Source organism: Kribbella monticola (assembly GCF_003261635.1).
Classification (GTDB): Bacteria; Actinomycetota; Actinomycetes; order Propionibacteriales; family Kribbellaceae; genus Kribbella; species Kribbella monticola.
On sequence record NZ_QFXK01000029.1, the window covers coordinates 396562 to 452691 of the forward strand.

The 56130-nt window shown below is 67.3% G+C and carries 54 protein-coding genes and 2 tRNA genes (2 of these 56 cut by a window edge); 27 read left to right on the top strand and 29 right to left on the bottom strand.

Annotation, left to right across the window (positions count from 1 at the left end; translation table 11 throughout):
* Both DIZ26_RS15685 and DIZ26_RS15690 read right to left on the bottom strand, forming a co-directional pair.
* Window positions 1–693, bottom strand: the 5' portion of a protein-coding gene (locus tag DIZ26_RS15685; protein WP_112241841.1) for a hypothetical protein. The gene continues 513 nt to the left of window position 1, outside the view; 693 of the gene's 1206 nt are visible here — the first part of the coding sequence; it begins with the start codon at window positions 691–693; the stop codon falls past the left edge of the window.
* Window positions 690–1274 (bottom strand): hypothetical protein, encoded by a 585-nt coding sequence (locus tag DIZ26_RS15690; protein ID WP_198676114.1) that lies wholly within the window; start codon window positions 1272–1274, stop codon window positions 690–692. The genes DIZ26_RS15685 and DIZ26_RS15690 overlap by 4 nt, the downstream gene beginning before the upstream one ends.
* A gap of 119 nt (window positions 1275–1393) precedes the next feature.
* On the opposite strand from DIZ26_RS15690, the gene DIZ26_RS15695 reads away from it, so the two are divergent.
* Window positions 1394–1852 carry a cupin domain-containing protein gene (locus DIZ26_RS15695; protein WP_112241845.1) on the top strand — a complete coding sequence of 153 codons (459 nt, stop codon included), beginning with the start codon at window positions 1394–1396 and terminating at the stop codon, window positions 1850–1852.
* A gap of 3 nt (window positions 1853–1855) precedes the next feature.
* On the opposite strand, the gene DIZ26_RS15700 is transcribed toward DIZ26_RS15695, so the two are convergent.
* Window positions 1856–2410 carry a hypothetical protein gene (locus DIZ26_RS15700; RefSeq protein WP_112241847.1) on the bottom strand — a complete coding sequence of 185 codons (555 nt, stop codon included), beginning with the start codon at window positions 2408–2410 and terminating at the stop codon, window positions 1856–1858.
* Between the two features lie 239 nt (window positions 2411–2649).
* Between DIZ26_RS15700 and DIZ26_RS15705 the strand changes: the two genes are divergently transcribed.
* The 3 genes from DIZ26_RS15705 to DIZ26_RS15715 all read left to right on the top strand — a co-directional run bounded on the left by DIZ26_RS15705 (window position 2650) and on the right by DIZ26_RS15715 (window position 4798).
* Window positions 2650–2725 (top strand) — tRNA-Arg (locus DIZ26_RS15705).
* A gap of 549 nt (window positions 2726–3274) precedes the next feature.
* Window positions 3275–4111, top strand: coding sequence for a hypothetical protein (locus DIZ26_RS15710; protein ID WP_112241848.1), 837 nt, complete (start codon window positions 3275–3277; stop codon window positions 4109–4111).
* 135 nt (window positions 4112–4246) lie between these two features.
* Complete coding sequence (locus DIZ26_RS15715) at window positions 4247–4798, top strand: dihydrofolate reductase family protein (RefSeq protein ID WP_112241850.1); 552 nt, start codon at window positions 4247–4249, stop codon at window positions 4796–4798.
* A 29-nt stretch (window positions 4799–4827) separates the two neighbouring features.
* Here the strand turns inward: DIZ26_RS15715 and DIZ26_RS15720 are convergent, their stop codons facing one another.
* A complete protein-coding gene (locus tag DIZ26_RS15720; protein WP_112241852.1) occupies window positions 4828–5391 on the bottom strand; it encodes a dihydrofolate reductase family protein in 564 nt (187 codons plus the stop codon).
* 60 nt (window positions 5392–5451) lie between these two features.
* Here DIZ26_RS15720 and DIZ26_RS15725 point away from each other — a divergent pair, with 60 nt between their 5' ends.
* Window positions 5452–5862, top strand: a complete 411-nt coding sequence (locus tag DIZ26_RS15725; RefSeq protein ID WP_112241854.1) for an NUDIX domain-containing protein — start codon at window positions 5452–5454, stop codon at window positions 5860–5862.
* 13 nt (window positions 5863–5875) lie between these two features.
* Here the strand turns inward: DIZ26_RS15725 and mraY are convergent, their stop codons facing one another.
* On the bottom strand, window positions 5876–6961 hold the full coding sequence (gene mraY / locus DIZ26_RS15730; protein ID WP_112241856.1) for a phospho-N-acetylmuramoyl-pentapeptide-transferase: 1086 nt from the start codon (window positions 6959–6961) through the stop codon (window positions 5876–5878).
* A gap of 147 nt (window positions 6962–7108) precedes the next feature.
* Between mraY and DIZ26_RS15735 the strand changes: the two genes are divergently transcribed.
* The 6 genes from DIZ26_RS15735 to DIZ26_RS15760 are packed head-to-tail and all read left to right on the top strand — an operon-like array spanning window position 7109 to window position 11327.
* Window positions 7109–7615, top strand: coding sequence for a DinB family protein (locus DIZ26_RS15735; protein ID WP_112241858.1), 507 nt, complete (start codon window positions 7109–7111; stop codon window positions 7613–7615).
* A 40-nt stretch (window positions 7616–7655) separates the two neighbouring features.
* A complete protein-coding gene (locus DIZ26_RS15740) occupies window positions 7656–8414 on the top strand; it encodes an SAM-dependent methyltransferase (RefSeq protein ID WP_112241860.1) in 759 nt (252 codons plus the stop codon).
* Between the two features lie 19 nt (window positions 8415–8433).
* On the top strand, window positions 8434–8925 hold the full coding sequence (locus DIZ26_RS15745) for a GNAT family N-acetyltransferase (RefSeq protein ID WP_112241862.1): 492 nt from the start codon (window positions 8434–8436) through the stop codon (window positions 8923–8925).
* Between the two features lie 48 nt (window positions 8926–8973).
* Entirely contained in the window at window positions 8974–10227 is a 1254-nt protein-coding gene (locus tag DIZ26_RS15750; protein WP_157979732.1) for a hypothetical protein, read from the top strand.
* A gap of 10 nt (window positions 10228–10237) precedes the next feature.
* On the top strand, window positions 10238–10783 hold the full coding sequence (locus DIZ26_RS15755; protein ID WP_112241866.1) for a kinase: 546 nt from the start codon (window positions 10238–10240) through the stop codon (window positions 10781–10783).
* A gap of 10 nt (window positions 10784–10793) precedes the next feature.
* Window positions 10794–11327, top strand: a complete 534-nt coding sequence (locus DIZ26_RS15760; RefSeq protein WP_112241868.1) for a YciI family protein — start codon at window positions 10794–10796, stop codon at window positions 11325–11327.
* Between the two features lie 20 nt (window positions 11328–11347).
* Here DIZ26_RS15760 and DIZ26_RS15765 read toward each other — a convergent pair whose 3' ends face one another.
* Window positions 11348–11719: a hypothetical protein gene (locus DIZ26_RS15765; protein ID WP_112241870.1), complete on the bottom strand. Its 372-nt coding sequence runs from the start codon at window positions 11717–11719 to the stop codon at window positions 11348–11350.
* A gap of 350 nt (window positions 11720–12069) precedes the next feature.
* Here DIZ26_RS15765 and DIZ26_RS15770 point away from each other — a divergent pair, with 350 nt between their 5' ends.
* Window positions 12070–13944 (top strand): phosphoenolpyruvate carboxykinase (GTP), encoded by a 1875-nt coding sequence (locus DIZ26_RS15770; protein ID WP_232828369.1) that lies wholly within the window; start codon window positions 12070–12072, stop codon window positions 13942–13944.
* Window positions 13945–13991: 47 nt separating this feature from the next.
* Here the strand turns inward: DIZ26_RS15770 and DIZ26_RS15775 are convergent, their stop codons facing one another.
* The gene (locus DIZ26_RS15775; protein WP_112241876.1) at window positions 13992–14888 is read right to left on the bottom strand and encodes an alpha/beta fold hydrolase; all 897 of its coding nucleotides are present in this window, start codon (window positions 14886–14888) and stop codon (window positions 13992–13994) included.
* Between the two features lie 212 nt (window positions 14889–15100).
* Here DIZ26_RS15775 and DIZ26_RS15780 point away from each other — a divergent pair, with 212 nt between their 5' ends.
* The 3 genes from DIZ26_RS15780 (at window position 15101) to DIZ26_RS15790 (ending at window position 18765) form a co-directional block, all read left to right on the top strand.
* The gene (locus DIZ26_RS15780; protein ID WP_232828370.1) at window positions 15101–17374 is read left to right on the top strand and encodes a beta-L-arabinofuranosidase domain-containing protein; all 2274 of its coding nucleotides are present in this window, start codon (window positions 15101–15103) and stop codon (window positions 17372–17374) included.
* 78 nt (window positions 17375–17452) lie between these two features.
* Window positions 17453–17872 (top strand): PPOX class F420-dependent oxidoreductase, encoded by a 420-nt coding sequence (locus DIZ26_RS15785; RefSeq protein ID WP_112241878.1) that lies wholly within the window; start codon window positions 17453–17455, stop codon window positions 17870–17872.
* A complete protein-coding gene (locus DIZ26_RS15790) occupies window positions 17869–18765 on the top strand; it encodes an LLM class flavin-dependent oxidoreductase (RefSeq protein WP_112241880.1) in 897 nt (298 codons plus the stop codon). Before DIZ26_RS15785 ends, DIZ26_RS15790 begins: the two co-directional genes overlap by 4 nt.
* Before the next feature lie 176 nt (window positions 18766–18941).
* Here DIZ26_RS15790 and DIZ26_RS15795 read toward each other — a convergent pair.
* Window positions 18942–19031 (bottom strand) — tRNA-Ser (locus DIZ26_RS15795).
* Window positions 19032–19405: 374 nt separating this feature from the next.
* Here DIZ26_RS15795 and DIZ26_RS15800 point away from each other — a divergent pair.
* The 3 genes from DIZ26_RS15800 to DIZ26_RS15810 are packed head-to-tail and all read left to right on the top strand — an operon-like array spanning window position 19406 to window position 22323.
* Window positions 19406–20815 carry an LCP family protein gene (locus tag DIZ26_RS15800; protein ID WP_232828371.1) on the top strand — a complete coding sequence of 470 codons (1410 nt, stop codon included), beginning with the start codon at window positions 19406–19408 and terminating at the stop codon, window positions 20813–20815.
* A gap of 52 nt (window positions 20816–20867) precedes the next feature.
* Entirely contained in the window at window positions 20868–21326 is a 459-nt protein-coding gene (locus tag DIZ26_RS15805; RefSeq protein WP_112241884.1) for a hypothetical protein, read from the top strand.
* Window positions 21327–21363: 37 nt separating this feature from the next.
* Window positions 21364–22323: an acetylxylan esterase gene (locus DIZ26_RS15810; RefSeq protein ID WP_112241886.1), complete on the top strand. Its 960-nt coding sequence runs from the start codon at window positions 21364–21366 to the stop codon at window positions 22321–22323.
* A 90-nt stretch (window positions 22324–22413) separates the two neighbouring features.
* On the opposite strand, the gene DIZ26_RS15815 is transcribed toward DIZ26_RS15810, so the two are convergent.
* Window positions 22414–23277 (bottom strand): HIRAN domain-containing protein, encoded by an 864-nt coding sequence (locus tag DIZ26_RS15815; RefSeq protein ID WP_112241888.1) that lies wholly within the window; start codon window positions 23275–23277, stop codon window positions 22414–22416.
* A 230-nt stretch (window positions 23278–23507) separates the two neighbouring features.
* Between DIZ26_RS15815 and ilvA the strand changes: the two genes are divergently transcribed.
* Window positions 23508–24791, top strand: a complete 1284-nt coding sequence (gene ilvA, locus DIZ26_RS15820; RefSeq protein ID WP_112241890.1) for a threonine ammonia-lyase IlvA — start codon at window positions 23508–23510, stop codon at window positions 24789–24791.
* Window positions 24792–24847: 56 nt separating this feature from the next.
* Here the strand turns inward: ilvA and DIZ26_RS15825 are convergent, their stop codons facing one another.
* From DIZ26_RS15825 to DIZ26_RS15875, 11 genes are all read right to left on the bottom strand, one after another.
* Window positions 24848–28786, bottom strand: coding sequence for a family 78 glycoside hydrolase catalytic domain (locus DIZ26_RS15825; protein WP_112241892.1), 3939 nt, complete (start codon window positions 28784–28786; stop codon window positions 24848–24850).
* A gap of 76 nt (window positions 28787–28862) precedes the next feature.
* Window positions 28863–29093: a LuxR C-terminal-related transcriptional regulator gene (locus DIZ26_RS15830; RefSeq protein WP_112241894.1), complete on the bottom strand. Its 231-nt coding sequence runs from the start codon at window positions 29091–29093 to the stop codon at window positions 28863–28865.
* Window positions 29090–30547, bottom strand: coding sequence for a rhamnulokinase (locus DIZ26_RS15835; protein ID WP_112241896.1), 1458 nt, complete (start codon window positions 30545–30547; stop codon window positions 29090–29092). Before DIZ26_RS15835 ends, DIZ26_RS15830 begins: the two co-directional genes overlap by 4 nt.
* On the bottom strand, window positions 30544–31977 hold the full coding sequence (locus DIZ26_RS15840) for an L-fucose/L-arabinose isomerase family protein (RefSeq protein ID WP_112241898.1): 1434 nt from the start codon (window positions 31975–31977) through the stop codon (window positions 30544–30546). Before DIZ26_RS15840 ends, DIZ26_RS15835 begins: the two co-directional genes overlap by 4 nt.
* 10 nt (window positions 31978–31987) lie before the next feature.
* Window positions 31988–34027 carry a bifunctional aldolase/short-chain dehydrogenase gene (locus DIZ26_RS15845; RefSeq protein WP_112241900.1) on the bottom strand — a complete coding sequence of 680 codons (2040 nt, stop codon included), beginning with the start codon at window positions 34025–34027 and terminating at the stop codon, window positions 31988–31990.
* Complete coding sequence (rhaI, locus tag DIZ26_RS15850) at window positions 34024–35181, bottom strand: L-rhamnose isomerase (RefSeq protein WP_112241902.1); 1158 nt, start codon at window positions 35179–35181, stop codon at window positions 34024–34026. Before rhaI ends, DIZ26_RS15845 begins: the two co-directional genes overlap by 4 nt.
* Before the next feature lie 5 nt (window positions 35182–35186).
* A complete protein-coding gene (locus DIZ26_RS15855) occupies window positions 35187–35522 on the bottom strand; it encodes an L-rhamnose mutarotase (protein ID WP_112241904.1) in 336 nt (111 codons plus the stop codon).
* A gap of 10 nt (window positions 35523–35532) precedes the next feature.
* Window positions 35533–36621 (bottom strand): rhamnose ABC transporter substrate-binding protein, encoded by a 1089-nt coding sequence (gene rhaS / locus DIZ26_RS15860; protein ID WP_112241905.1) that lies wholly within the window; start codon window positions 36619–36621, stop codon window positions 35533–35535.
* A 29-nt stretch (window positions 36622–36650) separates the two neighbouring features.
* Window positions 36651–37640, bottom strand: a complete 990-nt coding sequence (locus DIZ26_RS15865) for an ABC transporter permease (protein ID WP_112241908.1) — start codon at window positions 37638–37640, stop codon at window positions 36651–36653.
* Window positions 37630–38661: an ABC transporter permease gene (locus DIZ26_RS15870; RefSeq protein ID WP_112241910.1), complete on the bottom strand. Its 1032-nt coding sequence runs from the start codon at window positions 38659–38661 to the stop codon at window positions 37630–37632. Before DIZ26_RS15870 ends, DIZ26_RS15865 begins: the two co-directional genes overlap by 11 nt.
* Entirely contained in the window at window positions 38658–40160 is a 1503-nt protein-coding gene (locus DIZ26_RS15875; RefSeq protein ID WP_112241912.1) for a sugar ABC transporter ATP-binding protein, read from the bottom strand. Before DIZ26_RS15875 ends, DIZ26_RS15870 begins: the two co-directional genes overlap by 4 nt.
* 186 nt (window positions 40161–40346) lie before the next feature.
* Between DIZ26_RS15875 and DIZ26_RS15880 the strand changes: the two genes are divergently transcribed.
* From DIZ26_RS15880 to DIZ26_RS15895, 4 genes are read left to right on the top strand one after another with little or no spacing between them, the layout of a single operon-like run.
* Entirely contained in the window at window positions 40347–41408 is a 1062-nt protein-coding gene (locus DIZ26_RS15880) for a LacI family DNA-binding transcriptional regulator (protein ID WP_112241914.1), read from the top strand.
* Window positions 41409–41449: 41 nt separating this feature from the next.
* Window positions 41450–42397 (top strand): aldo/keto reductase, encoded by a 948-nt coding sequence (locus DIZ26_RS15885; RefSeq protein WP_112241916.1) that lies wholly within the window; start codon window positions 41450–41452, stop codon window positions 42395–42397.
* Between the two features lie 40 nt (window positions 42398–42437).
* Window positions 42438–43916, top strand: coding sequence for a hypothetical protein (locus DIZ26_RS15890; protein WP_198676115.1), 1479 nt, complete (start codon window positions 42438–42440; stop codon window positions 43914–43916).
* 54 nt (window positions 43917–43970) lie between these two features.
* The gene (locus tag DIZ26_RS15895; protein ID WP_112241918.1) at window positions 43971–44513 is read left to right on the top strand and encodes a DUF4240 domain-containing protein; all 543 of its coding nucleotides are present in this window, start codon (window positions 43971–43973) and stop codon (window positions 44511–44513) included.
* 28 nt (window positions 44514–44541) lie between these two features.
* Here the strand turns inward: DIZ26_RS15895 and DIZ26_RS15900 are convergent, their stop codons facing one another.
* From DIZ26_RS15900 to DIZ26_RS15920, 5 genes are all read right to left on the bottom strand, one after another.
* On the bottom strand, window positions 44542–46320 hold the full coding sequence (locus tag DIZ26_RS15900; RefSeq protein WP_157979733.1) for a hypothetical protein: 1779 nt from the start codon (window positions 46318–46320) through the stop codon (window positions 44542–44544).
* Window positions 46321–46394: 74 nt separating this feature from the next.
* The gene (locus tag DIZ26_RS15905; RefSeq protein WP_112241922.1) at window positions 46395–47111 is read right to left on the bottom strand and encodes a hypothetical protein; all 717 of its coding nucleotides are present in this window, start codon (window positions 47109–47111) and stop codon (window positions 46395–46397) included.
* A 114-nt stretch (window positions 47112–47225) separates the two neighbouring features.
* Window positions 47226–47567 (bottom strand): cupin domain-containing protein, encoded by a 342-nt coding sequence (locus DIZ26_RS15910; protein ID WP_112241924.1) that lies wholly within the window; start codon window positions 47565–47567, stop codon window positions 47226–47228.
* Between the two features lie 72 nt (window positions 47568–47639).
* Window positions 47640–48875, bottom strand: a complete 1236-nt coding sequence (locus DIZ26_RS15915; RefSeq protein WP_112241926.1) for an RNA polymerase sigma factor — start codon at window positions 48873–48875, stop codon at window positions 47640–47642.
* A complete protein-coding gene (locus DIZ26_RS15920; RefSeq protein WP_232828383.1) occupies window positions 48872–49225 on the bottom strand; it encodes a YciI family protein in 354 nt (117 codons plus the stop codon). The genes DIZ26_RS15915 and DIZ26_RS15920 overlap by 4 nt, the downstream gene beginning before the upstream one ends.
* Before the next feature lie 177 nt (window positions 49226–49402).
* Between DIZ26_RS15920 and DIZ26_RS15925 the strand changes: the two genes are divergently transcribed.
* Window positions 49403–50800, top strand: a complete 1398-nt coding sequence (locus DIZ26_RS15925) for an MFS transporter (protein ID WP_112241928.1) — start codon at window positions 49403–49405, stop codon at window positions 50798–50800.
* Window positions 50801–50805: 5 nt separating this feature from the next.
* Here the strand turns inward: DIZ26_RS15925 and DIZ26_RS15930 are convergent, their stop codons facing one another.
* Window positions 50806–51141, bottom strand: coding sequence for a YciI family protein (locus tag DIZ26_RS15930; protein WP_112241930.1), 336 nt, complete (start codon window positions 51139–51141; stop codon window positions 50806–50808).
* 87 nt (window positions 51142–51228) lie between these two features.
* Window positions 51229–51384, bottom strand: coding sequence for a DUF6131 family protein (locus DIZ26_RS37875; RefSeq protein ID WP_166678604.1), 156 nt, complete (start codon window positions 51382–51384; stop codon window positions 51229–51231).
* 375 nt (window positions 51385–51759) lie between these two features.
* On the opposite strand from DIZ26_RS37875, the gene DIZ26_RS15935 reads away from it, so the two are divergent.
* Window positions 51760–52614 (top strand): SH3 domain-containing protein, encoded by an 855-nt coding sequence (locus DIZ26_RS15935; protein ID WP_112242182.1) that lies wholly within the window; start codon window positions 51760–51762, stop codon window positions 52612–52614.
* Between the two features lie 9 nt (window positions 52615–52623).
* Here DIZ26_RS15935 and DIZ26_RS15940 read toward each other — a convergent pair whose 3' ends face one another.
* Together DIZ26_RS15940 and sigJ are read right to left on the bottom strand one after the other, a co-directional pair.
* A complete protein-coding gene (locus tag DIZ26_RS15940) occupies window positions 52624–53922 on the bottom strand; it encodes an FAD-binding oxidoreductase (protein WP_112241932.1) in 1299 nt (432 codons plus the stop codon).
* A 102-nt stretch (window positions 53923–54024) separates the two neighbouring features.
* Window positions 54025–54891 (bottom strand): RNA polymerase sigma factor SigJ, encoded by an 867-nt coding sequence (gene sigJ / locus DIZ26_RS15945; RefSeq protein ID WP_112241934.1) that lies wholly within the window; start codon window positions 54889–54891, stop codon window positions 54025–54027.
* 87 nt (window positions 54892–54978) lie between these two features.
* Between sigJ and DIZ26_RS15950 the strand changes: the two genes are divergently transcribed.
* Window positions 54979–55740 carry a glycoside hydrolase family 16 protein gene (locus DIZ26_RS15950; protein ID WP_112241936.1) on the top strand — a complete coding sequence of 254 codons (762 nt, stop codon included), beginning with the start codon at window positions 54979–54981 and terminating at the stop codon, window positions 55738–55740.
* Window positions 55741–55872: 132 nt separating this feature from the next.
* Window positions 55873–56130 carry the start of an anthranilate phosphoribosyltransferase gene (gene trpD, locus DIZ26_RS15955; RefSeq protein ID WP_112241938.1) on the top strand. The gene runs 819 nt beyond the window's last position, so 258 of the gene's 1077 nt are visible here — the first part of the coding sequence; it begins with the start codon at window positions 55873–55875; the stop codon falls past the right edge of the window.

The window sequence follows — 56130 nt, forward strand, 5'->3', positions numbered from 1 at the left end:
GGCGACCTTGGTGACGCCCGGCAGGAGGACCTGCGAGGGGAGCGCTGACGGCTGGACCGCCGCGACGACCGGTTCCGCGGCCGGCTCATCCTTGACCGCGCTGCCGACAGCGGCGCCGATCGAGTAGGTCACCGTGAACACGATCAGGACGATGAGCACGACGACGGCGTAGACCCAGGGACCGAGCTTGCGGCGATACTCGCGCGCCAGTTCCACCTTGCCGACCGGGGGTGCGGCGTCCGCAGTACCAGGTGCTGCCGAAGTACCAGGTGCTGCCGAGTTCGTCGTACCGGCGGGTGGCGGGTCGGCTGGTGGGGTGGCGCCGTAGTGGGCGAGTTGGCTGCGTACTGCGTCGAGTGAGTGCTCGTCGTTGCCGAGCAGGCCGTCCAGTGGGTCGAGGAGGCGTTCGGCGCCGGACTGTCCCGGGACGAGCTGGGTGATCGCGTACGGGAGGTCGCTGTTGAGGTTCGCGGCCCACAGCGGCGTCTCTTGCTGCTGGGGATCGAGCGCGGCGCCGCGGCTCGACCGGCCGAGTCGCTCGCGGACCTGCGGGTCGGCGGCGCCCGTAGTACTGAGCACCAGCGCGACGACCTCCATACCGGTGAAGGAACGACCGCGCCAGATTTCGGCGAGTGGATGCACCAGCAGTCGCTGGTCGAACTGGTACCCCGGGATCTGCGGCGGGTTGTTCACTTCGCCTCCCAGATCGCCCGGTCGGCCATGGTCAGGGCAGCGGATTCGGCGGCTTGCCGTTCGATCGGCTGGGCGGCGTAGTCCACCTGGACGATCAGATCGGCGTGCAACTCCACGAGGGTCACCGTCCAGCTCTGCCCGCCGGTCGCGGCCCGCGTCACCCGCTTCACGTTGCTCCGCTCAGGGTCCGGAGTCATCGCCCGCCGCTCGAACACCTGGCGCGCGACCTGCGCGGGCTTCAGCGGTGGATTCCCCGCGCCGCCGTCCCTCCCGGCGTACGGCGTGACGGTGATGTCGAGCGTCGCCGAGCTGTACGTCGTCTGCGCGCCCTCGTCCGCCTTCACCGAGCACCGTATCGAGGTGCTGCCGGTCTTCACCAGCTCGGGAGTCTTGCCATTGGATGCCTTGGGCAACAGGCTGGAGACGTCGCCGATCCGGGCACACAGATCGGCGGGCAGCTGCCGCGCGGGCAGGATGTCCTTGGGGTCGACCGGCTTTCCCGCCGCGAACCCGAGCGCGAGGCCGGCGACCACCGCGATCCCTGCCGCTATCGCTGTTCTCCGGACCAGTCGGCTCGCCATGGTCGAGACCCTAGCCACGAAGAGGTCCTTCCTGCCTACGCACCATGGCGCGTTGGACGAGGTTCCCCTGCGGCCGGTTCCCACGATTTCTGCTGACGGTTTCTGCTTATGCTGCCCGGGTGACCGCCTTCCCCGAGATCGTCCCGGGCCGGCCCGGCGACGGCGAAGTACTGAACCTGCCGTTCGGCGTCTTCACCGTCCGCATCTCCGGCGAGCAGACCGCCGGCGCGCTCTCGGTCGTCGAGTCGGTCCTCGCGCCCGGAGCCCTCGGCGCCGCTCCGCACATCCACCACGCCCACGAGGAGTACTTCCTCGTCACGTCCGGCGAGGTCACGTTCGACACAGCCGACGGCGTCCTGACGATGGAGGCCGGCGGCTCGGTCTCCGTACCCCGAGGCCGCCCCCACGGCTACCGCAACGCGACCACTGAGCCGGCCACCCTGACCACGATCTTCACGCCCGCCGGCTACGAGAACTACTTCCGAGAAATCGCCGCCGAAGCGGCCGCGGGCACACCCATCACGCCAGAACTGCTGAAGGAACTCCGGGGCAAACAGCAAACGACCCCTTGGCCGTAGACGTCAGCCCATCAGCGTTTTGACCGAACCGCCGGACTCGCTGAGCTTGCTTCCCAGGCCGGACAGAGCTTCTCCGACGCTCGACAAAATTCCTGACAAGTCATTCAGATTTCCCGCCAGGCTCTCGATCTCGGTCGCGACCCCGCCGATCTGCCCGCTCCCGTCGTTCAGCCGCTTGGCCGCCGCATCCCCGATCCCCGGAATCTTGTCCAGCTCCCCAGCGAGCCCGGCCAACATGCCAGCGGCATCCTTCAGCTTGTCCTTGGCGGCACTCATGGTCTCGGCACTCCCACTCAAGGCCCGCCTGGCACCACCCTCGCCGTCATCCCCGACCAGCGCTGTGGCCGCCTTGGCCGCCTGCTCCCCAGCATCGGCCAGCCCCGACCCGATCGCCTTCATCAACTCCGGCAACCGCCCGATGAACCCCAGCGCGTCATCCGGCAACCCCCTCACCAACTTCAGCACCTTCTCGAAGTCGTCGGAGTTCTCCATCACGAACCCGACCGCCTTCTTCACATCCCCCAGATCCCGCCCACCCAACAACTCCTCAAGTCCCATACCCCGGATGCTATTGCTCCCCCACCCACCCCACCCCCAACTCCCACAAGACGCGCCGCCCATCCACCCAGCCAGGCAGTCTCCGCCCATCCGCCCAGCCGAGCCCACACCCCGAGCGTGAGTGACCCACACCACCCGCCCGCCCCTCCCACCACTGCCTGCCCGCACGTACGCCGCCCACCCCAGCCCCCGATTACCACCAAATCCATCCCTCCGTGTATCGTTTTCGACGTTGTCCGGCGCTCGTAGCTCAACGGATAGAGCATCTGACTACGGATCAGAAGGTTGGGGGTTCGAATCCCTCCGAGCGCGCCAGCACAAGCCCAAGTCATTCAGGTGGATGACCTGGGCTTTTGTGTTTCCCGGCAACTGGGGTTCCCCCACGTCGCCACTAGCGCCGCGCTCCTCCGTCGCGCTCTCGCAGCTCCTCCCACCCACCCGGGGTCGCGTGCTGACGCACCCTCAATGACAGCACCGGCATCTCACCGGCCGGGTCATTCCAAACAGAGCCCCGTACCGCCGACCAGCTCTCCCAGCACGCGAGCCGCCGAACGCCCGCCCGCGAACGCCTTGCACCGTCGCCTCGGCAAGATGCCCCGGAGCATCTCAGCTGCGCAATGAGTCTCGAAGCAGCTGGCCCTCTCGACCGTCTGCAGTGCCCACAAACGTCCTCGCCGAGGCCGGAGGCTGATCCAGTTGCCTCGGGCGCCATTCGCTACGCCCACACCAGCCGGTGAGTCTCCAGACCAGCGGTTACCTCTTTCGCAAGGGCATCGGGGTCTAGAAGCCTTTGCTGCTGACCGCAACAGTCTTCATTGACCGCATGAGGTGCTACGTTCCGCCCGAGAATGGGGAGGAACGTTCATGAGACGTGCACGACTTGGGGCGTTGTTGCTGGCCGGTGTTGTCGCGCTGTTCGGCGGGGTTGTCCAATCCGCGCCCGCCTCGGCAGCGACCACGTCGGTGCTGCTGATGAGCGCCGGCCAGAAGCGGGTCGTGGATTCCTGGGTGCCGAACGGGGACTACTGGTTCGTGGTCAAGCCGAACTCGTTCTCTGTGGACCAGCAGGGGACCTTGAACGGCCCGCGCCAGATCGTCACCAGCCGCTCCTGCTGGGAAGTGAACACTCCGCATCCGTCGACAAACTCGTCGTACGTGGGCTTGACCAATGCCGGAGACTTCCAGCTGGTCGTCCCCGGCGCCGGCGTGGTGTGGCACTCCAACACAGCCGGACGGGGCGGCAAATACCTCATGCTCACCCGCACCGGCGACCTCGTCCTCTACACAGCCAACTGGAAGATCCTCTGGCAGTCCGCCTCCGGGCAGTGCTGGATGAGGTCCAACACCGTGCTGGCCAGCAACCACAGTATTCGCGTGGGGTACACCTTTTCCGGCACCCGTCCTTGGCGCGTGCTGGCGATGCAGACCAACGGCAACCTAGTACTGCGCCACGGGTCGAAGGTTGTCTGGCAGACCCGGACGAGCGTGCCCGGCTCGCGGGCAGCGCTCACCACGCTCGGCGAACTTCTCGTCCAGGCTCCGAACGGGAAGGTGCTCTGGCGCAGCAACCGGCGCTCCAGCCCCAACTGCGCCTGCGCGCTGGATCTGGGCTTCCCTGCGCTGCCTGAACTCGCCATCACCAACGAGGTCAGCACCGGCCCCCCGATCACTGTCTGGCAGGTCCCTGTCCCACCTGCATGACCCGGCCGAGACCTTGCCAACTCGGCACCCGGGCTGCGGCAGCCGGCCTCATGTCGAATTCGGGGTCGGTCGTTCGACGCGTAGGCAGATGGCGCCTACAGGTGGCCGGTTGGTTTCAGATCACAGGAGGTTGAAGTGTCTACATCCATTCTCGACATGTCGATGTCGCTCGACGGGTACATCGCCGATCCCGACGATTTCCTCGGCGGGGAGAACGGCGAACTGCTCCACGACTGGTTCGCAGCCGGCGGACCTGCCGCACAATTCGAAGCCGAGTGGAACGCCGCCGGTGCCATCCTCGCAGGACGGCGGACCGCCGAACTCATGGATCACTGGGGCGGCGACCACAACGGCGCCCCGATCTTCGTGCCCAGTCACCGGCCACCGGGCCCAGCCGCCCGCTGGAACTACCCGTTGGTGACCTACGTGACCGACGGCATCGAAAGCGCCATGGCGCAGGCGAAGGCCGCCGCCGGAGACCGGGACGTCCAGGTACGCGGCGGATACGTCGCGCAGCGTGCCATCGAGGCAGGCGTGCTCGACGAGGTGCAGATCCATCACATCCCGGTGCTACTCGGCGCCGGCCGCCGACTCTTCGACCTGCTGCCCTCGCTCGTCACCCTGGACATCATCCGCGTCATCGACACCCCGCAGGCCACCCACATCCGCTACCGCGTCCGCCGCTGAATCAGCGCCAGGCCGGTTTGGGGAGGCGTTCAATGCCTCGTCTGGTACCTGGTCAGGGTTACGCCGCCAGGGAAGGTTCGGGTCTCTACCAGGTCCAGGCTTACCCAGTTGTCCAGGCTGGTGAAGAACGGGGTGCCGGCGCCTACTAGTACTGGGTGGTTGATGATTTCGAACTCGTCGACCAGGCCGGCTTGCATGGCTGCCGCGGCGAGGGTGGCGCCGCCGATTCTCATCGGCTCGCCGTCGTCGGCCTTGAGGCGGGTGATCTCCGGTACGGCGTCGCCGGTGACCAGGCGGGTGTTCCAGTCGACCTTGTCGAGCGTCGAGGAGAACACCACCTTCGGCGTTTCCCGCCAGTTGCGCGCGAACTCGATCTGCGCCGGGGTGGCGTCCGGCTGCTGGTCGCCGGTCGGCCAGTGCGAACTCATCGTCTCCCACAGCTTGCGCCCGTACAGGAACAGCCCGATCGCCAACTCCTGATCGAGCCACCACTGAAACAGCTCGTCGCTCGGCACGCCCCAGCTGATGTCGCCGCCGGGCGCGGCGATGTAGCCGTCCAGGCTCACGTTCATGCCGTAGATCAGTTTCCGCATGGCGCCATGCCTCTCTGTCAGTCCGACGGCCTTGTCGGCGCTCGTGCCTAGAGTGCCAGCATGGTTGCCCCGACTCCGATTCCGATCTCGATTGCAGCGCTTGTGCGTGACGGCCTGGTGCTGCTGGCGCATCGGCATCCGTCGCGCCGGTGGTACCCCGACTGCTGGGATCTCGTCGGCGGGCATGTCGAGCCAGGCGAGTCGCCCCACCAAGCCGTCAGCCGCGAATGCCTGGAAGAGCTGATGGTCCACATCCACGATCCCGTGCCCATCGAGATGCCGATCAGTGACCCCACCCTCGACCTGCACGCCTTCGTCGTCACGCGCTGGGACGGCGAACCGGTCAACGCCGCACCCGACGAGCACGACGATCTCCAATGGTTCCGACCGAGCGATCTCGAAAATCTGAAGCTGGCCCACCCAACCGGCCTGTCGGACCTCTTGATCGCCGTACGAAATGCCACCGGTTAGCGGCTGTTGAGGTTCATGACAGCCAGGAGGCGTAGAAGATGCCTAGGCCGAGGGCTACGAAGATGCCGGCGACGATCCAGAAGCGGATGACTACGGTGACTTCGGCCCAGCCGAGGTGTTCGAAGTGGTGGTGGATGGGGGTGATCCGGAAGATGCGCCGGCCGGTGCCGGTGAGGCGTCTGGTCAGTTTGAAGGTGATCATCTGGAGCAGGACGGACAGGGTCTCCAGGACGAACAGGCCCGCGACGGCGGCCATCAGGAGTTCTGTGCGGGACATGATCCCGAGGCCGGCCAAGGCGCCGCCGATGGCGAGCGAGCCGACGTCGCCCATGATGATCCGGGCGGGTTTGGCGTTCCACCAGAGGAAGCCGACACAAGCGGCAGCGATGGCGGCCGCGAACACCGCGAGGTCGAGCGGGTCGCGAACCTGGTAGCACTGCGACTCCACCACGGTGGGCCGACCCGAGTCGCACAACTGGTTGTTCTGCCAGATGTTGACGATCGTGTACGCGCCGAAGATCAACGCCGAGGAGCCGGCCAGCAGCCCGTCGGCGCCGTCGGTGAGGTTGGCGCCGTTGGAGGTGGCCGCGACGATGAACCAGATCACCAGCAGGACCACGACCAGCGGCAGCTTGATCCACCAGTCATGGGTGGTGGAGATGTACTGCGAAGCCGGCCGTACTCCGCGTCCGTCGGCGAAGAACTGCGTGGCGAGCACCCCGAAGACGAGCGCCACCAGCGTCTGACCTGCCATCTTGGCCCGGCTGCTCAGTCCCTGGTTGTTCTGCGTGTAGACCTTGATGAAGTCGTCGAGGAACCCCACCAGCCCGCAGCCGAGGAACAGCAACATCAGCAGCCAAGCACTCGCACTGGGCGACCGGCCGACCAGGATCGTTGCCGCCAGATACGCCGCGGTAGCACTCAGCAGGATCGCGAGGCCGCCCATGGTCGGCGTACCGCGCTTGACGTGATGTGTCGTCGGTCCGTCGTGCCGGATCGGCTGGCCGAAGCCGTGCCGGACGAAGTACCGGATCAGGTACCGGGTCCCGAGCAACGAGCAGAGCGCCGCCAGAGCGCCGCTCAGGAGTATTGCCCGCACAACATTCAGCCCCTCTCGGCCATCCGGGTGGTCGATCCCTACGAGGCAAGAGGGAGTCGTCTCGCCGCCCATTCTCGGGGACGAGAATCGGCGGGCCGGTCAAACATACCGAAACTGCAGGTTCCTGCAGCCCGTAAGGTTGCCGGAATGTCGACCTGGAGCACGCCCGAGCGCGTGGAGCCGCCGAACGACCCGATCGACGAGCGAGCCGCGCTCGAAGACCGGCTCGAGTACCAGCGCACGACCTTGCTGCAGAAGTGTGGCGGCCTGAGGCCGGAACAGCTGGCCCAGCGGTCCGTGCCGCCGTCGAAGCTCTCGCTCCTCGGCCTTGTCCGGCACCTGTCCGGAGTCGAGGCGTGGTTCCATGCGTACGACGAGCAGCCGGACCACCTGTATTTCTGGAACTACGTCCCGGGCTCGGCCAACAGCTTCGAGAAGCTCGACAGCACGCGAGCCGCCGACGACTTGGCCAGCTATCGAGCAAGCGTCGCCCGGTCGCGCGCGGCCGTCGCTGGCCGCGGTCTCGACGAGGCGAGTCCTGGCGAGGACTACACCTTGCGGTGGATCTATCTGCACATGATCGAGGAGTACGCCCGCCACAACGGCCACGCAGACCTCCTCCGCGAACGCATCGACGGCAGCACCGGCGAATAACCGATTGCCTGAGCCCAAAGGCTCGCGAAGACTCGGTGGGATGGATGACGACGAGCTTGAGCGGTTGTTGAGGAACGAGCGGTATCCGCGGTCAGGTAAGTACTCCGCGCGCTGGATGGTCGACAATTCGATGGGACCGAATCCCGTCTGGCAGGCGGAGGCCTTGAGCGAGCTGATGGCACTCGAAACCGGGATGCGGGTGCTCGACATGGGGTGCGGTACTGCGTTGAGCTCGGTCTTTCTCGCCAAGGAATTCGATGTCGAAGTCTGGGCGACCGATTTGTGGGTCAAGCCCGAGGAGAATTGGCGCCGCGTGATCGAGGCGGACGTGAAAGACCAAGTTCACCCTATTCACGCGGAGGCCCACGCGCTGCCGTTCGCGGAGGATTTCTTCGATGCCGTCGTCAGTATCGGCGCGTACCACTATTTCGGCACCGACGACCTCTACCTCGGCTATTTCTCCCGTTTCGTGAAGCCGGGCGGGCAGATCGGCATCGTTCTTCCCGGCTCCACCGAGGAGCCCGAGAGGCTTCCACCACCACACCTCGAGGCCTTCTGGAAATGGGACTTCTGCGCCTGGCACAGCCCGGCTTGGTGGCAACAGCACTGGGAGAAGACCGGAATGGTGACCGTCGAGGTCGCTGATCGATTGCCGCACGGATGGCAGGACTGGCTGCAATGGAACGAGGTTTGTGACGAAGACGGCGGTACGCCGGGACGCGAAGAAGCCCTGATGCTTCGTGCCGACGGTGGCCGGACCCTCGGCCTTACCCGGGTAATTGCCCGCCGCAACAACTAACAAACTGCATGGGTTGACGATGACCGCCGTCGTACTCGAACTGACAGTCCGAGACCTGACTGACAACGATCTGCCTGCCTGCGGCTTTGCCGGTAGCGAACTCCACCTGACCCAGGTCGCCCAGCAACTCGACCGAGCACGCCGTGGCGAGCTCGACTACCTCGCCGTCTGCACGAAGGCCGACCTGCCCGTGGCGATCGGCGCAATCGACTACGTGCCCCATCCCGGTGCCGGTTTGCTGACACAGTTCGCCGTGCACCCAGCCCTGCAGTCCTGCGGAATCGGCACAGTCCTCGTCGAAGCCGCCGAGCAGCGGATCTCGGCCCGGGGACTCGACAGGGCCGAGCTCGCCGTCGAGTTGAGCAACCCTCGCGCCCGCGCGCTCTACGAGCGACTGGGCTACACGGCGTACGGCGAAGTACTCGAGTCCTGGGACCAGCGAGATGCGACCGGGGTGAGCGCGCGGTACGAGACGATGTGCGCGCAGATGCGCAAGACGCTGGGGTTGTGACCTCCTCGGGCGCAAGGATGCCGGGACCGGTAGCGCGAGGAGCGGGCAGTGGAGAGTACGACGAGGACGGCCAGGGCGCTGGCTGTATCCCTTGTCCTCGGGGCGATTCTGATGGCATGGGTTGCCTCTGGCATCGGAGTGACGTCGCCGTTCGAGGCTGATGACCCAGGCGAGCTGAGCGCCACGTACGCCGTACTCGGTGCGTGGCTTGTCGCCTACCTCCTCGTCGCCGCCCTCGCCGCGATCGATGCGGGCCGCCTCGCTCGGAGTGGTGAGCTCGATGCGCTCCAGCAGTCGGCGAACCTCGTGAAGCTCGTCGCCATCGCGTTCTTCGCGCTGAACTTCGTCGTACTCGCTGAAGCAGTCGCGGTCACCGGCTCCAACGATCGGGACCGATTCGGGCTCGACGGATTCGCCGCGGCGCTGCTGTTCATGGTCCTGACGTACGTCGTGCTGCTGCCCACCTCGGCGTACGGCGTGGCTTGTCTGACCCAGTTGAGAAAGTTCGGTCAGATCGGACGGACCTTCTTCGCCATCAACCTGGTGCTGCACTTCCTCTTCGTCCTCGACGTGCTCAGCGGGATCGTGGTGGTCGAGGTTGCCAGGGATCGCCTCGGGACCGCGCGCCGGCCGAGCGCCGTACTGCGGAACCTCCTCGCCATCGTCCTCGCTCCTGGCTCGGCCGTCGCGATCGTCTGGCTGGCGTGCGTCGTGATCTATTACTGGTTCGATCCGCCGGCGTCGGCGTTCTTCTGGGATGGGATGCAGCAGCTCACGATCTCCACGCCGGCCGAATTCTTCCTGCTCGTGCTCGTGCCGGTCGTTCCCCTGATCACGTTCCGAGCCGCGGTTCAGCTCTTCCTGAGCGACGACGTCGACGCCCTGTCGCGATCGGCTCGCACAGTCAAGCTCACGATGATCCCGCTGTTCGTCCAGAACTTCGTGCTGTGCGTGTTCGTCGTCGCCGTGGTGGCGTTCTTCCCGGTCATCATCACGCGAGGGGCGCTCCTCGAAGGCGGCCCTTTGGTCCTGACCGTCCTCGGAACCATCGCCGCCGCAGGGTTCGTGCCCGCGCTCATCGGCACCTATCTGATGATGCTGCCCACCTCGATCTACAGCATCACGTGCCTCATCCTGTTGGCGCGCCACCGCGCCATCAGCCCACGCTTCTTTGCAATCCACCTGATCCTGCAGCTCGTCTTCGTCACCGACATCATCAGCACCCTCGTGATCGCGCACCGAGTCCACCAACTCCAGTCCACAGCGAGCCGGCGCACCGAGCCGACCGCCGTACTGAGCTGAGGTCTTGTCGATGATTGGGGACGCCACCACCCGGCTCGTCGTACTGCGTGGGAACTCGGGATCAGGCAAGTCGACGACGGCTCAGGAGCTCCGGAAGCGCATCGGGCGCGGAGTCGCCTGGATCGAGCAGGACTACCTGCGGCGGATCCTACTGAGGGAGCACGACCGCCCGGATGCCCCGAACATCGGGTTGATCGACCAGACCACGCGCTACGCGCTCGACCACGGCTACCACGTAGTACTGGAAGGCATTTTCTACAGCCCGACGTACGGCGAGATGCTTCGCCGGCTCATCGCGGATCACGCGGGCGTCACCGGGGTGTACTACTTCCAGCTCGCCTTCGACGAGACGATCCGCCGCCACGCAACGCGCGAACTGTCGAAGGTCGTCAACGCCGAGCAGATGCGCGATTGGTATCAGCCGGGCGACCTTCTCGGGGTAGCGGGTGAGCAAGTCGTCGACGCAGCCAGCAGCCTCGACGACACTGTCGAGCGTGTCGTCAGCGACCTCGCCTGGACCACCGGCGGAACCGTCGCCGACCCCGTCGAGGATTAGGGTCCGAGCCATGGAGTACTTCGTCTACGGACGCGACCGGGCCGGTGCCGACGAGGTCAAGGTGCGGCTGGTGGAGGAGCACTGGACCTTCATGGACGGGTACGCCGAACAGCTGATCGCGCGCGGCCCGACCTTGACCGGCCACGACGAGGACGCCGAGTCGACGGGCAGTCTCCACATCGTCGACCTTCCGGATCTCGAAGCCGCCAAGGCGTTCGTGCACAACGATCCGTACTACGTCGCAGGCGCGTTCGAGTCGGTCGAGCTCTACCGCTTCACCAACACCTCCGGCCGCACGATGTGGGAATTCGCCGACCCGACCGAGGGCTACCACCGCTTCCTCGTGATCGCCCTGGGCGACTCCCTCCCCGCGCCACCCGCCTCAAAGCACCTCATCGTCTACGGCCAGCTCCTGACCCTCGACACCGAAGCCCCGCTCGGCTGGGCCGCCACCGTCGAAGCCCCGACCGAGCAAGCGGCAGCCGCCCTCCTCGCCGCGAACACCCCCGAAGCCCACCCCTGGACCTTCGGCGGCCGACGCTGAGCAGAACCATCTGAAGACGCTCAGGTGGGGATGCTCTTCGGCCACCAGGGTGGGACGTTGGCGGGGCAGAGGTGGGCCGGCGTGAAGGTGGGGGTGCCGGCCCAGGAGTAGAGGGCCAGGTCGGCGATGGTGATCGCGATCGCGGCGGCCAGCAGGGCGGTGAAGAAGCCCTGGCCTTTGCGGGAGAAGCGGTAGACGAAGTTGAACAGGACCAGGTTCACCACGAACGCCACCGGGACGCCCACGAACAGCAGGGTGGGGCCGTTGCCGACCCCGTTGAGGTGGACTCCGCACGCCTTCCACGACCTCGAGGTCAGCACCAGGAGCCCGAAGCCGGCGCTACCGCCGACGACCAGGGTCAGGAACGACTCGAACTTGCTGCCTTTCGCCATGTCGTCACGGTAGGCGAAGCGACGGCCAAGCCCGGCGAAACGCCCACCGGCTCGCCCGATCACAGCGAGTTGCCCCGGCGGACCGGAGTTTTTGACGTGGAAAGCGATTGTCGGCGGAAATCTGTGACGGGCCTCACGCACCAGCGGTTCTCAACACGCCACCGGGTCGCGTACCGTTAGTACCACTTGCACACTGGTATACGCCCACCGGGCACACTGGTCTGCGAGGGACACACACCGCCAGCCAGCTGAATCGAACCGCCGGAGACCCCGGCGGCCGACGTCGTACCCCCTCAACGGCGAGGGGGACCAGCGCCGCCGGGACGATCGCGAGAGGGAATGAGCCGCCGATGACGACAACCGCCAGCCCTGCCCATACCGAGACTGCCCTCAGTGTCGAGAGCCCGGTCACCCCGCCGACATTCGACCTGAGCGACGCCCCGACTGAGCACGCGGGCCTGCTGGCCTGGGTTGCCGAGGTTGCCGAACTCACCCAGCCCGACCGGATCCACTGGGTCGACGGATCCGACGCCGAGTACGCGAAGCTGACCGACGAGCTGATCGCCGCCGGTACGCTGGTCCGGCTGAACGACGAGAAGAAGCCGAACTCGTTCTGGGCCCGCACGGACCCCTCCGACGTCGCTCGCGTCGAGCAGCGCACGTTCATCTGTTCGGTCGACGAGGCCGACGCCGGCCCGACGAACAACTGGATGGCGCCGGCCGAGATGAAGGCGCTGATGACGGACCTGTACCGCGGCAGCATGCGCGGGCGGACCCTGTACGTCGTGCCGTTCTGCATGGGCCCGCTGACCGCCGAGAAGCCGATGTTCGGCGTCGAGATCACCGACTCGGCGTACGTCGTCGCCTCGATGCGGATCATGGCCCGCACCGGCGCCGAAGTACTGGCCAAGATGGGCAGCGACGCGAAGTTCGTCCCGTGCCTGCACTCGGTCGGCGCGCCGTTGGCTCCCGGTCAGCAGGACGTGCCGTGGCCGTGCAACGACGAGAAGTACATCGTCCAGTTCCCCGAGGAGCGGATGATCTGGTCGTACGGCTCCGGGTACGGCGGTAACTCTCTGCTGGGCAAGAAGTGCTACTCGCTGCGGATCGCCTCGGCGATGGCGCGCGACGAGGGCTGGCTCGCCGAGCACATGCTGATCCTGAAGCTGATCTCGCCGGAGAAGAAGGTCCACTACATCGCGGCCGCGTTCCCGAGCGCGTGCGGCAAGACCAACCTGGCGATGCTCGACCCGACCCTGGAGGGCTGGGAGGTCGAGACGCTGGGCGACGACATCGCCTGGATGCGGTTCGGCGAGGACGGCCGCCTCTACGCGCAGAACCCGGAGTACGGCCTGTTCGGCGTCGCTCCCGGTACCGGCTGGAAGACCAACCCCAACGCGATGCGCACGATCGAGAAGGGCAACTCGCTCTTCACCAACGTCGCGTTGACCGACGACGGTGACGTCTGGTGGGAGGGCTACTCGCAGACCCCGCCGAACCACCTGACCGACTGGAAGGGCCGCGAGTGGACGCCGGAGTCCGGCGAACTCTCCTCGCACCCGAACAGCCGGTTCTGTACTCCGATCAAGCAGTGCCCGATCATCGCCGACGAGTACGAGGACCCCAACGGCGTACCGATCTCCGCGATCCTCTTCGGCGGGCGCCGGGCCACCACGGTCCCGCTCGTGACCGAGGCGCGCGACTGGGCGCACGGTGTGTTCATGGGCGCGACGCTGTCGTCGGAGACCACCGCGGCCGCGGTCGGCCAGGTCGGCGTCGTACGGCGTGACCCGATGGCCATGTTGCCGTTCATCGGCTACAACGCCGGTGACTACCTGAACCACTGGATCACCGTCGGTAAGGACAACGACGCGTCCAAGCTGCCGAAGATCTTCTACGTCAACTGGTTCCGCAAGGACGAGGCCGGCAAGTTCGTCTGGCCGGGCTTCAGCGAGAACGGCCGGGTGCTCAAGTGGGTGATCGACCGGCTCGAAGGCCAGGCAGCCGCGGTCGAGACCCCGATCGGCCGCGTACCGACCGTCGACTCGCTGGACGTGACCGGGCTGGACCTGAGCGTCGAGGCGCTGCAGACGGCGCTGAACGTCGACGCCGAGGAGTGGAAGGCCGAGATCCCGCTGATCGAGGAGTGGTTCACCAAGCTCGGCGACAAGGTCCCGGCAGCCCTCAAGCTCGAACTGGACACCTTGAAGGACCGCCTCGGCTGACCCGAGCAGCCAACCCTCGTACTACGAAAGGCACTGAAGCGCCCCGGTCACGATCCCGGGGCGCTTCGCCCGTTCTGGCCGTAGACCTTGGCGAGGAACTCGTCGACCAGGCCGGCGACCTGCTCCAGATGCGTCTCGAGCAACCAGTGACCTCCGTCGAGCAAGTGGATCTCGGCCGTCGGGAGATCGCGACGATAGGCCGTCGCCGCTCCGGCCGGCATGTAACCGTCGTTGATGCCCCACACAACCAGCGCAGGCGGCTGCTCCCGCCGCAGGTATTCCTGTTCGCGCTCGAACCAGTCCAGCGTGCTCGGCTGGTCACGGAGCAGCCGCACCAAGGCGTCGCGCCGACCGTACCGCTCGACCAGCGCCCATGAGTGGGTCCACAGGTCCGGACTGACCCGATCCACGAGCTCGTCCGGAAGTTCACCGACGAACTCGCCCCGGAATCCCTCTTCGCTCACCGCCGCAGCGACCGCCTGGATCCGTTCCTCCGTCGGATCGGCCCACATCTCCTTCAGCGGCTGGTACTTCGGACCGTGCTGGTCCTCGTAGATGTCGCCGTTCTGGAACACCAGTCCGGCGACCCGTTCGGGCGCGCTCATCGCGAGTCGTAGCCCGAACTGCGAGCCGTAGTCGTGCAAGTAGACGACGTACCTGCTCAGCTCCAACTGATCCACGAACCTCTCCAGGTATGCCGCGTAGGCGTCGAACGTGTAACCGAACGACTCCACGGAAGGGGTGTCGCTGTAGCCGAAGCCCGGGTGATCCGGCGCGATCAAGCGCCACTCCCTTGCAAGCCGAGGGAGCAAGTTGCGAAACTGCAGGGAGGACGACGGATACCCGTGCGGGAGCAGCAGGACCGGTGCTTCCGGATCCCCTGCCTCGCGGTAGAAGATCCTCATCCCGTCCAGCTCCAGCCAACGATGTCTGACCGAGCTCATGGGGTAACTCCCTTCAGGTGGCCTATCGTCGGTCGCGTCGGCGACTCAGTACCCAAGTCAGCAGATCAGCCACGTCACCTCCGTCGAAGGGACGCCCCGCCGTGACTTCCTCGCAGCCACTCTCGCCGCTACCGGCGACGACGGTCAGCCAATCGATGCCTCCGGCAACGAGAGGCGGACACTACGTCCCCCATCGAGCGCCCCTGCAACCCGTGCCGTTCCAGAAGTTGCCGCCGGGCGCGATCGAGCCGCGCGGCTGGCTGGCGCACCAACTCGAGCTGCAGGTGCACGGACTCTGCGGCCGGTACGACGAGATCTCAGACTTCCTCGACTACAGCTCGAACGGCTGGGTCGATCCGGCGAAGGGTGCCTGGGAAGAACTCCCGTACTGGTTGCGCGGGCTCGGCGATCTCGGCTACGTCACGGGCGACGCCGCAGTACTGGCCAAGACCGAGCGATGGATTCACGGCATCCTCGCGACACAGGCCGCGGACGGGTGGTTCGGGCCGGAGCGGTTGCGGACGTCGTTGGAGAACGGGCCGGACTTCTGGCCCGGAATGCCTTTGCTGGCAGCGTTCCGGTCCTGGTACGAGCACTCCGGCGACGAGCGGGTGATCCCGTTCATGACGCGCTATCTGCAGTTCCAGAACACTCAGCCGGCCGAGGTATTCAACCGGTCCTGGGGTGCGTTCCGCTGGGGCGACAACATCGACAGCGCGTACTGGTTGTACAACCGCACCGGCGATGCGTGGCTGCTCGACCTGGTCCACAAGATGCACGCAGGATCGGCCGACTACACCGATGGCATTCCCACCTGGCACAACGTGAATCTCGCGCAAGGGTTCCGGGAGCCCTTGCAGTACGGGCTGCTCGCCCGCGACGAGAAGTACCGGGCGGCGACGTACCGGAACTACTCGACCATCATGGGACTGTACGGACAGTTCCCCGGCGGTGGGTTCGCAGGCGATGAGAACTCGCGGCCCGGGTTCGGCGACCCGCGGCAGGGTTTCGAGACCTGCGGGATCGTCGAACTGATGCACACGTTCGAACTGCTGACCCGCTTCACCGGCGACACCGACTGGACCGACCGGTGCGAGGAACTCGCGTTCAATTCACTGCCCGCGTCGTACGATCCGCGCCAGCAGGTCATGCACTACATCACCTGCGCCAACAGCGTGCAGCTGGACGACACGGTGAAACACGGCCAGTTCCAGAACGGCTTCGCCATGCAGGCTTACAAGTACGGCGTACATCAGTACCGCTGCTGCCCGCACAACTACGGCATGGGCTGGCCGTACTACGCCCAAGAGCTGTGGTTGGCGACGACGGACAACGGCTTGGCGGCCTCCATGTACGCCGCCAGCAAGGTCACCGCCAAGGTCGGCCCTGGCAGCGGGACCGAGGTCAGTGTCGTACAGGAGACGGAGTACCCGTTCGACGAGACGATCACGTTCACGGTGCAGGCGCCGCACAGCACACGTTTTCCGTTGTACCTCCGCATCCCTGGCTGGGCGTCGGAGGTGTCGGTGTCGATCAACTCGACCCGCACGACGGTGCCGGCGCAGGGCGGTTGGATCAGGCTCGACCGGAGCTGGCACCCGGGAGATCGCGTCGAGCTGACTCTGCCGATGCGGATAACCACCCGCACCTGGACGGAACAACAGAACACGATTTCCGTGCACCGCGGGCCGCTGACCTATTCACTGGCGATCGACGAACGGTACGAGGTGATCGGCGGAACCGCCGAGTGGCCCGAACTGGCCGTCTACCCGGAATCCCTTTGGAACTACGGCTTGGTGGGCGGTCGGGAGTTCGAGGTTGTTCGGCGGAGGGTGCCGGAAGGGGCCGATCCGTTTACTCGGGAAGGGACTCCGGTGGAGTTGAAGGCGCGTGCGCGGCGGATCGTGGAGTGGGAGACCGACAGCGAGGACGTCGTCGGTCTGTTGCAGCCCAGCCCGGCACGGTCGGGCCAGCCGGTCGAGGACATCACCCTGATCCCGATGGGGGCCGCCCGGCTGCGGATCAGCTCGTTCCCCACCGTGGCGCCGGACGGCATCCAATGGCGGCGCCGGACCCGCGTCACGGCGTCACACGTGAACGACGGCGACTCGCTCGAAGCAGCAGACGACGGCCGTGACCCGGTGTCGTCCGCGGATCAGTCGATTCCGCGCTTCACCTGGTGGGATCGCCGGGGGACGACGGAGTGGATCGAGTACGACCTCCGCGAGAGCCGGGAGATCTCGCAGGCTTCGGTGTACTGGTTCGACGACACCGGCTCCGGGCAGTGCCGGGTGCCCTCGTCCTGGCGGGTCCTCTGGCTGGACGGAGACACCTGGCGACCTGTCGACCAACCCACGCAGTACGGCGTACTGCCCGATGCTTTCAACACCGTGCGCTTCACACCCGTGCAAGCGCAGCACCTTCGCGTCGAGGCTGTTCTGCGGCAAACGTTTTCGGGCGGCATCCTCAGCCTTCGGTTCAGCTGACCGACCCGGCCGGAGTTCCGCCGACGGCAGACGAAACAGGGCTGCCGTCGGCGCGGTCGGGCGCGTAGTTTGGCCGACATGGTGATTCCGGAGAGTGCGCGAGAAGTACTGGAGTCGGATGCGCTGGGGCATCTGGTGACGATCAACCCGGACGGCAGTCCACAGGTGTCGGTGATCTGGGTCGGGCTGGACGGTGACGAGATCATCGCCGCGCACGTTCCGGAGCATCGCAAGGTGAAGAACATGCGCCGGGACGGGCGGGTCGTGCTTTCGCTCGAGACCGACCGGAAGAACGAGATGGGCCTGGTCGAGTACCTGGTGATCACCGGTACCGCGCGGATCACCGAGGGCGGGGCGGTGGAGATCCTGCGGAAGCTGGCCAAGACGTACATCGGACCGGACGCGGACTTCCTGCCGGGTGACGATCTGCCCGCCGGGTTCGTCACGCACATCACGGTGGACAAGATCTCCGGCGTCGGGCCGTGGGTGAAGGCATGAAGATCGGCGTGATGCTTCCGGTCGGCGACACCGAGGGACCGACGGGCGGAGTACCGAGGTGGGCTGATGTACGCGCGATCGCCGAGGCCGTGGAGAACAACGGGCTCGACTCGGTGTGGCTCGCGGACCACTTCTTGTACCGGCCGGGTGGGGACGATCCCCGGACGTACGGGATCCACGAGGCGTGGACGCTGCTGAGCGGGGTCGCCGCGGTGACCGAGCGGATCGAGCTGGGGACGATGGTGCTGTGTGCGTCCTTCCGGGACCCGGGGCTGACGGCGAAGATGGCGGCGACGCTCGATCTGATGTCGGGTGGGCGGGTGATCCTCGGCGTCGGGGCCGGCTGGCACGACCCGGAGTACGAGGCTTTCGGGCTGCCGACGGATCACCGGGTGGGGCGGTTCGCGGAGTGGCTGGAGATCGTGGCCCGGCTGGTGCGGAAGGAGAACGTCACCTTCGACGGGAAGTACCACCAGGTGCGGGATGCCGAGTTGCTGCCGGCGCCGGAGCGGGAGATTCCGATCCTGGTGGCCGCGCGACGGCCGCGGATGCTGGAGCTGACCGCGCGCTGGGCCGATGCGTGGAACACGGCGTGGTTCGGGGTCGTGGACGATCGGGTGAAGGAGCGGCTGGCCGAGTTGAAGACCGCGACCGAAGCGAGCGATCGGCCGGAGGGCGCTGTCGCGAGGACGGTCGGGATCGTCGTACAGGACCCCGACCAGCCTGCGATCGACGAGCCCAGCCCGTCGGCGGTGGACGGGTCGGTGGAGGAACTGGCGGCGGCGCTGCGGGAGTACGAGGAGCTGGGTGTCGACCACCTGATCGTCGCTGTGGAACCGGTCACACCACGATCGGTCGAGAGACTTGCGGAGGCCGCTCGGCGTCTTGGGTAGGCGCGAGCTGTACGACGTACTTCGGACGGTGGGCGAGGTCGGGGGAACTGGCGGAAGTGGCCGGGTCGGTCGGAGCCGGCGGCGAGAGCCGGCTGCGCCTCGCGAAATTCTCGCCGCCTCCACACACGAGAAGGCCCCCAAGCTCGCCTACGCGGCTTGGGGGCCTTCTATTTGTGCGGAGGCGGCGAGATTTGAACTCGCGAGAGGGGTTTACCCTCAACCCGCTTAGCAGGCGGGCGCCATCGACCGGACTAGGCGACGCCTCCTCCGACGGACCCCCGAGAGGGCTCGACGACGACCAAGACTATCCGGACAGCGGCTCAGCGGCAAAGTGGGGGACGGACTGGCTGGGAGTGTCGCCCCGGTGCCCTGTAATCTGGCCGGAATCGACGGGGGTCGAGGTCAACCAAGGAGGCCGTAGCGGCGTCTGATGTATCGAGGACCGGTCCCGACCGGCCCGGAACCGCCGCCACGTCGTCGATCAGGGAACGGAGCCATGTCGCGGAGTACTCGCGCAGCTGGACGCAGGTCCGCGCCAAGAGGTAGCCGATCACGTCACAAGGCGCACCGGGCCCGGACTGCCTCGAAGGCCATCGGACTGACCCTGGTCAGCGCGCTCATCCCAGGCTCCGGCTTCGTGATGGGCGGGCGCACCAAGCTCGGTGCGTTCATCATCACGCTCAGCGTCGGCCTGCTCGGCCTGGCGGCGTACATCGGCCTGACCCACCGCGACTCGGTCGTCGAGCTCGCCGTCGACCCGAGCCGGCTGCTGATCGCGACCGCTGTCGTCGTGCTGCTCGGGTTCTGCTGGATCTGCATCGTCGTCTCGTCGCACAAACTGCTCCGCCCGGTCAGTGTGAGCGCGGTCGGCCGGCTGGCCGGATCCGCCTTCGTCGGGCTGCTCTGCTTCGGTATCGCCGTACCGACCACCGTCGCCGCGCAGACCGTGATGGCCCAGCGCGACCTGGTCGGCAACGTGTTCCAGTCCGAGGGCAACTCCAAGAGCGCGACCCGGCCGAAGGTGAACAAGAAGGACCCGTGGGCGAACACCCCGCGGCTGAACATCCTGCTGCTCGGCGCGGACGACGGCGTCGGCCGCGAGGGCACCCGGACCGACACGGTGATGGTCGCCAGCATCGACACCAAGACCGGTGACACGAAGCTGATCTCGCTGAGCCGGAACTTCATGCGGATGCCGTTCCCGGAGGACTCGCCGCTGCACAAGTTCTACCCGACCGGCTTCTGGGACCCCGATCTCGGCAACGTGGAGCAGTCGGAGTTCTACCTCGACGCGATGTACCGCAACATCCCGCTCGCGCACCCGCACGTGCTCGGCCCGTCGGACAACGAGGGCGCGGACGTGCTCAAGGTGTCGGTCGGTGAGGCGATGGGTCTCAAGATCGACTACTACATGCAGGTCAACCTGCAGGGCTTCGAGCAGATCATCGACGCGCTCGGCGGCATCACGGTCAACATCAACTACAAGGTGCCGATCGGCGGCGACTACAAGGGTCCCGGGTCGGCCGACGACATCCTCCCCAGCCGCTACCTGCAGCCCGGCCCGAACCAGCACCTGAACGGCCACGACGGGCTGTGGTTCGCCCGCGGCCGGTACGGGCTGAGCGACCCGTCGCGACAGGAGCGGCAGCGCTGCACGATCCACGCGATCGTGAACAGCGCCAACCCGTCCGCGCTGGTGACGAAGTACCAGCAGATCGCGTCGGCGAGCAAGAAGCTGCTCCGGACCGACATCCCGCAGGAGATCCTGCCGGCCTTCATCGATCTCGGCATGAAGGTCAAGAACGCGAACGTGTCGAACGTCGACCTGGACAAGAGCAAGAACTTCCCGAGCGGGAAGAACCCGAACTACGAGGCGATGCGCGAGATCGTCAAGAACGCGCTCGAGACGAAGACCAGGCCGGTCGCCTCGACCCCGTCCAGCACCCCGACCAAGAAGCCGGGCAGCACCAAGACCACCACGACCAAGCCCCCGGCCGGCGGCACGGAGAACCTCAAGGACGCCTGCGCCTACCACCCGGTCAACCCGTAACCGAAGGCCACCCGGTCGATCCGTAGCCGGGTGGCGCTGGGATGCTGTGGGGATGCGTACGTCGTACCGGATGCGGGCGGGGCGGTTTGTCGGAATACTCGCCGCGGGGTTGATCGTTCTCGGGGTGGCCGCGATCGTCTGGGCCGTGGGGCTGCCGGACGTCGTGGTGGCAGTGTTCCTCACCTTGGGTGGGCTGGTTGTGCTCGCGGGCCTGTGGATTCTCGCCTTCCCACCCGTACTGGTGAAGCTGGGCACCAACGACGTCGCAGTACGGGGTCTGAAGACCGAGTGGGCCGAGATCACCGAGGTCGGGCGGGTGGACACCACTCAGGGGCCGGCTGTCGCGCTGCGGACCAAGCAGAAGGACGGGACGATCATGATCCCGCTCCGCTGGCTGGCGCCGGGCAAGGCGGACAAGCTCGAGAAGGAGCTGCGGGACCGGCTCAACACGGCAAACGGTTACACCATGTGGGACGGCACTGCCCCCGACGACGCGGATCACCCAGAATAGGCAGCGGTTCATCCGCTTGATCTTTGGGAGTCCGGCTGTGCTTTCGTTCGAGATGTCGTCCGAGGAACTGACCGCCTACCAGGGCACCAACCCGCGCCCCGACGACTTCGACCAGTTCTGGGACAAGGCTCTGGCCGAACTCGACGGCACCGACCCCGAGACGGTCTTCGAGCCCGCCACCGACTTCCCGCTGCCGTTCGCGCGCGCCGAGCACCTGTACTTCACCGGCACCGGCGGCTACCGGGTGCACGCCAAGGTGATCCGCCCGGAGAACCCGACCGGCCCGGCCGTGCTGATGTTCCACGGGTACGGCGGTGAGCAGCCCAAGTGGATCGACCTGATCCCGTACGCCGCGAGCGGGTTCACCATCGCCGCTCTGGACGTGCGCGAGCAGGTCGCGTTCCGCACCCCGTCGCAGCAGCCGAACAGCTTCTCGCTGCGCAACCACCTGGTCGAGGGCCTCGACGGCGGGCCGGACAGCCTGCTCTACAAGCACGTCTTCCTCGACACCCGGCGGCTGGCCGACATCATCCGCGGCCTGCCCGAAGTGGACGCCGCGCGCGTCGCCACCACCGGCTGGAGCCAGGGCGGCGGGCTGAGCCTGGTCGCGGCCGCGCTGACCCCGGAGATCAAGTACACCGCGAGCGTCTTCCCGTTCCTGACCGACTACCGCCGCGCCTGGGACCTGAACCTCGGCACGGACCCGTACGGCGAGATCACCACCTGGTTCCGCAAGCGCGATCCCCGGCACCTGCGCGAGGACGAGGTCTTCACCACCCTCGGCTACATCGACGTGCAGCACCTCGCACCGCGCATCCAGGCCGAGGTCACCCTGTACGTCGGCCTCGAGGACGAGACCTGCCCGCCCTCCACCCAGTACGCCGCCTACAACAAGCTCACCTCGCCGAAGGAGCTCCGCCTCTACCCGGACTTCGGCCACGACGACCTGCCCGGTGCGATGGACGAGATCTACCAGCAGATCGGCGCCAAACTCTGACGCCGATCTGCCGGCTCCGCCCGAGCCCTTGGTAGACCCGCATCACCCGCCACCACCTGGTTGGTGAGTACTGCGCGTCCGCCGTGAGCTTCAGTTGGCCTCTTTACCCGCCCAGTAGTGCCACGCCGGTGCTGCCACTGGGGATCGGGTCAGACCGTCCGGCCAGGTCGCCGGCAGGTCGTGACTCCGGGCTGCGTGCAAGATCACCTCCGATGCTGTCCGATCACCGCGCACAGTGACCCGGGCGGCCGTCTCGGCCCGCATGTCGGCCAGGTAGTGGACGGCCGGCAGGAACTCGGCACTGAGCCGAGGGCTGAGCCGGCCGACCGGTTCGTCGTCCAGCCTGATCTCCACCACCATCCGGTTCCGGTCGGCGAAGGTGTCCTCCTCCTCGACCGCGTGCAGCGTGGCGTACGCCCAGCACTCGCCTTCCGGCCGGAAGAACGGTGCCAGCACCTCCGGATGCACCTCACTGCCCGGTACGACGATGCCGCTGCCCATCGGCAGCAGTTGATAGCTCCCCGGTGGTGGGAGGTTCACCGGGACCAGCATGTGCGGCTGCCCGAGAGCGACCGCGACGCTGGCGTGGAACTCCGTACCGTTGCTCTTGCCCTCCCAAGCGGCCGGTTCCCATTCACTGACCCACAGATGGCACGGGACCTGCGGCTGCAGGCCTTGCGCCACCAGCTCGGACAGCACCGGGTGGTACCGGTGTGCGTCCTCCCTCGGCAGATAGCCGACGGTCCTGCCGTGTACCCGTACTGCGATCGACCGCGGGTCGAACCGGTTGTGTGGCTCCGGGACGAGATCCGCGTCCGTGTCCAGATCTGCGCCACGCGCCGGGATGGGATCAGGAAACAGGCTGCGAATCGCCTGCTCGTGCGGGGCTTCCCGGACGACTTCCTGGCCACACCACAACGCGTCTCCCCACAGACTGAACGGAATCGATTCCATAGCTGCCCTCCAGTCCCCGTTGACCGGTTTACTCGGCTCATCCCGTCCAGGACCCTGGGCGTTACACCGAGTGAGCGTATGAAAACTAGACTGCCCAGTAACGACCTGTTTCACGCATGAAAAAGGACCTTGTTTCCCAACGGTGTCCGGCGGTCCGTACTTTGGACGGAGCGCGTCTTGTGCAGTGAGCGAAATGGTAAGAATCGTGCAGATGCACGGGAAGGAAGCTCATGCAGGGCAGTAATGCAGAAGCTGATTCAGTCGCTCGATCAACCGTCGACGCGGCCGCGATCGAGGCTGCGGTCCGCCGGTTGGAAGGCGTCGCTGTGCGTACTCCGTTGCAGCGCAACTCGCGGCTTTCGGAGCGGATCGGCGCCGAGGTCTGGCTGAAACGCGAGGACCTGCAGACCGGCCGTTCGTACAAGTTGCGCGGGGCCTACAACCTGATTGCTCAACTGGATGATGTTTCCAAGAAAGCCGGTGTCGTCTGCGCCAGCGCCGGCAATCACGGCCAGGGCCTGGCGTATTCGTGTCACATGCTCGATGTGCACGGACAAGTTTTCGTACCGCGTACTACGCCGCGCCAGAAACGGGATCGGATAGCCGCACTCGGTGGTGATCAGATCCAGGTGATCGTCACCGGCGACAGCTATGACGACGCGGCCGCCGCAGCGCTCGCCGAGGCGACTCGCACCGGCGCGACCCTTGTCCCGGCCTTCGACGACCCGCGCACCGTCGCCGGTCAGGGCACCGTCGCCGTGGAGCTCGTGGATCAGCTCGGCCGCGCGCCCGACGTACTGGTGGTTCCGGTGGGTGGTGGTGGGTTGGTGGCCGGCGTCGCCACGTGGCTCAAGGAGCGGCATCCCGGCGTACGGGTGGTGGGTGTGGAGCCTGCCGGGGCGGCGAGCATGGCTGCGGCCCTGGCTGCCGGGGAGCCGGTGACCCTGCCGCACCTGGACAGCTTCGTCGACGGCGCCGCCGTACGCCGGGTCGGCGACGCGACGCTGCCGTTGGTGTCAGCGGCCGGGGTCGAGATGATGTCCGTGCCCGAGGGACTGGTGTGCTCGGAAATGCTGGAGCTCTACCAGACCGACGGGCTGATCGCGGAGCCCGCAGGCGCCCTGTCCGCGGCTGCTCTCGGCCACGGTGTCGAGGTGAAGCCGGGTGACACGGTGGTCTGTCTGCTGTCAGGCGGCAACAACGACGTCAGCCGGTACGGCGAAATCCTCGAGCGCTCGCTGGTCCACGAGGGCCTGAAGCACTATTTCCTGGTCACCTTCCCGCAGGAGCCGGGTGCGCTCAGGCAGTTCCTGGACGGCGTCCTCGGCCCGGACGACGACATCACCCTGTTCGAGTACGTGAAGCGCAACAACCGCGAGACCGGCGTCGCCCTGGTCGGCATCGAGATCGGCCGCCCGGGCGACCTCTCCGGCCTCCTCGACCGAATGGAGGCCGCCCCCCTCGACATCGAACGCATCAAACCCGACTCCGCGGAGTTCCGCTACCTCATCTGACCCTTACGTCCGAACAACCGAGGGTCCTGCCCCCCAGTTGCTCGGACGCAGCGAGCTCAGGGCAGCGGTAGGGACCAGGCGTCGGCCAGGGATGGGTCGTAGCCGGAGGCTGTTGCGTTGTGTTGAATGCGGACGCGGACGGTCGACCCGGTGAGCAGGGCCGGGTCGTCGACTACGAACTGGTAGGTGGCGAGGCCGCCGTCCGGCTTGTTCATCACCCGGTGGTGGGCGACCGTTCCGTTGACGAGGATCTCGTAGTCCTTCACCTGAGCGTGGTCGTAGGTCTCCACGAGCCGGAGGGCGAACGGCTGTCCGGGCCGGATGCCGAGGTTGAACTCGAACCATGCGCCGGGGACGTTCATCCCGGCGTAGCGTCTGGTCCGGCCGGCCTCCTCGCTCGTCCCCGATGACGGCGCGGCCGTCAGGGCGTGCGCTGATTCCGAGCCGGTCTCGCCGAGGTCGACGTAGTCGATCGCATCAGCAGGAGTCAGCGACTGCGTCACCGTGAAGGGCACCCGCACCGAGGCCAGCTCGCCGCGTGAATCGACGAAGCGGGCCGTGAGATCCACCGGAGCCGCGTTTCCGGCGTACGGCGTGGCGATCGGGACGCTCAGGGTTTGCTCGGCGCCCGCCGCCAGGGTGACCGACTCCGACGGCGCCGGAGCCGCCCAGCCGGTCGGCGTACCGACTTCGAGCCGGCCGGTGATCGGAGCGGTTGACCGGTTGCGTACGACGGCCGCCACGGTGGTCGTGGTTCCGGGCTCCCCGGAGATCGGGGCCGCCGCGGCCGACGTGAGTGCGATAGGCGGCGGCGCGACCACGAAACGATAGGTGCCCGAGGCAACGGTCATCGCGACGGTGGATCCTTCGTCGACGACGCCAGTGACGTGGTCGGCCTGGCTCAGCGCTTTGCCGCTCTCGGTGACGAGGCTTGGGTTCAAGGCAGGGATTCGCACGGTGGCCGTGGTATTGCCCGGAACGGTCACCTCGAGCGTCAGCCCGTCGTCCGCGGTCTTCTGCCACTTGCTGCCCACCTTGCCGTACGGCGTTTGCAAGCTGAAGTCGGCCGTGGTGATCCCGTTGCCGGGCACCGGTGCGATCAGCGCCTTGTGGTAACCCGGTTCGGCCGCCGAGACGCCGGCCAGCGTCCGGTACATCCATTCGCCGACCGCACCGTACGCGTAGTGGTTGAAGGAGTTCATACCGACGTCGTTGAAGGTCCCGTCCGGGTTGATCGAGTTCCAGCGCTCCCAGATCGTGGTCGCGCCCTTGCCGATCTCGTAGCCCCAGGACGGGTACGAGGTGTTCTGCAGCAACTGGTACGCCAGGTCGGAGCGACCGATCTTGGTCAGCACCGGGAGCAGGCCGTCCACGCCGAGGAACCCGGTCGACAGGTGGGTGTCGCGGCGCAGGATCGTGTTGGCGAAGTACTGGCCGGCTGCTGCGACCCGGTCGGCCGGGATCAGGTCGCTGGTGAAGGCGAGGATGTACCCCGTCTGGCTGTCCGAACCCACCTTGCCGTCGGCCGCGACGAACCGGGCCACAAACGTATTCCGTACGTCGTCGTACAGCTTTTGGTACTTCGCCGCGTCCGCGGTGTTGCCGATCGTGGCTGCCATCTGACTGAGCTGGCGGGCCCCCTTGGCGACGAACGACGTACCGATCAGGTCGCCGGGGGTCGGGTCGTCCAGGTTGAGCCAGTCGCCGTAGTCGCCGCCGCCGCGGATGAAGCCGTTGGAGGTGGCGGCGAGGTAGTCGACGTACCGGCGCATCGAGTCGTAGTGCTGGCGGATCACCGAGGTGTCGCCGTACGCCTGCCACAGGGTCCACGGCACGTTCACACCGGCGTCTGCCCAGCCCGCGTTGCCGAGACCGCCGTCGAACGAGTTCGGGACGGTCGGCGCGACACTCGCGTAGGCCCCGGCCGCGTTCTGGGAGTCGCGGAGGTCCTGCAGCCACTTGGTCAGGAAGGCCTGCGAGTCCAGGTTGTAGACGGCCGTCCGGGCGAACACGTTGATGTCGCCGGTCCAGCCCATCCGCTCGTCGCGGGCCGGGGTGTCGGTCGGGATCGAGAGGAAGTTGCCGCGCTGCCCCCAGACGATGTTGCTGTGCAGCTTGTTGACCAGGGCCGAGTTGGTGCTGAAGGTCGTGGTCCGGGCGGCGTCCGTCCCCATCACGAGGCCGGTGATCGCGGAGGCGGGAGGTGCCGTGGCGAGCCCGCTCAGCTCGATGTACCGGAAGCCGTGGAACGTGAAGCGCGGCCGATAGGTCTCCGGTTCGCTGGTCGCGAAGGTGTAGCGGTCGGTCGCCTTTGCTGAGCGGAGATTGTCGGTGTAGAGGGTGCCGTCGGGGTTCAGCACTTCGCCGTACCGGATCTTCACCGTCTGGCCTGGTGTGCCGGTCAGGGTGAGTCGTGAGACGCCGACCATGTTCTGGCCGAGGTCGTAGAGGTAGACGCCCGGCGTCGGCGACGGGATCGCCTCGGCCGCCAGCTGCTGGGTCACTCGGACCGGCTGATCGGTTTGCGGAATCAGCTTTTCCGTGGCGCTCGGCCGGACCAGCACGGGCGACCAGGCCGACGGCGTACGGCGTGCGTCGTAGGTCTCCCCGTTGAGCAGATCAGCCGTCTGCACTGCGCCCGGCGCGGTCTGCCAGGTCGAGTCGGTGGCGAAAACGTTTGCCGTTCCGTCGTCGTAGGTGACCCGGAGCTGCGCGGTGAAGGCGGTCTGGCTGCCGTACTTGTTGGGTCCGAACATCGCCAGGTTGCCCGCGAACCAGCCGTTCGCGACCTCGGCGCCGAGGGCGTTCGATCCCGGCCGCACCAGCTTGGTCACGTCGTACGCCTCCGTCTGGATCCGGTGCGCGTAATCGGTCCAGCCCGGAGCCAGTTCCTGATCGCCGACCTTCCTGCCGTTCAGGCTCAACTCGTAGACACCCTGCGCGGCCGCGTACATCCGGGCGCTCACAATTCTCTTTGCTGTCGGCAACGAGATCGCCTTGCGGAAGACCGGGATCGCCTTGCCCGGCAACATCAGGTCGGTGTTTCCCTTGACCTGCAGGCCACCCGGCAGCACCGTGCCCTCGGGGAAGGTCTGGTCGCCGGCCGGGAACGCGGTGTCGACCAGCACCTGACCGGCCGCACTCGTCACCTTGAGATTGCGGACGATCCCTTCCTCGGCCCCATTGGTCCGGAACCCGATAAGGCCGGGCTGGTTCTGGTCGGAGCGTTGCCGCTGGTCGACCTGGGAGCCGTCGATCCAGGTCGTGATGGTCTGCCCGGCGACGGTGATGCGCAGGTGGTGCTGCTGCTTGAGGTTGACGGTCAACGGGATGTCGGCGAGCACCGTGTAGGCGCCGCTCGAGCTTCGGACGTGCGGCCGCAGCAGCGGCCGATCATCGGTCAGCTGGTTGAGCTGCCACATGTACGCCGCTCCGCCGCGCGCGCGGAAGAAGACGCCGATCGCCTCCTTGGTCAGCGTGAGATCGGTGTCGACCGTGTAGTCGGTCCACTCCGGGCCGGGCTCGCTGTCCGCACCGATCCAGTCGCCACGCCAGTCCGACGGCTGCAACGCACCGGTCTCGAAGGTCGCGACCGGCGCCCAGGCGGACGCGTTACCGACGTCGTCCCAGACGCGAACGGTCCAGTAGTAGGCCTTGTACGGCGTGAGCGCGGGTCCGCCGTACTGGACGTCGACGGAGCGGTCCGATGCGACGACTCCGCTGTTCCAGATGTCGGGCCGACCGGTCTTGCCCGCGGTCGAGGCGACATGGATCTCGTAGCGGGTCTGGGTGGTGCCACGACGGACGCCGTCCAGCTGCCAGGTCAGGCGCGGAGTGGCGGCCGCGACGCCGAGCGGGTTGGTGAGGCTGTTGGTTTTCAGGTTCGACACCTTGGGACCGGCCAGCGGTCGCGGTGGTGCGGCAGTGGCGGGCAGCAAAGGCGTGAGCAGGAGGGCGGCTGCCAGTAGGCAGGTGAGACGGGAACGCAGTGACATCGGGCGGACTCCTCACAGACGGGCGGATTCTGCAGGCGGAGCGGGTGGTGCGGGGGTTGAAGCAGGCAGGGGTGATTCAGAGCAGGCCGCGGCGGGCTGCCCAGACGATGGCTTCTACGGCTGTGCCGAAGCCGAGCCGATCGCAGGCGGCTCGGGTACGGCGGCGGACCGTGCGCTCGGACAGGTCGAGGCGGCGGGCGACCGAGTCGACCGGTAGACCTGTGGCCAGCAGCCGGAGCAACTGCAGGTCGTCGTGGCTGATCTCCCGGTGCACGCGGGGGCGTGTGTCGTGCTGCAGAACGGTCATGATGATCCTCCGAACACCCGGGACTCGGCGGCGTCCCAGTCGGCCGGTTTGCCTTGCGGTTCATAGCGCCGCAACTCGTGGGTCGCGCGGACCAGCGCGCGCATCGCCGTCAGGTCCGGCAGTGGAGCGCCGAGAGCCCGTGCCTGCACCAGCACGTTCCCCAGCGCGGACGCCTCGACCGGACCGGCCAGCACGGGGAGACCGCACGCATTCGCGGTCAACTGGCACAGCAGTTCGTTCTGCGATCCGCCGCCGATCACCTGGACGACGTCGACCTCGCGACCAGTGATCTTCTGCGCGAGCCGAAGCGTCCGGCGATACGCCAGCGCGAGACTCTCCAGCACACAACGCACCAGCGCACCCCGTGACGCAGGTGCCTCCTGACCGGACCACACGCAGTACTCGCCGATCCGCGCCACCATGTTGCCGGGGGCAAGGAACGACGGATCGTCCGGATCGATCAGTACTCCGTACGCCGGCGCCGCGGCTGCCTCGGCGAGGACATGCGGCAACTCGTCGGCGCCGAAACCCCACTCCCGAAGGCACTCCTGCAGGATCCACAGCCCCATCACGTTCCGGAGGAACCGGATCCGCCCGTCGACGCCCCCTTCATTGGTGAAGTTCGCCTGCTGAGCGTCGGTTGACAGCACCGGTTCGTCGAGCTCCAGCCCGACCAGCGACCAGGTGCCGGAGGAGATGTAGGCGAACCGGTCGTCGACGGCCGGTACCGCGACGACCGAGGACGCGGTGTCGTGCGATCCGACCGCGATGACCGGAGTCGCCGGATCCAGACCGGCCTCCCCGGCCACTTCGGTGAGCAGGGGGCCGATCACCTGCCCTGGTTGGCGAATCGGGGGAAACAACCCGCGCGGCACCCCGACCCGCTCGGCAAGCGTAGTACTCCAGTCGCGCTCGCGGACGTCGTACAGCTGTGTGGTGGAGGCGTTGGTTGCCTCGGCGCCGAGGATGCCGGTGAGCCAGTAGCCGAGGAGGTCCGGGATCATCAAGAGCGTCTCGGCCTGATCGAGGCGCTGCTCGGCGGCGAGTTGGTAGATCGTGTTGAAGGGCAGTTGCTGCAACCCGGTCACGGCGTACAGGTCGTCCGCGGAGATCTGCTGCAGAACGCGTTCCATCACGCCGGTCGTACGCTCGTCACGGTAGTGCACGGGGTTGCCGAGAAGGTTGCCCTTAGCATCGAGTAGGCCGTAGTCGACCGCCCAGGAGTCGATGCCGATCCCGTCCAACGGTCCGGTCGCCGCCGCCTTGGTGAGCCCGGCGAGCGTCTCGCGGTACAGATGCAGGATGTCCCAGTACAAGGTGCCGCCGACTCGCACCGGGCCGTTCCAGAAGCGGTGTACCTCGGTCAGCTCCAGTTCATCCGGTCCGACCTGACCGACCATCACGCGTCCGCTCGACGCGCCCAGGTCCACCGCCGCCACCCGCCAGCGGGTCATCGGCGCTCCGGCGCTACGACCTTGAGGTCGAGGTGCAGCAGATCGGCGGCTGCCTCCAGGTTCTTGATCTGATGCCCCGTGCCGAGAGCCCAGTGATGGGCCACGCCCGAGCCGGACCAGGCGTCGGTCCACTCGCCCGGATCACAGCCGAAGTCGACCCGCGAAGTGGTGTTGCCGATCTGCAGCAAGGGGCCGGGGACAACGGTCCCCTCGGACGCGATCAGCCGGAAGGTGCCGTCGCGGAGCTGACCGAGGCCGAGCGTGGTGACCGGACCATGCTTGACGTCGAACTCGACGGAGACGCCCCAGCCGCGCTTGCCGTGGTACACCCCTAGTCCGCGCAACAACGGCTTGGCGGAGCTGATCGCGAGGTGTGCCGGGCCGTCGTGGCCCATCTCGACCACGTTGTCGTGGAAGTTCAGGGCCTGCAGTTCGGTGAAGGATCCGCCACCGCCGAGGCGGTCCATCACCAGCATCGCCAGCGACGTACGCAGCTCGTACTCTCCTGCCGCCGGGATGCCACGGGCGGTGAGCAGCGAGGCGCCGAGGATCATCCCGGCCGCGACCCGTTCGTGGGTCTCGCCGTCGAGGCCGCGGTGGTAGTAGGCGAGCGTGTCGAGCTGGAAGTCCTCGACCAGCCGGTCGAGCGCGACCGAGACGGTGGCACCCCAGCGGAAGTCGTCCTCCACCACCGAGTCGTCCAGGGTGAAGATCTCCCGGGCGAGCTTCATCCGCTCCGTGGTCTCCGCCTCGGTGACCTTCTCGACCCGGACCCGCAGGTCGTCGATCTCGAGGATCTCCACATGCCCGCCGAGCTGCGCGGAGACCAGGGTCGGGTCGGTGATCACGTCCATCATCCCGGGGTACAGGTGCCCGAGCAGGCCGTGCCGGCCGTGCCGTAGAGCGGCGCGTACGCCGGCCGCCTTGACCCAGCGGCCGATCCGGTCCCAGGCGCGCTCGTCCTCGACGTACCCGGAGACGGAACGGAAGTCGATGCCGCAGCGCTCGAAGGCGTTCGCCATCTCGGGCAGCGGGCAGGCACCGCAGTACGCGAGCCAGGTGCCCGTGTCGAACGACGCGTGGTCCATCGACTCGGTCGGCTGGAGGTTGAGCAGAAGCACCGGCGCCCCGCTGCGCTGAGCGACCGGGACCAGCATCGACGCGGTCATGTACGTGGTCAGGAAGCCGACGATCAGGTCACAGTCGGCGATGCGCAGCTTCTCGGCCGCCACCGCGCCTTCCTGAGCGTCCGAGATGAACCCGACGTCGACGACCTCGCAGTCCAGTTCGGAGAACCGCTCCGACACCCGGCGCGCCGAGGCCTGCAACTGCGGGAGCAGGTCGGGGAACTGCGGCCAGTACGCGCCGAGGCCACCGGCGACGAGGCCGATCCGGGTCTTCCGCGGCTCGACCCTCTCTAGCAGGCTCATCGGACTCCTCTCAGCGCAGGAAGGCGGCCGCCACACCCGCGTCGACGGGTACGTGCAGGCCGGTGGTGAGGGACAGGTCTCCAGCGGCCAGCGCGAAGACGGCAGCCGCTACGTGCTCGGGCAGCACCTCCCGCTTCAGCAGGGTCCGCTTGGCGTAGAAGGCGCCGAGCTCGGACTCCGGTACGCCGTAGACCGCGGCTCGCTGCGCACCCCAGCCCTTCGCGAAGATCCCGGATCCCCTGACAACACCGTCGGGATTGACGCCGTTCACGCGGATCCCGTACTCACCGAGTTCGGCCGCGAGCAGCCGGACCTGGTGCGCCTGGTCCGCCTTGGCGGCGCCGTACGCGACGTTGTTCGGGCCGGCGAAGACCGCGTTCTTGCTGGAGATGTAGACGATGTCGCCGCCGATGCCCTGCTCGATCAGGATCTTCGCAGCGGCGCGTGAGACCAGGAACGACCCCTTCGCCATCACGTCGTGCTGCAGGTCCCAGTCCTTTTCGGTTGTCTCCAGCAACGGCTTCGAGATCGACAGCCCGGCGTTGTTCACGACGAGATCGATCCCACCGAACGCCAGTACGGCGGTCCGCATCGCCTCCTCGACAGCGGCACCGTCGGAGACGTCGGCACCGACGGCGATCGCGCGATCCGTCCCGCCGATCTCCTCGGCGACGGCTTGTGCCGCGGCCAGGTCCAGATCGGCGACCACGACACAGGCGCCCTCGGCCGCGAGCCGCTGGGCGATCGCCTTGCCGATCCCCGATCCGCCACCGGTGACGAAGGCGATCCGGGTCGCGAGCGGCTTCGGCTTCGGCATCCGCTGCAGCTTCGCCTCTTCGAGTGCCCAGTACTCGATCCGGAACTTCTCGCGCTCGTCGATCGGCGCGTACGTCGAGACGGCCTCGGCGCCACGCATCACGTTGATCGCGTTGACGTAGAACTCACCGGCGACCCGGGCGGTCTGCTTGTCCTTGCCGAAGCTGAACATGCCGACACCTGGCACCAGCACGATCGCGGGATCGGCGCCCCGCATCGGCGGGCTGTCCGGCTGCGCGTGCCGGTCGTAGTACGCGGCGTAGTCCTCGCGGTACTGCAGGTGGAGCTCTCGAAGCCGGGTGCTCGCCTCCTCGATCGAGGACGACGGCGGCAGGTCGAGGACGAGCGGCCGGACCTTAGTTCGCAGGAAGTGGTCGGGGCAGGACGTGCCGAGCGCGGCCAGTTCGGCGAGCCGCTCGCGAGCGGTGAACTCCAGCACGACCTCGGCGTCGTTGAAGTGGCCGACCTGCGGGTTGTCGGTCGAGGCGAGCCCCCGGATGACCGGCGCCAACGCCGCGGCCCTGGCACGACGCTCCGCCGCCGGCAGCGCCTCGAACCCCGGTATTACGGGCCCGAAGGGCTCGGGTTTCCCGTTCTGTGCGAGGAAAAGCTCGGCGGTCCGGATGATCTCGAGCGAGTTCGCCTCGCATTCGGCCGATGTACTCCCCCAGGCGGTGATGCCGTGACCGCCGAGGATCACGCCGATCGCCTGCGGGTTGTCCTTCTTCACCTGCGCGATGTCCAGGCCGAGCTGGAACCCGGGGCGGCGCCACGGAACCCATACGACCCGATCGCCGAAGCATTCCGCGGTCAGCTTCTCACCGTCGGCCGCCGTGGCGAGCGCGATGCCCGAGTCCGGGTGCAGGTGGTCGACGTGCGGGGCGTCGACCAGGCCGTGCATGGCGGTGTCGATCGACGGCGCCGCCCCGCCCTTGCCGTGCAGGCAGTAGTCGAACGCGGCGACCATCTCGTCCTCACGGTCCACGCCCGGGTACACGTCGACGAGCGCGTTCAGGCGGTCCTGCCGTAGTACTGCGAGCCCCGCTGTGGTCAAGGTGCCGAGGTCGCCACCGGAGCCTTTCACCCACACCAGGTCCACCGGCTGCTGGGTCACCGGGTCCGTCGCGGTCCCCTTGGCGGACGTGTTGCCGCCGGCATAGTTGGTGTTGCGCGGATCGGCACCCAGTCTGTTGCTGCGGGCAACTAGCTCGGCCGCGGTGTCCTGTGCGTTCATGCTCCCCATCCAGCCTGCTGGCCGTCGGCTCGGTCCTTGCTGATCTGCTCGAAGTAGCCGCTGCGGTGATAGGCGGCGATCGGGTCGGGGTCCAGCCCCTGCTCGGTGCGGAGGTCGGCGAGCAACGGCCGGACATCGGTGTTGAAGGCATCCATCAGCGCGGCGTTCGCGGCCAGCACGTCGCCTTCGGACTGCGCCTTGCGCAGCGCGTCGCGGTCGACCAGCAGCGCCTTGGCGGTCGCCTCCTGGACGTTCATCACCGAGCGGATGATCGCCGGGATCTTCGCCTCGATGTTGTGACACTGGTCGAGCATGAAGGCGATCCCGCGGTCCGGGTCGAGCGCGTCGCCACGGACGATCTCGTTCATGATCCGGAACAGCTGGAACGGGTCGGCCGCCCCGACCATCAGGTCGTCGTCGGCGTAGAAGCGGCTGTTGAAGTCGAACGCGCCGAGCTTGCCGGCCCGGAGCAGGAACGCGACGATGAACTCGATGTTGGTCCCCGGCGCGTGGTGCCCGGTGTCGATGCAGACTGTTGCCTTCGACCCCAGTTCGAGACAGTGCGCGTACGACGTACCCCAGTCCGGTACGTCGGTGGCGTAGAAAGCCGGCTCGAAGAGCTTGTACTCCAGCAGCATCCGCTGGTCGTCGCCGAGCCGTTCGTACACCTCGTGCAAAGCCTCGGACAGCCGGTCCTGGCGGTCCCACAGGTCGTCCTGGCCGGGGTAGTTCGTCCCGTCGGAGAACCACAGCTTCAGGTCGCGCGACCCGGTGGCGTCCATGATGTCGACGCACTCGAGCAGGTGGTCGGTGGCCTTGCGGCGTACCCGTGGGTCCGGGTTCGTCACGCTGCCGAGCTTGTAGTCGTCGTCCTGGAACACGTTGCTGTTGATCGCACCGAGCCGGACGCCCTGCTCCTTCGCGTACGCCGAGAGGCCGGCGTAGTCGTCGACCTTGTCCCACGGGATGTGCAGCGCGACGCTCGGCGCGACCCCGGTGTACTTGTGGACCACCGCCGCGTCGGCGATCTTCTCCTCCGGCGATCGCGGCACGCCGGGCTGGCTGAACACCTTGAACCGGGTCCCCGAGTTCCCGAACGCCCAGGAGGGCAGCTCGATCTCCTGACGGCTAAGGGCATCAGTCACGCTGGTCATATCAGTCAGTCCTCGGTACTCGGGGTCAGATGGAAGATCTCGGGCAACAGCAGGAACGACTCGTCCGGCGGCCGTCCGTCGATACCAGTGAAGAACTCGGTCATCTCGGCCTGCCACCGGGTGTTCACCTCGATGGCGGCCATCGCCTTCTGCGCCGCCTCCAGATCGTCGGCCTCGACGTACCCGATCAGCAGGCCGTCGTCGCGGAGGAAGAGCGAGTAGTTGTGCCACCCGGAGTCCCGCAGCGCAGCCTGCATCTCGGGCCAGACGTTGCGGTGCCGTTCGACGTACTCCTCGAGCCGGTCCGGCCTGACCTGGAGGCAGAAGCAGTAGCGATTCACGGCCACCTCGTCAGAAGTTGAACTTGTCGATGTTGGCGGCGGTGAACTCGGTCGGCGGGCCGAGCACGATCTCGCCGGCCGCGCCGACGGTGTACTCACCGAGCTTGCCGGCCTTGAACTTCTCGCCCTCGGCACCGGTGATCTGGCCCGACTTGAGCGCGGCACCGGCGTACGCGGCGAGGTAGCCGATGTCTGCCGGATTCCACAGCGCGAACTTCTTCACAGTGCCGTCCTTGACGTACTGCCGCATCTGGTTCGGCAGGCCGAGACCGGTGATCGCGACCTTGCCCTTGTACGACGAGGCGCTCACGTACCGCGAGGCGGCGGCGATCCCGACCGTGGTGGGCGAGACGATCACCTTGAGGTTCGGGTAGGACTGCAGCAGACCCTGCGCCTCGGTGAAGGACTTCTGGTCGTCGTCGTTGCCGTAGGCAATCTTGACCAGCTTCAGTTTGGCGTTGGCCGGCTTGGCCAGCTCGGTCTTCATCACCTGGATCCAGGAGTTCTGGTTCGTCGCGTTCGGCGTCGCGGAGAGGACGGCGATCTCACCGGAGCCGCCGGCCAGTTCGCTCGCCATCTTCACCAGGCTCTCACCGATGCCCTGGGTGGTCGCCTGGTTGATGAAGGCGTCGCGGCAGTCCTTGGAGGCGTCGGAGTCGAACGAGACCACCTTGATACCGGCCTTGCGCGCCTGGTTCAGTGAAGGACAGACCGCGTTCGGGTCGTTCGCGGCGACCACGATGACGTCCTGCTGCTGCTGGATCAGCGTGTTGATGTAGCTGACCTGCGACGAGGCGCTGGCGTCGTTCGGGCCGACCAGCTTGTACTCGCCCTTGAGCTCACCGACCGCGACCTTGCCGCCGCCCACCTCGACGTCGGTGTAGGGGTTGTTCAGCTGCTTGGGCAGGTAGGCGATCTTGAGGCCTTCCTTCAGGGGCGCGTTCGGGTCGGCCTTCGCCGCCGTACTGGCCGCGGGAGCACCGGTGTCACCCGACGAACTCGACTTGGTCGTGCCGCCACCACACGCGGTCAGCGTGAGGGAGACGACGGCCACCGTCGCGAGCGGTACCGCCAGGGGGCGGGAGATACGGATAGTCATGGACGTTGTCCTTCCTGGACAGGTGGCCTTTACAGGGGTTCGGGGCGGTGGCGCCGGCGCTGCAGGGAACTGCGGACGGCATTTGCGAGGTTCGGGGCGAGCACGGAGACGATCAGCAGGACGCCGGTGACGACGTTGAGCGCCTCGTTGGAGACATCGGAGAGGCGGAGTGCGTTCTGCAACGAGGCCAGCAGGACGACACCGGCGATGACGCCCGGCAGAGCGCCCTTGCCGCCGAAGATGGAGACACCGCCGAGCAGGACGGCGGCGACCACGGCGAGTTCGAGACCGGCCCCGTTGTCGGCGCGGGCGCTGGAGTACCGAAGGGTCCACAGCACTCCGGCGAGACCGGAGACGAGGCCGCTGACGACGTACAGCCAGAACTTCACGCGCCCGGGGCGGACACCTGCGAAGCGGGCAGCCTGCTCGCTGGTGCCGATCGCGAAGACGGCCCGGCCGACCGGGGTCGCATGCAGGACCACCCCGAAAACGGCAGCCAGTACGACGATGATGATCAGCACATTCGGGATCGACGTACCGCCGATGTTCCCGGTGACCCAGTCGGTGTAGAGCGCGGGGAAGTCGGCGACCGCGCCGTCACCTAGTACTACGAAGGCCAGGCCGCGGTAGAGCGCCAGGGTGCCGATGGTGACGGCGAGCGAAGGCAGACCGAGGACGGTGACGAAGAATCCGTTGATCGCGCCGAGCACCGCGCCGAGCAGGAGACACAGCGGGATGATCGTCTCGATCGGCTGGTTCTGGTTCCACAGGTAGCCCATCACCGCACTGGAAAGACCGAGCGTGCTGGCCACCGAGAGGTCGATCTCGCCGGTCACGATCACCAGCGTCATCGGCAGCGCGACCAGCGCGATCGGCAGCAGGTCGAGGATCAGGAAGCCGAAGTTCTGCGCGGTCCCGAAGTTGTCCACGGTGGCCGCGGCGACGATCAGGACGACGACGGTGACGGCGATGATCGCGACGTTCCAGTTCGCGAAGCGCCCAAGCCTGTCAGTGGACATGAGAGCCTCGCTTCTTGAGCGTTGCGGCAACGCGAGCCGCGACCAGCCGGTCCGCGCCGATCGCCAGCAGGATCAGGCCGCCGACGATCGCCTGCTGCCAGAACTGATTGATCTCCAGCACCGCGAGCGAACTGCCGATGGTGGTCAGCAGCAACGCACCGAGCGCCGCGCCCCACACCGACCCGCTACCGCCGAAGACCGCCACTCCACCGACGACGACCGCCGCGACCACGTTCAGTTCGTACCCCGTGCCGGCCGCCGCGTCGATCGTGCCGAACCGGGCCGCGAACAACACCCCGGCCAAGCCGGCCAGCGCGCCACTCACGCCGAAGGCGCCGATGGTCCGACGACCGACCGAGATCCCGGCCAGCCTCGCGGCCTGCGGGCTCGAGCCCATCGCGTAGAGCTCGCGGCCGACGCGGTAGCTGCGCAGTACGACGCCGGTGATCACCAGGACGAGGAGCGCGATCAACACCAGGTAAGGGATTCCGAGCAGCGTCGCGTTGCCGAAGTCGAGGAATCCTCCGGGCAGCTCGTCGGCGTTGATCTGCTGACCGCCGGCCCAGAAGTAGGTGATGCCGCGGACGACGTACAAAGTGCCGAGGGTGACGACCAAGGCAGGGACGTTGCCGTAGCGGACCAGGACTCCGTTGACCGCACCGCAGACGCCACCGACGGCCGCTCCGATCAACAGTGCGCCGATGACCGGGAGGCCGGGGTGGTCGCGGAGCAAGGTGCCGACGGTGAACGCGCTGAGACCGAGCACCGAGCCGACCGACAGGTCGATGTTGCGGGTGATCACCACGACGGCCTGGCCGACCGCCAGAACGGCCAGGATGGCGGTGCCGAGCAGGATGTCCCGGATGCTCTGGCCGGACAGGAAGCGTGGATTGGAGATCGTGGTCACCGCGACGAGGGCCGCGAGAGCGAGCACGATTCCGAGTTCGCGGGCCCGGAGGACGAGGTCGAGCGAGGATCTGCGCGTGGCGAGGTGGTTGCGGGGCAGGTCGACGGCGGTCACAACGAGACCTCCTGGCCCATGGCGGCGAACATGACCGACTCCTCGGTCGCCCGGTCGCGGTCCAGCTCGGCGACCAGACGGCCTTCGCGCATCACCAGCACGCGATCGGCCATCCCGAGCACCTCGGGCAGTTCGGACGACACCATCAAGACGGCGACCCCTTCCGCGGCCAGGCTGGACATCAGCCGGTGCACTTCGGCTTTGGTGCCGACGTCGATGCCCCGGGTCGGTTCGTCGACGATCAGCAACTTCGGTGCCATGGACAACCATTTGGCCAGCACGACCTTCTGCTGGTTGCCACCGGACAGTGTGCCGACCTCGTCGGAAAGCCTGGCGTACTTGGTCTTCAGCCGCTCGGTCCACTCCTTGGCCGACCGCCGCTCGCTGCTGCCAGTGAGAAAACCCAGCTGGGAAAGGGCTCTCGACCGCGGCAACGTCACGTTGCGCTCGATCGACAGCTCCATCAGCAGACCTTGCTGGCGGCGATCCTCGGGGACGAGAGCCACGCCGGCTGCCATCGCCTGACGCGGCGAGCCGGGCTTCAGCGTCTTGCCGAGCACCTTGACCGTGCCTGCGTCGCGCGGATCGACCCCGAAGATCGACTGCACGACTTCGGAGCGACCGGACCCGACCAGTCCGGCGAGCGCGACGATCTCACCCGCCCGTACTTCGAAGGAGACGTCGGCGAAGACCGGATCGCGGCTCAGGCCGTCGACGCTGAGCACCACGGCTCCTGGATCGACCTGCTGCTTGGGGAAGAGCGCTCCGAGTTCGCGGCCGACCATCCGGCGTACCATCTCGTCCACGCTGATCTCGCTGAGCAGGTCGGTCGAGACGTGCTTGCCGTCGCGCATGATCGTGACCCGCTCGCACAACGCGGTGATCTCCTCGAAGCGGTGCGAGATGAACACCAGAGCGGCCCCGTCGTCGCGGAGCGATCTCGCCACCGCGAACAGGCGCTCCACCTCGACACCGGTCAGCGCCGCGGTCGGCTCGTCCATCACGACGACGCGCGCCTGCGCCGAGAGCGCCTTCGCGATCTCGACCAGTTGCTGGTCGGCGATCGACAGCCCGCGAGCGGGGCGGTTCGGATCGATGGACACGCCGAGCCTTTTGAAGAGTTCGCCGGCCTGCCGAATCATCGCCGTACGGTCGACCGTTTTGAAACGACCCAGTGGCGGGCGGCCCATTGCGATGTTCTCCGCGACGGACAGGTCGGGGAACAGCGTCGGCTCCTGGTAGATCACCGCGATCCCGGCGGCCTTCGCGTCGGCGGGACCGTTGAGCTCGACCGGATTGCCGTCCAGCTCGACCGTGCCGGAGTCGGGGCGATGCACGCCGGCCAGGAGCTTCACCAGGGTGGACTTCCCGGCGCCGTTCTCGCCTACCAGCGCGTGCGCCTCACCGCCGTACAGGTCGAGGGAGACGTTCTGGACGGCCGCGACGGCGCCGAAGGACTTCGACACCTCCCGCAACCGCAGCAGCGGAGCCTCACCCATGGTCGCCTCCGCTCGGGATCTGCAGATCGGGTTTCTGAAAGGTTTCAAGTGGATTGCATGAAAGCTAAGCTGGCGCCCGGGTAGCCGTCAAGAGGCAGCGGCGATCGATTCGCCGGATGGGCTGAGCAGAGCGGCCGGTTACGGGTAGGCTGCGTCAGCTATCACGTTTCAAACGCGGGAGGTCGAATGACACCGAGCGGCACAGCGGACCGGGCCCGCCCGACGCGCGCCGCCGCCGGGGTCAAGGAGGTCGCGGCGGCCGCGGGAGTCTCGCTCGGCACGGTCTCCAACGTGCTGAACCGGCCCGAGATGGTCAGCGCGGCCACCCGCGCCAAGGTCGAGGCGGCGATGCTCAGTCTCGGCTTCGTCCGGAACGAATCGGCCCGGCAACTGCGCGCCGGCAGCAGCCGGATCTTCGCCTACCTGATGCTCGACGCGGGCAACCCGTTCTTCACCGACGTCGCCCGCGGCGTCGAGGAGGCGGCCCGCGAGGCCGGGCTGTCGGTCTTCCTGTGCAACAGCAACGAGGACGCGCGCCGCGAAGCCGACTATCTGGATCTGCTCGAGCAGCAACGAGTGCAGGGCGTGCTGATCACCCCGGTCGATCCCGATTCACCCAGACTCAGCCAGCTGCCGGCCCGCGGTACGCCGGTGGTCGTGGTCGACCGCGCGATCGACGACGGCGAGCACTGCTCGGTCGCGGTCGACGACGTCTTCGGCGGCGAGGTCGCGCTCAGCCACCTGCTCGAACTCGGCCACGAGCGGATCGCCTTCGTCGGCGGCCCGAACAACATCGGCCAGGTGACGGACCGCCGCGCGGGTGCCCGGCGAGCGATGGAGCGGGCCGGCCGACCGGCCGAAGACCTGATCGACCTGGTCACCGGCGCCCTCACCGTCGCCGAAGGTAGGGGCGCTGGGCAACGACTTGCCGGACTGCCGGCCGCACGCCGCCCCACCGCCGCCTTCTGCGCGAACGACCTGCTGGCGTTGGGATTGCTGCAACAATGCGTGAGCCTCGGGCTGCGGGTGCCGGAAGACCTGGCGATCGTCGGGTACGACGACATCGAGTTCGCCGCGGCCGCCGCCGTACCGCTGACGTCGGTGCGGCAACCTCGCCAGCTGCTCGGTCATACGGCGGCGGAGCTGCTGCTCGACGAGTCCAGCAATCCTGATCACGAGCACCAGCGGGTGACCTTCACGCCCGAACTCGTGGTCCGTACGTCGACTCGCGGCAACTCACCCAGCTGAAACTTGACCTGGAGCGCGCTCCAGGTCAGAAGGTGGTGGGCATGACTGAGCTACGTATCGCCCTCGGCGCGATGGAATTCGGCACCCGGATCGACGAGAAGACCTCCTTCGACCTGCTCGACGCGTACGTCGACGCGGGCGGCACCTGGATCGACACCGCGAACTGCTACGCCTTCTGGCAGGACCCGAGCGGTCACGGCGGACAGAGCGAGGAACTGCTCGGACGGTGGTTCGCGCAACGCCCCGGCGTACGGGATCGCGTCAAGCTCGCCACCAAGGTGGGCTGTGAACCGTTGTGGCCGGGCAGCTTTCCTGAGCACACCGAAGGCCTTACCGGTAAGGCGATCGACGCTGCTGTGGAGACCTCGCTGCGTCGACTGCAGACAGACCACATCGATCTCTACTGGGCGCATCGCGATGATCTGAACACACCCTTGGAAGAGACAGTTGCCGCTTTCGGCAAGCACGCTGCCGCGGGCACTGTTGGACGGATCGGGCTCTCGAACTACGCACTCTGGCGCGTGGAACGGGCTCGCGGCTTGGCGCTGCAGCAGGGCGTAATGGGGCCGACCGCCCTGCAACTGCGGTACTCGTACCTGCAGCCGCGCCCCTTCGTCCGCAACCAGGCCCACGACCACCGCTTCGGCTGGATCACCGACGAGGTCCTCGACTACGCCGACCGCAACCCGGAGCAGGACCTGTTCGCCTACAGCCCGCTGATGTCCGGCGGCTACGAACGCGCCGACCGCCCGCTCCACCAGGCCTTCGACCACCCCGGTACGACGCGCCGCCTCGACGCCCTCGCCAAAGCCGCCGCCGACCTCGGCGTCACCCGCAGCGAAGTAGTCCTCGCCTGGCTCATCGGCGGCACGCCCTCCATCATCCCCATCGTCGGCATGAGCACCCCCACCTACCTCTCCACCGCCCTCTCCGGCGCCCGCCTAACCCTCCCCCCAGAAACCCGAACCACCCTCGACGAAGCCTGGTGACCCCCCGCGGCAAACGTCAGCCTGTGGGGGGCATCAGTCAATGGCAGAGGAAACCTGGCATCAGGCACGGCTCATCCCGACCTCGGGAATCAACGGCGCGGACGAACAGGAGCGGCGAGCAACCTCGGCCCTGCTCGCCGTGATGTCGTCGGTTCGCGAGTTCGGACGGGTCCTGACCCAGCCGCTCGGAGCGCCGGCGGGCGCGTTGGAGACGTTCATCGAGGTGCCGTTCGAACTCGGTGAGCGACGGCTCTATCCCGACGGGCTGATCCGCGCCCGGCGGGGCCAGAAGGAGTGGACGGCCCTGGTCGAGGTCAAGACCGGCGTCAACGAACTGGCGACCGAGCAACTCGAGTCCTATCTCGACATCGCCCGGGAACGGGAGTTCGATGCGGTGATCACGATCTCGAACGAGATCCCCGCGGTCGCCGGCCTGCATCCCACCAAGGTCGACAAGCGGAAACTGAAGCGCGTCGCTCTGCATCATTGGTCGTGGTCGATGGTGCTCGCCGAAGCGGTGTTGCAGAAGGAACACCGAGGAGTGGCAGACCCGGATCAGGCCTGGATCCTGGGCGAACTGATCCGCTATCTCGAACACCCGCGCTCAGGAGCCTTGCAGTTCGACGACATGGGCGCCTCGTGGGTGACGACTCGGGAAGCCGTTGCGGCAGGCACGCTCCGGCCGGGAGACAAGTGCGCTCCTGAGGTTGCGGCACGGTTCGACGCTTTGCTGCGCTACGTCAGCCTCCAGCTGGGGCGACAGCTCGGCGACGACGTCACACCGTCGCTCACCAGGAAGGAACTCGCGGAACCGGCACTCCGTTCGCAGGCGCTCGTCCAATCGATGTGCACGACCGGCACGATGCAGGGCTCGATCAGCATTCCGAACGCGATCGGGCCGTTGGTGATCACAGCGGATCTCCGAGCCGGGCAGGTCACCTGTCACGCAGACGTCGCCGCACCCAGAGAAGGTCGTCCGACCACCAGGGTCAATTGGCTGGTACGTCAGCTTCGGCATGCGCCCGACTCGGTACGGCTCGAAGCTTTCAGCCTGCACTCCCGTGGACCCGGCACCGCTGAGCTTCTGAAGAATGTTCGCGAAAACCCGGCTCTGCTGATCGAGGACCCCCAGAAAGAACTGCGGTCGTTCCGAGTTGCGCTCGGATCCCCACTGGGGACCAAGCGGGGAAGAGGGCGGGGCTCGTTCATCGACTCGGTGGAAAACGCGATCAATGCGTTCTACCGCGATGTCCTGCAGGACATCCGGGCTTGGACTGCGGCACCGCCGCGACTGCGGGAAGCACCGGAGCTGCCCGAGGAACGGCCGTCGTTGGTGTCGACTGCGCTGTCCTCCCAGGACGGGCAGGAGCCGGCGGCCCAGTCTTCTCTCGGAGACGACCTCTTGGAAGCCGGTGAATCCGAGGCGAGTTCGGTTGAGCAGGAACCCACGGAGGTCAGCGACGCGTCTTCCGACCCCGGAACCGACGGAGTTTCCGCCTCCGCCGACGGTGGATCGTAGGTCAATTGGCTGGAGCGGTTCCTGTGGGGGCTGGTGTCGTGCCACGATTTGGGGGTGGATGGTCAAAGGTTCTGGGAGTTGGTGGAGGCGGCGCGTGCGGAGGTCGACGACACGGTCGCGGATCCGGACGGAGTCGCGGACGCGTTGGGTGACGCGCTCGGCAAGTTGCCGGCCGACGAGATCGTCGGCTTCGGGGCGGAGTTCGAGCGCCTGCAGGCTGAGGCCTATCGGTGGGATCTGTGGGGTGCGGCGTACCTGATCAATGGGGGCGCCTCCGACGACGGGTTCGACTACTTCCGCGGCTGGCTGGTCGCGCAGGGGCAGGAGGTCTGGGAGGCGGCACTGGCCGATCCGGACTCGCTGGCCGATGTGGTCGACGAGGATCTCGGCGAGGAGTTCGAAGGCTTCGACGGCGAGGGGATGCTCGGCGTCGCCGTGGGCGCCTATGAGTCGGCGACCGGCAGCGAGGCCGGCTACTGGGAAGCCGTCGGCACCGAGGTCCCCGACGTACCGGCCGGTCAGAACTTCGACTTCGACGACACCGACGAACTCCGAGACCGCTTCCCCCGCCTCGCCGCCCTCTTCCTGACCGACTGACGACGCACGTACGCCGTACCGCCGACTGTCACCCGTTCGGTAGGTGACGATCGGGCGCGGCAGGCTTGTCGCGCAGGAGACCGGCAGGCTTGTCATGCAGGGAACCGGCAGGCTTGTCATGCAGGAGATAGGTGCCGCGGTGGGTCACGTGGAGTTTGAATCCGTACCGCGTGGTCCATTCCAGGGTGTCGCCGTCGAGGCGCGTCGCAGTCCAGCCGCCGTACGTCTTGATGCGGTGGCTGAGTCGCCCTAGCGGAGCGAGATTACTCGTGTTGGTCTGGCCCGGTGGGCCGTCTTTCGCGTAGGGCGTGATGTGGTCGAGGTCGGTATTGATCCCGGTCTCGGCGGTCCCGTAAGGGAATTGTTCGACCGGGTACCTGAGCTTGATGCGTTCTCGCATCCGATGCGGAATCTCGTAGGCATCGACGCTGATGGTGTCGTCATTGAGATCGATGACCGGCTGAACCACGATCCGATCGTGGCCGAGAAGTTCACTCAGCCGCGTGACGAGTGCGGGGCCGAAGCCTTCGACACGGGCCACTCCCTCTTCGGCGTACAGAGTCTGGTCGGTGAGGTGGACATACAGAACCGTTCGGGCCGGCCGACTGCCCGCGCCGATCCCGTCGCGATGGCTGGCTTGCTTGATCGCAGCCACCTTCCCGGCGAGCTCGCGGTGCGCGGCGTCATCCATCTGGCGACCGGAGTCCGTAACGGCGACGGTCGGGTCTGCCATGGTCACCGGTTCGCATGTGGTGGCGTCGGCATCCGCGGTCTCGACTACCTCACGGTCTCTTGCCGGGGGCTTGGTCTGCGCCGGGGCCTTGGTCTGCTCTGGGGCCTTGGTCTGCGCCGCTGCCCCGGCATTGTCCGATGCCGGTCCGGGCATCCAGTCATCCTGTGGCACGTTTGAGCCTGGCGAGCCGTCAGGAACATCAGATGCAGGAGCGGGAGTAGGCGCTGTGTTGGCGCGAGCCAAGTGCTGGGCTACTTGAAGGAGCTCGTGGGCCAGCGCCGGATCGGCCACGATGCCGACAGCTTTGGCGCGGCGCTGGTCGATGGGGTCGGTGTCACCGAGGACCGCCAGGGCGTCGGCGATCTGGCCGATGGTGGCGTTCAACCGGATCACGCCGCCGGTAGGGGCCCGGACGAACAGGACAGTCGTGCCGTGATCGTCGGTGCGGCCGACCCAGACTCCGCGTTCACAGGCCTTCTTCTCGGCTTCCGCCCGGGCGGCTTCTGGGTCGGCCTGCCACTTCGCAGCCTGGACGATGCGTTCCAGCCGCAACGGCGTCACCGTGTCCACGATGTGCGCGACCCGCCGGTCGACGATCGCTGCAGCAGCTTCGGACAGCGACAAACACGCGGTGGCAATTTGGCGGGCCTTCCATTCGACGGCATGGCCGTTGCGAACCTGCTCCCAGGTCTCCGGCAGCCGATGACGCAAAGCCAGCGCCTGGCCGATGTAATGCGCGGCGGCGACCTTGCCGCGGCCGGTCACCGCACCGAACTCCGCGGGCGCGAACTCAGCCACTCCTGGACAACCCGGACCACCGTAAACCTTGCCGCGCTCCCCGCCGGGCAGCGGCGACGTGTGACCGGCAACTGTTGCTGGGTCGGGGTGGAGGTCGGCGAAGTGCAGAGCGTGTTCGATCAGCTCGACGTCGATCTGGTCGCGCTGCTCCTGGAGACGCGCCGCCGCGGCGAGCGTCTCCCGAGCATCGAGGGCTTCCAGATTTGCTTCGAACATGTGTTCGATACTACAGTGCGTGAGCGGACGACGCCAAACCGGCAAGGCCGATTTCTCCAACTATAGAAGGAACATCTTCATCCACAGACAAAGGAGAGGCGATCACCATGACGGAGAGTGCGGGTAGCACCAGATCAGGCAGGCTCGCCGCCGAGGCGTTCTATGAAGGTGCGGAGGCGACGGCGCCAGGCGGACTGAGTGATGTCGTCGTCGGCGACGGCGAGGCTGACCAGGTGCTGGGTCATCTCGAAACCCGCGACGGCGTCGCGCAGCGCAGTCAGGGTGTCCTCCGGTACTGCGTGTCGCCCGTGATCCGGTTCGTCATGGTCCACAGGATCCGCCGCCTCCGGATCCTCGCCGATCGGGCGGCTGACCCACCCGGAGCCGAAGGTCGCGGGCACCAAGAGTTCGGGGACGAGCGACTCGTGGCTGAGGTCGGCCAGGTCCTTGCTGCCGCCGGCGATGCTGAAGATCGTCGTACCGCGACGGCGTACGTCGTCGATCCGCTCGAGCAACGCGTCCGGCGGCGCCTGCTCGGCCACCACGAGCAGGGATTCGCCACGGCCCGAGTCACGGAGGCGGTCGAGCCCGATCGCCAGGTGCGGCGGCGCGTCCGCTGGTGGCGACCAGCGCACCAGCGAAGGGCGGACATCGTCGACACCCGCGCGGTGGAGTTCGTCGTCCAGGTGAGCCGTGAGGTGCCAGGGCTCGTCCTCGGGCGGCCCGAACAGCAGCAGCCCGCCGACGCGCGTCGTGAACCTGCGCAGCGAATGCGCGAACGAGGTCGTCCGCCCGGCCAGTTCGGTGCCGGTCAGCAGTTCCCGAAGGACGGCGGCCTTGGTGAGATCCACCCCTCAAACCTGACACACGCGCCCACCTGCCGCGACCCCGGTCGGGCGATCCGGGGTCGCGGCCCGGTGGCGGGTCGCGGCCCCGTCACGGATCGGGGAGACCTCGGCCGTCTGTTACGCCGCGTCAGGGCCGAAGACGAGAATGCGGACGCCCGACTCGGTACGCGGCTGGTGCCGGCTACCGGCCCGGTAGTGCAGGTAGGTGCCGGCCGGGTAGTTCCGGCCGTGGTCGAGGAGCTCGCCGGAGATCACGTAGATCAACTCGTCCCGGTCGTGCACGTCCACCTCCGGCCAGGTCACCCCCGGATCCAGGTCGAACACCCGGGCCTGAACCGGTCCGCTGGACGGAAGTCCTCGTCGAACGATCCCCGGGGCGACGTCGGTCGCCGGCGCCGTGTCGATGAGTACCGAGGCCGGAAGGATTGGTTGGGCCTGGTCGATCGAGTCATTGGTCATGCACCCTACGTTCCGTCGTCCGGACGCTCCGTTCCAGACCCATCCCGGTCCGGCAGCGGTCCGATCTGGTCATCAGGACCCGAGGCGGTCGGCTTTCGCCGTGAGGTAGGCGCGTTCGGGAACGCTGGTGGTGCGGCGGGCTGCGAGGAGATAGCTCTCCCGCGCCCCGGCGAGATCACCGGACATCTCCAGCAGGTGGGCGCGAACGGCTTCCAGCCGATGATGATCCGCGAGCCGGCCGTCGGCCTCGAGCGGCTCGAGAAGGGCAAGGCCCTCCTTCGGACCTCTTGCCATCGCCACCGCGACGGCGTGGTTGAGGGTGACCATCGGGTTGTCGGAGAGCTGTTCGAGCACCTGGTAGAGCGCGACGATCTGCGGCCAGTCCGTGTCCTCGGCCCGCTCGGCCGTGTCGTGGACCGCGGCGATCGCGGCCTGCACCTGGTACGGGCCGAGTTGGCTTCGCGACAACGCGTCGGTGACGAGCGCCTCGCCTTCGACGATCGCCTCCTTGTTCCACAGCGAGCGATCCTGATCGGCGAGCGGGATGAGGCCGCCCTCGGCGTCGGTCCGGGCCGGCCGGCGCGCGTCGGTCAGCAGCATCAGCGCGAGCAGCCCGGCAACCTCGCCGTCGTCGGGCAGCAACCGGCGTACGCCGCGGACCAGCCGAATCGCCTCGGTCGTCAACTCCGCGCTGTGCAGATCAGTACCGGACGAGGCCGTGTAGCCCTCATTGAAGATCAGATACAGCACGTGCAGCACGGCACCCATCCGGGCGTCGCGCTCTGCCTCGGGCGGCAACTCGAAGGTGCTCCCGGCCTGCTTGATACTCCGCTTCGCTCGGCTGATCCGCTGTGCCATCGTCGTTTCCGGCACCAGGAAAGCAGCCGCGATCTGAGCCGTCGTCAGACCACCGACCGCGCGCAGTGTCAACGCGATCTGCGAGGCTGCCGACAACGCGGGATGGCAACACAGGAACAGCAAAGTGAGCGTGTCGTCGCGACCACCGGGGTCGTCGATTTCCGGGCCTTGGGCAACGAATTCCTCCGGCGCGGCAAGGTTCGCCGCGTTCTCCTCGCGCCGGCGGCGGGCGGTGTCGCTGCGCAGCAGGTCCATCAACCGTCGCGAGCCGACCCGGATCAGCCAGCCCTTGGGATTGTCCGGAACCCCTTCGGCCGGCCACTGCTGCGCTGCCGCGAGCAGGGCCTCCTGAACGGCCTCCTCGGCCAGGTCGAAGTGCCCGTAGTGCCGGACCAGCGCACTCAGGACCTGCGGCGCCTGTTCCCGCAGCAGCAGTTCGAAATCGCTCACATCTCCAGTCCCGACATCTCCATCACCGGCCGTACTTCGACCGCAAGGTACTGCGCGTCCGGCATCCGCGCCGCATAGCCGATCGCCTCGTCGATCGTCTCGCACTCGACCAGATAGAACCCGGCCAGGTGCTCCTTCGCCTCGGCGTACGGGCCGTCCGTCGTGGTCAGGCCGTCGTCGCGGACGGAGACGGTCCGGGTCGTGATCGGGTCGGCCAGGCCGGCCGCGCTGACCAGCAGGCCGTGCTCGGTGAGTTCCCTGGTCAGCTCCTGGTGCGACCTGCCCAGCCCCTCGCGTTGTTCGGCCGACAGACCGGCCCAGCTCTCCGCGTTGCTGTAGATCAGCAGCATGTACTTCACGGTCACCATCCTGACGGTCGCAAGGGGCCGTTGTGACCCCCTCTTCACCGGTACGTCGAAACCAACCGGCCCGTTCTCGACAATTTTGTCGAGTTGCCGCCAGTAGGCCCGACGTCCCGGGCAAGAGGCGCCCAGCCCGGGCGCCCGTAGTACCGGAGGACCAACACCATGACGAACACGCCCGATCCGAAGCGCTGGTTCGCGCTGGCCCTGCTCTGTCTGGCCGCGTTCATGATCATCCTCGACGCGTCCATCGTGCTGGTGGCAGTGCCCTCGATCGAGCGCGACCTCACCTTCTCGTCCGGCGGCGTGCAGTGGGTGCCGACGGGCTACGCACTGATGTTCGGCGGTCTACTGCTGCTCGGCGGCCGCATCTCCGACCTACTGGGCCGACGCCGCGTGTTCCTGGCCGGCGTGCTGCTGTTCGCCGGGTCCTCGCTGCTGTGCGGCTTCGCGTGGAGCGGTGACGCACTGGTGTTCGCCAGAGGGCTGCAGGGGATCGCGGCCGCAGTACTGGCTCCTAGTGCGCTGTCCATTGTGATGAACACGTTCCCGGCCGGAGCCGAGCGGAACAAGGCCCTGGGTATCTGGGGAGCTGTCAGCGGAGTAGGCGGTACTGCGGGGTCGCTGGTCGGCGGACCGGTCACCGACGGACTCGGCTGGCAGTGGATCTTCTTCATCAACGTCCCGGTCTGCCTGCTCGTCGCAGTACTGACTCCACTCGTACTGAAGGACAGCCGCGGACCTGGCCGGCGTGGGTTCGATGTGGCCGGCGCGGTGACGGTCACTGCCGCACTGATCGTTCTCGTGTACGCCGTGGTGCAGGCGCCCGTGTCGTCAGCAGGGCGCACCACCTTGCTGGCAGTCGTGTCGGCTGCGCTGTTCGCCGTGTTCGTCCAGGTGGAGAAGCGCTCGCCAGCTCCCCTGATACCGCTGCGGATCTTTCGGTCACGTGCACTGGTCGGCGGCAACCTGATCACGATCGCGTTCGGGTTCGGCGCCTTCGGGTTGAACTTCATCTACACGCAGTACGCGCAACTGGCGTTGGGGATCTCCGCCGTGAGATACGGACTGATGTCCGCCGTGCTCGCTGCGACAGCGGTGATCGGATCGATTGTTGGGCAGAACCTGGTGACCCGGCTCGGACTGCGCCCGGTAGCAGCCGGATCGCTGCTGTTGTCGGGGATCGGCGCGACGGTGATGAGCCGCCTGACAGTGGATTCCGGGTACTTCGAACTGGCGTTCTGGGGACTCACGATCTTCGGTGCGGGCCTTGGCGCCGGTTGCGTCGCAGGATCGATCGCTGCGCTGAGCGATGTCGCCGGTGAGGACGCCGGCGTCGCATCCGGGTTGCAGAACGCGTGCTTCCAGATCGGCGGCGCACTCGGCATCGCCGTACTGTCTGCAGTCGCTGTGGCCAACACGAGCGGATCGTCGCCGACGGCACTGACCGGTGGTTATCGAGTCGCTTTCGCGGCCTGCTGGGCCTTCGTAGCGGTGGGTCTGATCGGTACGAGCCTGCTCGTCACCCGCGTCGCCAACCGGCAACCGCAGGCAGTCACGTGATGCCGTCAGCCGGAGATGACGGTGCCACGGAGTTCCACCCGGTCACCGACGACAGCGGAAACCAGTCCTGCGACCTGCTGCGCGCGGTCGTCGTCGGCGACATCGACCATGAAGTACCCGGCCAACTGCTCCTTGCTCTCACCGAACGGACCGTCGGTGACCACCTGGACGCCCTCCCTGACCTGCACCACCTTGCCGCCGGAAGGCAGGTCGAGTGCTGCCGAGCTGACGAGCTCACCGCTGCGAGCCAGCTCCTCCTGCACGACCAGCAAGTCCCGAAAACCCGCTGCGGCCTGCTCCGGAGTCCAGTCCTGCCCGTAGATCAGCACGAGATACTTCACCAGCGCATCGTAACCAGCACAACGGGCAGTACCCCGCGGAGCAGCGCTCCCGGGGTACTGCCCGCTCTGCCGAGCGATCCCAGACGATCAGAACCAGTGGCGTCTGCCGCCGACGGGGCGACCGGTGGAGCCGAGCAGGAACAGCACTGCACCGACCACCAGCAGGATGATGCCGAGTATCCACAGGATCTGGACACCGAGCAGGAATCCCAGCAACAGCAGGATCAGTCCGAGGATGAGCATGGAGCCTCCTTCTAGGCAGGCCGTCCGGGCGGTAATGGACGGCACCCAACTCTGGTGCCCACCTCGAAACGAGCTGAATCCTGGCTCTCAGCAACCGTGACTCTGGGTGAGTCCGCCGTCATCGCCGGGTGATAACCAGGTCGAATCGGCACCGCTGAGCGTGCGCGACGTTCGTAATCCGTTAAAACTGCTCGCCAGTTGTGAGACCTGCCGGGATCTGTGCTTGACTCCTCCGGTCGATAACGTTTTGATCTCGGCAGATTGGGTGGTCCAGTGGCTGAAGGACGGCATAGACAGGCGCGGCACCGTCAACCGCGCCGCCAGGTTGTCCGCCCCGGCATCGTGAAGGTCGCGATCCCCGGTGCGGCAGTGGCCATGATGGCCACCGGGTCGGCAGTCGCCTTCCCCGACGGTGGCTCGACGGCTCACTCGACCGATGCATCGATCGCCAGCTCGTCCCTGCAGCTAGCGCGCGAGACCCAGACCAGCCGCGACGCCCTCCGGCCCACGCTCAACCTTCCGAGCCAGGCGCCCACCACGCCGGTCGCGAAGCACCTCAAGAAGCAGGCGCCGATCCCGAAGCCGGGCGCCACCAAGACCCGCGCCTCCCAAAACGCGCCGGTCGCACCGCCGAAGATCACCGGCAGCAAGTACACGACCACCGACGTGAACGTCTGGGCCGCCCCCGGGCAGTCCCTGCTCACCGTGCTCCCCAAGGCCAGCAAGGTCTCGGTCACCGGTCAGGTCCAGGGCATCTGGGCGCAGATCGTCCGCGACGGCGCCGTCCGCTGGGTCAAGGCGCAGTACCTGGCCGCGACCAAGCCGGTCGAGCAGGCCGGCGGCGCGATCTCCGCGGCGGCCTGCAAGTCCGGCTCCGGTGTCGAGGACGGCCTCACTCAGGACGCGATCCGGGTGCACCGCGCGATCTGCCACCTTTTCCCCTCCGTCACCGAGTACGGCGGCCTGCGCAGCGGCGACAGCGGCAGCGAGCACTCCACCGGTCACGCGCTGGACATCATGGTCAGCGGTTCGATGGGTCAGGAGATCGCCGACTGGCTGAAGGCTCACCGCACGGAGATGGGCGTCAGCCAGCTGATCTGGCAGCAGCACATCTGGACGGTCCAGCGCAGTAGCGAAGGCTGGCGGCCGATGGAGGACCGCGGCAGCACCACCGCGAACCACTACGACCACGTCCACGTCACCGTCTACGGCAACGAGGGCACCGCGTAAGAGCTGGTCCTACGGGCGGATGTTGTGGTTGAGGTGGAAGAAGTTGTCCGGGTCGTAGGCGCGCTTGATCTCGCGTAGCCGGCGATAGTCGGCTTCCGCGTACGCCGTCGCGGTGCGACCCGGGTCGGCGAGGAAGTTCACGAAAGTGCGACCGGTGGTTCGCAGTACGTCGGCCAGCTGCGGCACCTCTTGGTCGATGATCAGCGAGTACTTCGCGTCGCGGTGGCCGACCGGGCCAGCACCGGGACCCGGGTGCGCCATCGCCCCGCCCCAGTGCCGGATCTCCACGGTCGGTGCGTCGTCTCCGTCGAGGTCGGTGAGCCGACCGATCAGGTCGTCCGGGAGCGCGTCGACGAGGTCGACGTAGCGAGCCGGCGTACCGCCCATCGCGGATTCCCCGAAGGGCATCGTCGCGAGCTCACCGGCCAGCCGCGGCCCGGCGACCTCGAAGAGCGGCTTGAGGATGTGTTCGGCCAGGTCCGCCTCGCCGGCGTACAGGGCCTTGATCGCGATCGCGCGCCGGCCGTCTGCAGGGAGGCGGGTCAGCACGATGGCCGTGCTCAGCTCGTTGGGGATCGTGGTCGTCCAGTCGCGGTAGAACTTGAGAATCTCGGCCGCGCGCTCGAAGCCGAAGTACACGATGCCGGCGTGCACCTGACGCACCGGGTACAGCCGGAACTCCAGCGACGTGACGATCCCGAAGTTGCCGCTGCCACCACGGATCGCCCAGAACAAGTCAGGGTGCTCGTCGGCGCTGGCGATCACGACCCGGCCGTCGGCGGTGACGACCTCGGCCCGTACGACGCTGTCGGCCGCGAATCCGTACTTGCGAGCCAGCCACCCGACCCCACCGCCGAGCGTGTACCCGGTGACACCCACATCCCGCGACGACCCCGCCAACGGCGCCAGCCCGAACTGCCCGGCCGCGTCGATCACGGCTCCCCAACGCGTCCCCGGGCCGACCTTCGCGATCATCCGCTCGCTGTCGATCAACAGCGACGTCATCGCGGACGTCCGCACCAGAATCCCGCCATCCGCCGGCACCCGCGTCCCATGCCCGGTCGCCTGGACTGCGAGCGGCAGGCCGAACTCCTTCGCAGTCCGGACAGCAGCCTGTACGTCGGTCCGCCCGCCCGCCTCGACAACCACCACCGGCCGCGACTCGAACCCAGGCACCACCGACCGCCGCAGTACGTCGTACTCGTCGTCCCCCGGCCGATACACCTCCCCGTTGAACCCACACCCCAACAACCCCGCGACAACCTCGTCGCTCCCAACCCCGCGCTCAACAACCACCTGCACACTCATGCCAAACCCCTCCGCCGTCTCCATCTCTCACCTGGACGTCGAAGAGGCACTGCCGAAATTGACACACTCGCCGCAGATTTTCTGGGCGAGTGTGGTGAGCGGTCAGGCGGGGAGGGTGGACAGCCGGGTGTGGTCGGCGAGGATGTTGATTTGGGTGATTTTGCCGGCGGTGATGGTGAGGTGCATGACGCCCATCAGGCGGCCGTTGACGACGGTGATGATGCCGGGGGTGCCGTTGACCAGGGCGGGTTGGGTGTAGGGGGCCATCTTGGTGAAGGTGAGGGCCTGTTCGACGACGGCGAGCGCGCCGCGGACGATCTTGGAGTGGGCGGGGTTGGCGGTCGCGTCGGCCGGAGTACCGGCGTCGGCGCGGAGGACGACCTCCGGGTCGAGGAGCGCGAGCAGCGCCTCGAAGTCGCCGCTGCGGGAGGCGGCGATGAACGCGTCGACCACTTCGCGGTGCCGGCCCGGGTCACGGTCGCTCGTCGGCGCGCCTTGCACGCGGCGGCGGGCCCGGCTCGCGAGCTGACGGGTGGCGGCGGGAGACTTGTCGACAATCTCCGCGATCTCGTCGAAGCTCACGCCGAACATGTCGTGCAGAACGAACGCGAGCCGCTCGGCCGGCGCGAGGGTGTCGAGGACGACGAGCATCGCCAGCCCCACCGCGTCGAACTGGACAGCCTCCTCCTCCGGGTCCAGCTTGGTCACCACCGGATCCGGGACGTGCACCTCGAGCGAATCCTCGCGCCGCGACTTCCGCGACCGCAGCATGTCCAGGCACACCCGCGACACAACCGTGGTCAGCCAGGCGCCGAGGTTCGCCACCTCGCTCACATCCGACCGGTTCAACCGCAGCCAAGCCTCTTGCACCGCGTCCTCGGCTTCACTGAGTGAGCCGAGCATCCGATACGCGACGGAGCGCAACTGGGTGCGGTTCTCCTCGAACTGGGCGGCGAGCTGGTCGGTCACGCAATCTCCTGTCGTGGTCCCGTCAAGACTTTGACGGTTCGGAACACCATGATGTGACAGCCCCGGGTCGCGTGCTGATCATTGACGATGACCGCCTTCGTGGACGACTTCGACGGACCCGAGCTCGACCGCATTTGCTGGTCCCCGTATTACCTGCCCCACTGGAGTTCCCGAGCGGAAGCGGCAGCGACGTACGAGCTGGCGGACTCCTGTCTGCGACTGAGCATCCCGCCGACGCAAGGCTTGTGGTGTGCCGATGATCACAGGCCGCCGCTGCGCGTCTCGGGCATCCAGTCGGGCAACTTCTCCGGTCCGGTGGGCAGCACGATCGGCCAGCAGCCGTACCGCGAAGGGCTGGTCGTCCGCGAGGAGCAGAAGCCGTTCTGGGGGTGGACTCCGCAGTACGGCGAGATCGAGCTGCGCGCCCGGGCAGTCGTCTCGCCACGGTCGATGGTCGCGCTCTGGCTGGTCGGCCTCGAGGACCGGCCCGAGCGCTGTGCCGAGATCTGCGTGACGGAGATGTTCGGAAACTCCGTGCGGAAAGATTCCGTCGCGGTCGGCATGGGACTGCACAGTTTCCGCGATGTTTCCGTGCCGGAGGACTTCGAAGCGGTCCGGCTGCCGATCGACCTCGAGGAGTTCCACTCGTACGCCGTGCAGTGGTCGCCCGAGCGAGCCGAGTTCCTCGTCGACGGCGAACTCGTTCGCACCTGCGTGAGCCCACCGGCGTACCCGATGCAGCTCATGCTCGCCGTCTTCGACTTCCCCGACCTGCCCGGGCCGGCGGACCACACGCCCGAGTTCGTCATCGACCACATCCGCGGCGCGGTGCTATCGTCACGGTCGTGATCGCGCGCATGAGCAACTGGTGGCCCGTCGCCTAGGCGGCCCACTGCTTCTGCGCGAACCAACCCCGGCTGCCTCGACGAGGCAGCCGTTGTCATTCCTCGCCGGGGCGACCCCGCAGCCCGAGGATTGCCGATGGCAACGATTCTCCGTACGACGGAACGCACCTGGTCCGGAATCATCTCAGGCCTGCTCGCCGGCCGCGACCTCAGCACGGCGGACACCTCGTGGGCGATGGACGACCTGGTCCGCGGTACGGCGACGTCCGCGCAGGTCGCCGGATTCCTGATCGCCCTCAGGGCCAAAGGTGAAACCGCCGATGAGCTAGGCGGACTCGCGGATGCACTGCGCTCACACGCGTCCGAAGTGACGATCCCAGGCAGGTTCGTCGAC

Bases quoted from the DNA above. Each gene is read 5' to 3' on its own strand.
- DIZ26_RS15690 (WP_198676114.1), bottom strand. From the start codon at position 1,274: ATGGCGAGCCGACTGGTCCGGAGAACAGCGATAGCGGCAGGGATCGCG.
- DIZ26_RS15775 (WP_112241876.1), bottom strand. From the start codon at position 14,888: ATGAGCTCGGTCAGACATCGTTGGCTGGAGCTGGACGGGATGAGGATC.
- DIZ26_RS15845 (WP_112241900.1), bottom strand. From the start codon at position 34,027: ATGAACGCACAGGACACCGCGGCCGAGCTAGTTGCCCGCAGCAACAGA.
- DIZ26_RS15760 (WP_112241868.1), top strand. From the start codon at position 10,794: ATGGAGTACTTCGTCTACGGACGCGACCGGGCCGGTGCCGACGAGGTC.
- DIZ26_RS15755 (WP_112241866.1), top strand. From the start codon at position 10,238: ATGATTGGGGACGCCACCACCCGGCTCGTCGTACTGCGTGGGAACTCG.
- DIZ26_RS15735 (WP_112241858.1), top strand. From the start codon at position 7,109: ATGTCGACCTGGAGCACGCCCGAGCGCGTGGAGCCGCCGAACGACCCG.
- DIZ26_RS15940 (WP_112241932.1), bottom strand. From the start codon at position 53,922: ATGAGTGTGCAGGTGGTTGTTGAGCGCGGGGTTGGGAGCGACGAGGTT.
- DIZ26_RS15770 (WP_232828369.1), top strand. From the start codon at position 12,070: ATGACGACAACCGCCAGCCCTGCCCATACCGAGACTGCCCTCAGTGTC.
- ilvA (WP_112241890.1), top strand. From the start codon at position 23,508: ATGCAGGGCAGTAATGCAGAAGCTGATTCAGTCGCTCGATCAACCGTC.
- DIZ26_RS15765 (WP_112241870.1), bottom strand. From the start codon at position 11,719: ATGGCGAAAGGCAGCAAGTTCGAGTCGTTCCTGACCCTGGTCGTCGGC.
- DIZ26_RS15885 (WP_112241916.1), top strand. From the start codon at position 41,450: ATGACTGAGCTACGTATCGCCCTCGGCGCGATGGAATTCGGCACCCGG.
- rhaS (WP_112241905.1), bottom strand. From the start codon at position 36,621: ATGACTATCCGTATCTCCCGCCCCCTGGCGGTACCGCTCGCGACGGTG.
- DIZ26_RS15910 (WP_112241924.1), bottom strand. From the start codon at position 47,567: ATGACCAATGACTCGATCGACCAGGCCCAACCAATCCTTCCGGCCTCG.
- DIZ26_RS15950 (WP_112241936.1), top strand. From the start codon at position 54,979: ATGACCGCCTTCGTGGACGACTTCGACGGACCCGAGCTCGACCGCATT.
- DIZ26_RS15880 (WP_112241914.1), top strand. From the start codon at position 40,347: ATGACACCGAGCGGCACAGCGGACCGGGCCCGCCCGACGCGCGCCGCC.
- DIZ26_RS15835 (WP_112241896.1), bottom strand. From the start codon at position 30,547: ATGACCCGCTGGCGGGTGGCGGCGGTGGACCTGGGCGCGTCGAGCGGA.
- DIZ26_RS15700 (WP_112241847.1), bottom strand. From the start codon at position 2,410: ATGGGACTTGAGGAGTTGTTGGGTGGGCGGGATCTGGGGGATGTGAAG.
- DIZ26_RS15925 (WP_112241928.1), top strand. From the start codon at position 49,403: ATGACGAACACGCCCGATCCGAAGCGCTGGTTCGCGCTGGCCCTGCTC.
- DIZ26_RS15725 (WP_112241854.1), top strand. From the start codon at position 5,452: ATGGTTGCCCCGACTCCGATTCCGATCTCGATTGCAGCGCTTGTGCGT.
- DIZ26_RS15830 (WP_112241894.1), bottom strand. From the start codon at position 29,093: ATGACCGTTCTGCAGCACGACACACGCCCCCGCGTGCACCGGGAGATC.
- DIZ26_RS15935 (WP_112242182.1), top strand. From the start codon at position 51,760: ATGATGGCCACCGGGTCGGCAGTCGCCTTCCCCGACGGTGGCTCGACG.
- DIZ26_RS15740 (WP_112241860.1), top strand. From the start codon at position 7,656: ATGGATGACGACGAGCTTGAGCGGTTGTTGAGGAACGAGCGGTATCCG.
- DIZ26_RS15875 (WP_112241912.1), bottom strand. From the start codon at position 40,160: ATGGGTGAGGCTCCGCTGCTGCGGTTGCGGGAGGTGTCGAAGTCCTTC.
- DIZ26_RS15785 (WP_112241878.1), top strand. From the start codon at position 17,453: ATGGTGATTCCGGAGAGTGCGCGAGAAGTACTGGAGTCGGATGCGCTG.
- rhaI (WP_112241902.1), bottom strand. From the start codon at position 35,181: ATGACCAGCGTGACTGATGCCCTTAGCCGTCAGGAGATCGAGCTGCCC.
- DIZ26_RS15745 (WP_112241862.1), top strand. From the start codon at position 8,434: ATGACCGCCGTCGTACTCGAACTGACAGTCCGAGACCTGACTGACAAC.
- DIZ26_RS15790 (WP_112241880.1), top strand. From the start codon at position 17,869: ATGAAGATCGGCGTGATGCTTCCGGTCGGCGACACCGAGGGACCGACG.
- DIZ26_RS15825 (WP_112241892.1), bottom strand. From the start codon at position 28,786: ATGTCACTGCGTTCCCGTCTCACCTGCCTACTGGCAGCCGCCCTCCTG.
- DIZ26_RS15890 (WP_198676115.1), top strand. From the start codon at position 42,438: ATGGCAGAGGAAACCTGGCATCAGGCACGGCTCATCCCGACCTCGGGA.
- DIZ26_RS15720 (WP_112241852.1), bottom strand. From the start codon at position 5,391: ATGCGGAAACTGATCTACGGCATGAACGTGAGCCTGGACGGCTACATC.
- DIZ26_RS15920 (WP_232828383.1), bottom strand. From the start codon at position 49,225: ATGCTGCTGATCTACAGCAACGCGGAGAGCTGGGCCGGTCTGTCGGCC.
- DIZ26_RS15865 (WP_112241908.1), bottom strand. From the start codon at position 37,640: ATGTCCACTGACAGGCTTGGGCGCTTCGCGAACTGGAACGTCGCGATC.
- DIZ26_RS37875 (WP_166678604.1), bottom strand. From the start codon at position 51,384: ATGCTCATCCTCGGACTGATCCTGCTGTTGCTGGGATTCCTGCTCGGT.
- DIZ26_RS15800 (WP_232828371.1), top strand. From the start codon at position 19,406: ATGGGCGGGCGCACCAAGCTCGGTGCGTTCATCATCACGCTCAGCGTC.
- DIZ26_RS15710 (WP_112241848.1), top strand. From the start codon at position 3,275: ATGAGACGTGCACGACTTGGGGCGTTGTTGCTGGCCGGTGTTGTCGCG.
- DIZ26_RS15815 (WP_112241888.1), bottom strand. From the start codon at position 23,277: ATGGAATCGATTCCGTTCAGTCTGTGGGGAGACGCGTTGTGGTGTGGC.
- DIZ26_RS15840 (WP_112241898.1), bottom strand. From the start codon at position 31,977: ATGAGCCTGCTAGAGAGGGTCGAGCCGCGGAAGACCCGGATCGGCCTC.
- DIZ26_RS15805 (WP_112241884.1), top strand. From the start codon at position 20,868: ATGCGTACGTCGTACCGGATGCGGGCGGGGCGGTTTGTCGGAATACTC.